This window comes from Blautia sp. HCP3S3_C4, from assembly GCF_052064095.1.
Classification (GTDB): domain Bacteria; phylum Bacillota; class Clostridia; order Lachnospirales; family Lachnospiraceae; genus Blautia_A.
Map to the genome: position 1 here is coordinate 1 of NZ_JBQHWF010000005.1, position 57,671 is coordinate 57,671.

General features: G+C 44.0%; 49 protein-coding genes, 3 pseudogenes and 1 riboswitch (1 of these 53 running past the window's edge). Of the genes and pseudogenes, 43 read left to right on the forward strand and 9 right to left on the reverse strand.

Features of this window, described 5'->3' with window-relative positions:
* The first annotated feature begins 222 nt into the window (after positions 1-222).
* The 15 genes and pseudogenes from ACTNC6_RS06145 (at position 223) to ACTNC6_RS06215 (ending at position 10,103) form a co-directional block, all read left to right on the forward strand.
* Positions 223-612 (forward strand): alpha/beta fold hydrolase, encoded by a 390-nt coding sequence (locus tag ACTNC6_RS06145; RefSeq protein WP_441043482.1) that lies wholly within the window; start codon positions 223-225, stop codon positions 610-612.
* 40 nt (positions 613-652) lie between these two features.
* Entirely contained in the window at positions 653-1,552 is a 900-nt protein-coding gene (locus ACTNC6_RS06150; RefSeq protein ID WP_441043483.1) for an alpha/beta fold hydrolase, read from the forward strand.
* 112 nt (positions 1,553-1,664) lie between these two features.
* The gene (locus ACTNC6_RS06155) at positions 1,665-2,417 is read left to right on the forward strand and encodes an MBL fold metallo-hydrolase (protein ID WP_441033192.1); all 753 of its coding nucleotides are present in this window, start codon (positions 1,665-1,667) and stop codon (positions 2,415-2,417) included.
* A 61-nt stretch (positions 2,418-2,478) separates the two neighbouring features.
* Entirely contained in the window at positions 2,479-3,228 is a 750-nt protein-coding gene (locus ACTNC6_RS06160; RefSeq protein ID WP_441043484.1) for a lysostaphin resistance A-like protein, read from the forward strand.
* Between the two features lie 6 nt (positions 3,229-3,234).
* Complete coding sequence (locus tag ACTNC6_RS06165) at positions 3,235-3,651, forward strand: hypothetical protein (RefSeq protein ID WP_441043485.1); 417 nt, start codon at positions 3,235-3,237, stop codon at positions 3,649-3,651.
* A gap of 34 nt (positions 3,652-3,685) precedes the next feature.
* A complete protein-coding gene (locus ACTNC6_RS06170) occupies positions 3,686-4,285 on the forward strand; it encodes a methyltransferase family protein (RefSeq protein WP_441043486.1) in 600 nt (199 codons plus the stop codon).
* Positions 4,286-4,351: 66 nt separating this feature from the next.
* Positions 4,352-4,717, forward strand: a pseudogene (locus ACTNC6_RS06175) (GNAT family N-acetyltransferase); the annotation flags it as partial.
* 58 nt (positions 4,718-4,775) lie between these two features.
* On the forward strand, positions 4,776-5,222 hold the full coding sequence (locus tag ACTNC6_RS06180; protein WP_441033202.1) for a GNAT family N-acetyltransferase: 447 nt from the start codon (positions 4,776-4,778) through the stop codon (positions 5,220-5,222).
* A 128-nt stretch (positions 5,223-5,350) separates the two neighbouring features.
* Positions 5,351-6,163, forward strand: coding sequence for an erythromycin esterase family protein (locus ACTNC6_RS06185; RefSeq protein ID WP_441043640.1), 813 nt, complete (start codon positions 5,351-5,353; stop codon positions 6,161-6,163).
* Positions 6,164-6,712 carry an erythromycin esterase family protein gene (locus ACTNC6_RS06190; RefSeq protein ID WP_441043487.1) on the forward strand — a complete coding sequence of 183 codons (549 nt, stop codon included), beginning with the start codon at positions 6,164-6,166 and terminating at the stop codon, positions 6,710-6,712. It begins immediately after the preceding gene.
* Positions 6,713-6,722: 10 nt separating this feature from the next.
* On the forward strand, positions 6,723-7,064 hold the full coding sequence (locus ACTNC6_RS06195) for a DUF3795 domain-containing protein (RefSeq protein ID WP_441043488.1): 342 nt from the start codon (positions 6,723-6,725) through the stop codon (positions 7,062-7,064).
* 649 nt (positions 7,065-7,713) lie between these two features.
* On the forward strand, positions 7,714-7,980 hold the full coding sequence (locus ACTNC6_RS06200; protein WP_441043489.1) for a type II toxin-antitoxin system RelB/DinJ family antitoxin: 267 nt from the start codon (positions 7,714-7,716) through the stop codon (positions 7,978-7,980).
* A 396-nt stretch (positions 7,981-8,376) separates the two neighbouring features.
* The gene (locus tag ACTNC6_RS06205) at positions 8,377-8,688 is read left to right on the forward strand and encodes a hypothetical protein (protein WP_441043490.1); all 312 of its coding nucleotides are present in this window, start codon (positions 8,377-8,379) and stop codon (positions 8,686-8,688) included.
* A gap of 210 nt (positions 8,689-8,898) precedes the next feature.
* On the forward strand, positions 8,899-9,711 hold the full coding sequence (locus ACTNC6_RS06210; RefSeq protein ID WP_441043491.1) for an alpha/beta fold hydrolase: 813 nt from the start codon (positions 8,899-8,901) through the stop codon (positions 9,709-9,711).
* A gap of 59 nt (positions 9,712-9,770) precedes the next feature.
* Positions 9,771-10,103, forward strand: coding sequence for a hypothetical protein (locus ACTNC6_RS06215; protein WP_441043492.1), 333 nt, complete (start codon positions 9,771-9,773; stop codon positions 10,101-10,103).
* Between the two features lie 30 nt (positions 10,104-10,133).
* Here ACTNC6_RS06215 and ACTNC6_RS06220 read toward each other — a convergent pair.
* Both ACTNC6_RS06220 and ACTNC6_RS06225 read right to left on the reverse strand, forming a co-directional pair.
* Positions 10,134-10,831 (reverse strand): annotated as a pseudogene (locus tag ACTNC6_RS06220) (PAS domain-containing protein).
* Between the two features lie 223 nt (positions 10,832-11,054).
* A riboswitch (cyclic di-GMP riboswitch) is annotated at positions 11,055-11,145 on the reverse strand.
* Between the two features lie 164 nt (positions 11,146-11,309).
* Positions 11,310-11,861 carry a prolyl-tRNA synthetase associated domain-containing protein gene (locus ACTNC6_RS06225; RefSeq protein WP_441043493.1) on the reverse strand — a complete coding sequence of 184 codons (552 nt, stop codon included), beginning with the start codon at positions 11,859-11,861 and terminating at the stop codon, positions 11,310-11,312.
* Positions 11,862-12,045: 184 nt separating this feature from the next.
* On the opposite strand from ACTNC6_RS06225, the gene ACTNC6_RS06230 reads away from it, so the two are divergent.
* The 3 genes from ACTNC6_RS06230 to ACTNC6_RS06240 all read left to right on the forward strand — a co-directional run bounded on the left by ACTNC6_RS06230 (position 12,046) and on the right by ACTNC6_RS06240 (position 18,932).
* On the forward strand, positions 12,046-13,431 hold the full coding sequence (locus ACTNC6_RS06230; RefSeq protein ID WP_441043494.1) for a sodium-dependent transporter: 1,386 nt from the start codon (positions 12,046-12,048) through the stop codon (positions 13,429-13,431).
* A gap of 114 nt (positions 13,432-13,545) precedes the next feature.
* Positions 13,546-15,027, forward strand: coding sequence for an extracellular solute-binding protein (locus ACTNC6_RS06235; protein WP_441043495.1), 1,482 nt, complete (start codon positions 13,546-13,548; stop codon positions 15,025-15,027).
* A 14-nt stretch (positions 15,028-15,041) separates the two neighbouring features.
* On the forward strand, positions 15,042-18,932 hold the full coding sequence (locus ACTNC6_RS06240) for an ATP-binding protein (protein ID WP_441043496.1): 3,891 nt from the start codon (positions 15,042-15,044) through the stop codon (positions 18,930-18,932).
* A gap of 114 nt (positions 18,933-19,046) precedes the next feature.
* Here the strand turns inward: ACTNC6_RS06240 and ACTNC6_RS06245 are convergent, their stop codons facing one another.
* Positions 19,047-20,630, reverse strand: coding sequence for a glucose-6-phosphate isomerase (locus tag ACTNC6_RS06245; RefSeq protein WP_441043497.1), 1,584 nt, complete (start codon positions 20,628-20,630; stop codon positions 19,047-19,049).
* A gap of 442 nt (positions 20,631-21,072) precedes the next feature.
* Here ACTNC6_RS06245 and ACTNC6_RS06250 point away from each other — a divergent pair, with 442 nt between their 5' ends.
* On the forward strand, positions 21,073-21,579 hold the full coding sequence (locus ACTNC6_RS06250) for an NUDIX hydrolase (protein ID WP_441033230.1): 507 nt from the start codon (positions 21,073-21,075) through the stop codon (positions 21,577-21,579).
* Between the two features lie 94 nt (positions 21,580-21,673).
* Here the strand turns inward: ACTNC6_RS06250 and thrH are convergent, their stop codons facing one another.
* Positions 21,674-22,276: a bifunctional phosphoserine phosphatase/homoserine phosphotransferase ThrH gene (thrH, locus tag ACTNC6_RS06255; protein ID WP_019163186.1), complete on the reverse strand. Its 603-nt coding sequence runs from the start codon at positions 22,274-22,276 to the stop codon at positions 21,674-21,676.
* Between the two features lie 314 nt (positions 22,277-22,590).
* Here thrH and ACTNC6_RS06260 point away from each other — a divergent pair, with 314 nt between their 5' ends.
* The 16 genes from ACTNC6_RS06260 (at position 22,591) to ACTNC6_RS06335 (ending at position 41,304) form a co-directional block, all read left to right on the forward strand.
* On the forward strand, positions 22,591-23,088 hold the full coding sequence (locus ACTNC6_RS06260; RefSeq protein WP_441043498.1) for a MarR family winged helix-turn-helix transcriptional regulator: 498 nt from the start codon (positions 22,591-22,593) through the stop codon (positions 23,086-23,088).
* 24 nt (positions 23,089-23,112) lie between these two features.
* The gene (locus ACTNC6_RS06265) at positions 23,113-24,846 is read left to right on the forward strand and encodes an ABC transporter ATP-binding protein (RefSeq protein ID WP_441043499.1); all 1,734 of its coding nucleotides are present in this window, start codon (positions 23,113-23,115) and stop codon (positions 24,844-24,846) included.
* On the forward strand, positions 24,839-26,722 hold the full coding sequence (locus ACTNC6_RS06270) for an ABC transporter ATP-binding protein (protein WP_441043500.1): 1,884 nt from the start codon (positions 24,839-24,841) through the stop codon (positions 26,720-26,722). The genes ACTNC6_RS06265 and ACTNC6_RS06270 overlap by 8 nt, the downstream gene beginning before the upstream one ends.
* 226 nt (positions 26,723-26,948) lie before the next feature.
* Positions 26,949-27,083, forward strand: coding sequence for a winged helix-turn-helix domain-containing protein (locus ACTNC6_RS06275; RefSeq protein ID WP_303242875.1), 135 nt, complete (start codon positions 26,949-26,951; stop codon positions 27,081-27,083).
* Positions 27,084-27,450: 367 nt separating this feature from the next.
* Positions 27,451-27,753 (forward strand): hypothetical protein, encoded by a 303-nt coding sequence (locus tag ACTNC6_RS06280; RefSeq protein WP_019163180.1) that lies wholly within the window; start codon positions 27,451-27,453, stop codon positions 27,751-27,753.
* A complete protein-coding gene (gene lepB, locus ACTNC6_RS06285; RefSeq protein ID WP_441043501.1) occupies positions 27,750-28,343 on the forward strand; it encodes a signal peptidase I in 594 nt (197 codons plus the stop codon). Before ACTNC6_RS06280 ends, lepB begins: the two co-directional genes overlap by 4 nt.
* A gap of 30 nt (positions 28,344-28,373) precedes the next feature.
* Entirely contained in the window at positions 28,374-32,609 is a 4,236-nt protein-coding gene (locus tag ACTNC6_RS06290) for a Spy0128 family protein (protein WP_441043502.1), read from the forward strand.
* Positions 32,610-32,786: 177 nt separating this feature from the next.
* Positions 32,787-34,370 carry an isopeptide-forming domain-containing fimbrial protein gene (locus ACTNC6_RS06295; protein WP_441043503.1) on the forward strand — a complete coding sequence of 528 codons (1,584 nt, stop codon included), beginning with the start codon at positions 32,787-32,789 and terminating at the stop codon, positions 34,368-34,370.
* Between the two features lie 125 nt (positions 34,371-34,495).
* Positions 34,496-35,320, forward strand: coding sequence for a class C sortase (locus ACTNC6_RS06300; RefSeq protein ID WP_441043504.1), 825 nt, complete (start codon positions 34,496-34,498; stop codon positions 35,318-35,320).
* A 5-nt stretch (positions 35,321-35,325) separates the two neighbouring features.
* Positions 35,326-36,171, forward strand: coding sequence for a class C sortase (locus ACTNC6_RS06305; RefSeq protein WP_441043505.1), 846 nt, complete (start codon positions 35,326-35,328; stop codon positions 36,169-36,171).
* Between the two features lie 16 nt (positions 36,172-36,187).
* A complete protein-coding gene (locus tag ACTNC6_RS06310) occupies positions 36,188-37,678 on the forward strand; it encodes an LPXTG cell wall anchor domain-containing protein (protein WP_441043506.1) in 1,491 nt (496 codons plus the stop codon).
* 122 nt (positions 37,679-37,800) lie between these two features.
* The gene (locus ACTNC6_RS06315; RefSeq protein ID WP_441043507.1) at positions 37,801-39,471 is read left to right on the forward strand and encodes an AAA family ATPase; all 1,671 of its coding nucleotides are present in this window, start codon (positions 37,801-37,803) and stop codon (positions 39,469-39,471) included.
* Between the two features lie 243 nt (positions 39,472-39,714).
* Positions 39,715-39,882 (forward strand): hypothetical protein, encoded by a 168-nt coding sequence (locus ACTNC6_RS06320; RefSeq protein ID WP_441043508.1) that lies wholly within the window; start codon positions 39,715-39,717, stop codon positions 39,880-39,882.
* Entirely contained in the window at positions 39,851-40,105 is a 255-nt protein-coding gene (locus ACTNC6_RS06325) for a hypothetical protein (protein WP_441043509.1), read from the forward strand. Before ACTNC6_RS06320 ends, ACTNC6_RS06325 begins: the two co-directional genes overlap by 32 nt.
* A gap of 23 nt (positions 40,106-40,128) precedes the next feature.
* Positions 40,129-40,257, forward strand: coding sequence for a hypothetical protein (locus ACTNC6_RS06330; protein ID WP_441043510.1), 129 nt, complete (start codon positions 40,129-40,131; stop codon positions 40,255-40,257).
* Between the two features lie 39 nt (positions 40,258-40,296).
* On the forward strand, positions 40,297-41,304 hold the full coding sequence (locus ACTNC6_RS06335; RefSeq protein WP_441043511.1) for a GTP-binding protein: 1,008 nt from the start codon (positions 40,297-40,299) through the stop codon (positions 41,302-41,304).
* A 367-nt stretch (positions 41,305-41,671) separates the two neighbouring features.
* On the opposite strand, the gene ACTNC6_RS06340 is transcribed toward ACTNC6_RS06335, so the two are convergent.
* On the reverse strand, positions 41,672-44,023 hold the full coding sequence (locus ACTNC6_RS06340; protein ID WP_441043512.1) for a TRAP transporter large permease subunit: 2,352 nt from the start codon (positions 44,021-44,023) through the stop codon (positions 41,672-41,674).
* Positions 44,024-44,578 (reverse strand): TRAP transporter small permease, encoded by a 555-nt coding sequence (locus ACTNC6_RS06345; RefSeq protein ID WP_441043513.1) that lies wholly within the window; start codon positions 44,576-44,578, stop codon positions 44,024-44,026.
* Positions 44,579-45,455: 877 nt separating this feature from the next.
* Between ACTNC6_RS06345 and ACTNC6_RS06350 the strand changes: the two are divergent.
* Positions 45,456-45,575: pseudogene (locus ACTNC6_RS06350) on the forward strand (DUF3990 domain-containing protein); the annotation flags it as partial.
* Between the two features lie 11 nt (positions 45,576-45,586).
* Positions 45,587-47,218, forward strand: a complete 1,632-nt coding sequence (locus ACTNC6_RS06355; RefSeq protein ID WP_441043515.1) for an AAA family ATPase — start codon at positions 45,587-45,589, stop codon at positions 47,216-47,218.
* Between the two features lie 94 nt (positions 47,219-47,312).
* Here the strand turns inward: ACTNC6_RS06355 and ACTNC6_RS06360 are convergent, their stop codons facing one another.
* Positions 47,313-48,536 (reverse strand): dicarboxylate/amino acid:cation symporter, encoded by a 1,224-nt coding sequence (locus tag ACTNC6_RS06360; RefSeq protein ID WP_055200930.1) that lies wholly within the window; start codon positions 48,534-48,536, stop codon positions 47,313-47,315.
* A gap of 426 nt (positions 48,537-48,962) precedes the next feature.
* Between ACTNC6_RS06360 and ACTNC6_RS06365 the strand changes: the two genes are divergently transcribed.
* From ACTNC6_RS06365 to ACTNC6_RS06375, 3 genes are all read left to right on the forward strand, one after another.
* Complete coding sequence (locus ACTNC6_RS06365; protein ID WP_441043516.1) at positions 48,963-49,346, forward strand: DUF3783 domain-containing protein; 384 nt, start codon at positions 48,963-48,965, stop codon at positions 49,344-49,346.
* Between the two features lie 238 nt (positions 49,347-49,584).
* Complete coding sequence (locus ACTNC6_RS06370) at positions 49,585-50,730, forward strand: glycerate kinase family protein (RefSeq protein WP_441043517.1); 1,146 nt, start codon at positions 49,585-49,587, stop codon at positions 50,728-50,730.
* A gap of 3 nt (positions 50,731-50,733) precedes the next feature.
* Positions 50,734-51,993, forward strand: a complete 1,260-nt coding sequence (locus tag ACTNC6_RS06375) for a GntP family permease (RefSeq protein WP_118568923.1) — start codon at positions 50,734-50,736, stop codon at positions 51,991-51,993.
* Between the two features lie 18 nt (positions 51,994-52,011).
* On the opposite strand, the gene ACTNC6_RS06380 is transcribed toward ACTNC6_RS06375, so the two are convergent.
* Complete coding sequence (locus ACTNC6_RS06380) at positions 52,012-53,091, reverse strand: CdaR family transcriptional regulator (RefSeq protein ID WP_441043518.1); 1,080 nt, start codon at positions 53,089-53,091, stop codon at positions 52,012-52,014.
* Positions 53,092-53,458: 367 nt separating this feature from the next.
* Here ACTNC6_RS06380 and ACTNC6_RS06385 point away from each other — a divergent pair, with 367 nt between their 5' ends.
* A complete protein-coding gene (locus ACTNC6_RS06385; protein WP_441043519.1) occupies positions 53,459-54,394 on the forward strand; it encodes a LysR family transcriptional regulator in 936 nt (311 codons plus the stop codon).
* Between the two features lie 18 nt (positions 54,395-54,412).
* Here the strand turns inward: ACTNC6_RS06385 and ACTNC6_RS06390 are convergent, their stop codons facing one another.
* A complete protein-coding gene (locus ACTNC6_RS06390) occupies positions 54,413-55,312 on the reverse strand; it encodes an AraC family transcriptional regulator (protein WP_441033294.1) in 900 nt (299 codons plus the stop codon).
* A gap of 403 nt (positions 55,313-55,715) precedes the next feature.
* Here ACTNC6_RS06390 and ACTNC6_RS06395 point away from each other — a divergent pair, with 403 nt between their 5' ends.
* Positions 55,716-56,954 (forward strand): galactokinase, encoded by a 1,239-nt coding sequence (locus ACTNC6_RS06395; RefSeq protein WP_441043520.1) that lies wholly within the window; start codon positions 55,716-55,718, stop codon positions 56,952-56,954.
* Between the two features lie 175 nt (positions 56,955-57,129).
* Positions 57,130-57,671, forward strand: the 5' portion of a protein-coding gene (gene pduB / locus ACTNC6_RS06400; RefSeq protein ID WP_019163140.1) for a microcompartment protein PduB. The gene runs 175 nt beyond the window's last position; only the first 542 of its 717 coding nucleotides appear in the window; it begins with the start codon at positions 57,130-57,132; its stop codon lies beyond the right edge, outside the window.

The window sequence follows — 57,671 nt, forward strand, 5'->3', positions numbered from 1 at the left end:
AAAATCGAAATTGATGTAAACGAAAGGGCAGTTTTATAAAACCGCAAGACTGCTTTTTCGTTTACACCAACTCCGATTGTTTCCTTAACAATTTACACGACAATGACTTACGATATAAGCAGATACTAAAATGATAAACGCGCCCCGATGGGCAAGGAAGGAGTATATGAAAATGATCGTTTGGGAGAAAAGGATTGGTGCAAAAAGGGAGAGTGAGGAAGTATGAACGAGAGAACATATACGACACCATTGGGCAAAATCCATTATTGGGTGCATCTGATTTCACCGGACGTAATAACGTTGGTGTTCCTGCCCGGTCTGACAGCGGATCACCGGTTGTTTGACAAACAAATCGTGTATTTTGAGGGGAAATACAACGTCATTGTGTGGGACGCCCCCGGCCACGCCGCCTCCTGGCCCTTTGCCTTTGCCTTCGATTTGATGGACAAAGCGGGGTCTTGCGTTAGATACAACAAGGCGTGGCATGAGGACACCGGAATTCCCCTGGAATGGCTCAAAGATGCTGGGCACAACTCCAACACCGACCAGCCGGAGATTGTAAACCGGCTGATCGAACAGCTGGCTCAGCGGGCGAAGTGTCTGGAGGCTTGATTTTACGAAATCAGTGACTGAAAAGAGAAGGTGTAAGCGAATGTGGAGTTACATAGTGGGGGGAGTATTCCTTGCTCTGGCAATGTATTTCATTGTCCAGGGGATACGATGCGGCGCGGCGGTGAGGGAAAGCAAAAACCGTCTTGCCGCTTACAATGCTCAGACGGCGGCATTAAGCTACGGCGATATAACTTATGTCGATTCGGGTGAGGGCGAGGTGATTTTATCCGTCCACGGCATTTTCGGCGGCTATGACCAGGCTTATGACACCTGTAAGGACTTTTGCTCCGACTATCGGATCATCGCTCCCTCACGGTTCGGATACCTGGGAAGCGACGTTTTCGGCGACGGAACGCCCGCCAGGCAGGCGGTGGCCTATGTGGAGCTGTTGGACAAGCTGGGCATTGACAAGGTGCACCTGCTGGCCACATCGGCAGGCGGCAGCGTTGCGATCCGATTTGCCCTTGATTATCCCCAACGCACGAAAGGCCTGATTTTATACTGCTCCGCCATGCCGCCTGTGGAGAAGCCGAAAGAATATGCCGAATATGCCGGGCCGCCTCCGTTCCTGTGCAATGATTACGCCATGTTCCTGTTAAGCCCTATGTTTGAGCCAATCATGGGGATGGAGCCGTCTACCATTTACAGTATGCTGCCCGTAAACGACAGAAAGGACGGCGTGATACTGGATGCTTCCGTTACCAACCCCGATATGGCAAGGAACTTTGGGGATTATCCGATTGAGGATTTTCAGGTTCCCACGCTGATTTTCCACGCAAAGGACGATAAGCTGGCAAGCTACGCCGATACGGAGAGAGCGGTATCAAGATTCCCGAACTGCACGTTCATTTCCTTTGAAAGCGGCGGGCATTTGCTGACAGGGCACGGAGAAGAAATCAAAAAGGCAGTTTCCGATTTTGTGGAAAACAGATCACATTGACAGAAACTTCTTTTGGCACATGGCCGGGACTTGGACAGGAGAATTTTTCAAAGCCCCTTTTGAAAGAAGCGAAACGAAAGTAACAAACCGGAATTGAAAAAGGGAGAGCAGTATGATGAAAAGAATTAAAGTAAAACAGATCAACAATCATATCTGGCTGTTAAATGACAATGATGAGTCCACAGGATATCTGGTGACGGGAAGTGAGAGAGGACTGATTATCGACACTATGACAGGATATGGGAATGTGCGGAAGGTGGCCGAAGAGATCACGGATTTTCCTCTTACAGTTGTCAATACCCACGGTCATCCTGATCATATCTATGGAAATGTATACTTTGAGAAGGTATATATACATCCTGCTGATATTCCGGTGGCCGAAAGGTTTTATCAAGATCCTGCTTTTGTGGCAGCAATCAGGCAAATGAACCGGCAGCCGGCTGAGTTTCTGACGGTAACGGAAGGCGATGTATTTGATCTGGGAGGTCTTTTTCTGGAAGTGTATGAACTGCCGGGACACACACCGGGCGGGATTGTGCTTTTGGACAGGAAAGACAGAATTTTATTTTCGGGGGACAGCATTCTGGAACAGACATGGATGCAGCTGCCGGAGTGTCTTCCCATGGAACAGTTTCTGGCATCTCTGGACAAAATACAGAAAATGCGGGGAGAATTTGACTATCTTCTGACAGGACATAACCTGGAGCTTGTGAATGCTTCTTTTTGCGAAGTACATAGAAAGGCAGTCTGGGAAGTCTGCGTGGGAATCAAGGATAAGGATGAGCCCTACAGCTATTTTGGCGGAACCTGCATGGCTCATCCTTATGGAAAAGAACCAAGAAGAATTGTATATCAGGAAAGATAGGACGAAAGAGATCCGATCGCTTGGTAAGACATATGTCTGTGACCGGGACAGGAGGCTCGAAATGAAACGGAAAGACAGAATCATACTGAAAACCGCTATGGCAACGCTTTTGCTGTTGCTGTTCTTTTTCGCGCAGGGAGCAATCGTGGTGATCACGGGAATAGAGGGCATTCCCTCCGCGCTGATCAGGGGTGCTGTGATCTGGGGGCTTGTAATTATCACATTGGCGAATTCCATCATCCGATACAAAGGAATCTCAAAGCTGGGATTTCGCAGTGCGGAAAAAGGGGCGGCAAAGAGAATGCTCTATTTTTCGCCGCTTTTGCTCATTGCCCTTTCCCCTTTTACGGCGGGAATAAACTTTAACGGTGGTGCGGCATTGATTTTAGCAAACTTGTTTTTGACGCTTGGAATCGGGATGGCGGAGGAAATCTTTTTCCGAGGCATTATCTGCGGCCTGTGGTTGGAGCGCGGCGTGGGAAAGGCAATGATAATCTCATCCGTTCTATTCGGATTCAGCCATCTCCTGAACATAGCTGGAGGCGCGGAATTGGGGGAAACAGTTGTCCAAATCTGCTTCGCCCTGGTCTACGGGATGGTATTTGCCCTGATTTTCGCTGAAAGCGGCAGTCTTCTCCCCTGCGTACTGCCCCACGCTTTGCATGACTTCTGTTCCTTCATCAGCGGGGAGGCTTCCGCGCAGTTTGAGATATTTCTGGGCGCAGTACAGTTTATCGTCTTGCTGGTCTATTTCCTCTATCTGTTCCGAATAACTGCTCGCAAAAGGGAACCGGCTTTGAAAGGCAGGTGAAATCCGATGAAAAAATATCAAATCATGTACTATGTGGGCGCAGCGATCAGCCTGCTTGTGGGACTGTGGCATTTTACCGTACCATGGATGTTTGGCTGGGCTTCGTATATACCGTATGAAACGCTGGTGGTTCCCATCAATTATGTCAACCTATGCTTTTCATTTTTACTGTCGGGGCTGAGCCTTACCGTCATTCTGTGGGGCAAAAAGGTGTTCGCGGGGAACTCGGAGGCGTTCTGTCTTTACGGCTTCTTGCTGGCGCTTTGGCTTTTCCGGGTGGCTGTGGCGGTGATCTATCCCTGTCCGCCGGAATCAAATGTGTGGATGTCGTATGGGCAGTTCGGCGGTTCTGTTCTCGTATGTGTTCTGCTGCTTGTGCCGTTTATACGGGTGGCCTCCACAAGGAAGAATAGAAAAAAGTAATGGCTAAAACAAAATTCATTAGAGGAGTTGCATTATGGAATATCCGATGGAAGAAATTCTCTCTTATGCCCTGCCTGCCCTTTTTGTGCTGGCAGTGTTTTACGGCATATATTTTGCCAAGATGCTGGCGCAGAAGCGCCGCGGCATCCGGACGCGGCAAATTGGAAAGCGAAAAGAAACGTCCATTCACACGGTGGAGATGCTGATGAGCATTGCTACGCTGGCCGTTGTGATCGCGCAGCTTGTGTCCATAGCGTTCGGCTGGAGCTGCCTTGCGGCAAAGGCGCGCTTTACCGGCTTTGTTACCGGGATGCTCGGTGATTTGATTTTTCTCCTTTCCGTTCTCAGTATGAAGGATAGCTGGAGGGCGGGCATCCCGGATCGAGATCGCACAGAGCTGGTCACATCCGGCATCTATCGGTTCAGCCGCAATCCGGCCTTTCTCGGCTTTGACCTCATGTATATCGGTGTGATGCTGATGTACTGTAACTTGCTGACCGTGCCGCTTACGGTGTTTGCCATTGTGATGCTGCATTTACAGATTTTGCAGGAGGAACGGTATCTGGAGGAAACATTCGGCGCGGCGTACCGGGAATACAAGCGGCATACACTGCGCTATCTTGGGCGGCGATAAAGGAGAAAGACAGGAGTTACAAGATGGAGTTTAGAGAAAGTAGGTGTTGATCGATGCGGTTTTGCGTATTTCGCTGTCAACCGCAAACTTTTGTTTCTCATGTTTCTGGCGGTGGACGAGAGCCTTCGTAGGGAGGGGTACGGCAGCGCAATCTTGAAGGAAATCAGGAACAGATACCCGGAGAAAAAGCTCATCGTTTCCATTGAACCGTGTGAGGATACCTCCCCGGACACTGAAATAAGGAAAAGACGCAAAGCGTTTTACGGGCGGAACGGATATAGCGAAACAGACTTTCAGATCAAACTGAGCGGCGTTGTGCAGGATGTTCTGATCGCAAACGGCGAATTCAGAAAAAACGAGTTTCTATTGTTTTTTATCCTTTACAGTAACGGCACGGTTTGGCCAAGAATATGGAGGAAAGATACTTCTTAACTCGAAATGCCTTGATAATGAGCTTATAGAAGGCAATGAAATCTGACGGAGGGGAAATATGAGGCAGCGTAATGAATATGTAATTAGAGAAGAAAGGCTGGCAGCCGATGAATATATTGATTTCTTGAAACATACGGACTTAGGTTCCCAATATCCAGAAGAAAGATTTGAAGAACGTATAGGTACATTAGTGAATAAGGCTTCTATTAGCCTTGTTGCAAGAAATGAGACTCATGAGATAATCGGGGTATGCTTTGGAATAACAGATTTTGCGTATTGGCTTTTTATAACAGATTTGGGAGTGGCTCGCGAATACACGGGAAAAGGAATTGGAAAAGCATTGGTCGGCAGATTACTCGAATTAGCAGGTGGGAAAGAGAACATCATCATGTACACCTGTGTAAACGAGAATGCAATTCCGTTTTATGAAAAAATCGGAATGAAAAAGTCAAATGATGTGATGGTGTATAACCATATTGATTGGACAGATTTTGTTGTAGAGTAAAGGCAACACCTCACAAAGCCGTCAGGCGGTCTTTGCGCAGTGGTGTCTTAAAAGAAAAAGGAGTGAAAATTTATGCGTGACTTTATGATGGCGGCGGTGCCGCTGGTGGTGCCGGGATCGCTTTGGCGGTGTTCTTCGCCGGACGGGCAGAAAAGAAAAAGAAGCAGGAAAAGGAAAACGGCTATGAGGCCATGGGGATGAGCCTGGTGACCGCTGCTGTCGTAGTCAAAAATAGAAAGAAAAAGAAGGGCCGGGTGTTCCGTACCGTTTTCCTGTGCATTTTTATCACGGTGCTTCTTTTGGCTGAGGTATTTACATATTTCGGCGGATTTGGAACCGGTGAAAGTGTGGACCCGGAAGAATTTGCAAAATACGCAGAACCTGTCCAAAGCCTGACAATTCCGGAAGGGGTAAGGGTAGTCGCACTGGGAGAGGCATCTCATGGCAACAGCGAATTCCAGCAGTTAAAGCTGGATGTGTTTCAACTGCTGGTAGAAAACGAAGGCGTAAAAGCATTCGCACTGGAAGGCGATTTCGGCGGATGTGAGATGGTAAACCGATATATTCACGGCGGCACCGGCACTGCCGAGGAAGCGGCGGCAAACATCGGATTTGCGATTTACCGTACAGATGAAATGGCTGCGCTCATTTCCTATATGCGGGAATACAATGAGAAAGCTCCGAAAGGGGAGGATCTTCGCTTCTACGGGTTTGATATGCAAAGAGGCCTGTACACCTATCAGCTTCTTCTGGAAGAATGCGAAAAACTGGGGGTATCCGCTGCCAAGATCGAACCTCTGGTGACCGGTGAAGACTGGAATCCGGAGTACGATTACCCACAGAGACAAGCGCATTTCGAGCAGATCAAAGCGCTTTTAGCGGCAAAAGAGGAAAGCGACCTTGGCGTACATCTGGCTGAAATACTGATTCAAAATTGTTAGTTGAATTCCGGCGAAGGCGCCAGCGCGGAGTATATCTCGCTGAGGGATTCATTTATGAAAGAGAATACGCTGTGTATCCTGGAGCAGGAGGAAAAGCTCGGGAGAGAATGTATTTTTGTTTCCGGTCATAATGGGCATATTGAAAAGGTTGCAGGCTACGGGAACATGGGCGGCCTTTTGTATGAGGAACTGGAGGACGATTACTATGTGATCGGGACGGATTTCTACAAGACGACCTGTAATTTGCCCCGCGGCAGAAACGGAATCCGAACCAATCAGACCTTCTATTCCTATGACCCTCTTGCAAAAGCGGCTAAGAGAGCAGGGTTTAATATCTGCTGGTTGGATTTCTCGAAAATACCGGAGGATTCTTCCCTGAAGCAATATACCGCGGATTATATTTATAATGGATCCCTTGGAGAGGGGTACAACCTCATCATAAGGACGATCCCAATGTCATACAGGGTATTTGAAAATCCGGAAATGGCTTATGACAGTATGCTTTATGTTTCAGAAGGAACACCGACAAGAATTAAGCAAGCAAAGTGAGAAAAATACCATGAAAAATTTGATTGCCTGCTGCGGACTGGACTGCGAAACCTGCGATGCCCGCGTCGCTACGCTGAACAATGACAACGAACTCCGGGAAAAGACCGCAAAGCTCTGGAGCGGGCTGAACGGGGTTCCCATCACCCCTGATATGATCAACTGCCTGGGCTGCCGCACGGAGGGAGTCAAGACACCGTTTTGCGACAAACTGTGCCCCATCCGGCAGTGCGTTTTGAAAAAGGGCCTTGCCACCTGCGGAGACTGCCCGGACAGGGGCGGCTACCCCACGGTGGGTGCGGTCTGGAACAGCAATTCGGAGGCAAAGTCACGGCTGCTTGAGCGTGACCGGTGATGATAGACAAGCGAAAGCGAGATAACCTTGAATATTTTGACCGTCTGCGATAGAACGCTTTATGATAAGGGTAAATGTCCAAATATAGATTGTTGTGAAAAGAAGGGCTTGATGGTTGCTATGAGTGTGAGGATTTAAAAGAGTGTACGAAGGGATTCTATCAACCAGACAATGACGGGGCAAGTGCCTGCAAGGCTCAGGCAATGTTTATTCACAAATATGGAAAAGAAAAATTCTTCTATGTTCATGATAAGCTGCATGAAGTTCATGATTTCAAAAAAATGCAGGAAATACTAGGAACAGATGCAGGGGAAGGATTAAAGATATTGGAAAGATATCTGTAAATTCTGCAATTTCCCATCAATTTCATATCAGAAATAGCTGACATGGGAATTATCTTGGATGATGTCTAAAGTAAAGCTCAGATAGAGGAGGGGATTTATTCGTATTTAAGGGTGCAAAAGGGGGGCAAGCGTTGGAGTGTAGGTGGAGCGCACGTGAATGGTATCAAATTGGTGGTTACGATAAAGTGATACATTTAAAACACAATGTAAACCTAAACGTTGACAAGAAATGTTTTTCTTCATATAATATGAATTAAGAAATGAGTATATACTATAGGCAAATATGTTATATGGGAGGTGTTCATATGGCTACAATACCTACACAGGTAAGAATTGATGAAAATTTAAAAAAGCAGGCTACAGAGCTTTTTTCACAGTTAGGAATGGATATGTCCAGCGCAATGAATATATTCCTTAGACAGTGTGTTATGAGAGGTGGTCTTCCATTTGATGTAGTGGTTCCACAATATAAGCCAGAGGTTATTGAGGCTATGGAAGAAGCGAAAAGAATCAGCAAGGATCCTAATACTAAGAGATACAGCAGCTTTTCTGATGCCATGGAGTTTGAATAACGGATTTATTTTTTGGCACTCCTCTTTGGCACTTTTTTGATAATCTCCTTTGTAAGAATCAGAAAATCCGAGCCATACGGAGCACCCGAGAAAACATCAAAAAAAGACATAAAAACATAGAGAAAAAAGAAACCTTAAAGAAATCCACACCCGGAGAAAATGCAGTAAATAAGCTGTTTCCAGCCGCTCTGAGAGAAAAGTTACAAAAGAATCTTATCAAAAGTATGCCTGAAAAGAACCTGGTGTTGTATGCATCGCCGGGAGAAAAAGGCAGAAAGAAAAAAGTAAAAATAGTGCAGTATCCCGGAAGGGCCGGAAAGGGAAGTTTTTACAAGTGAGTTTGCTAAAAAAATGCAAAGTGGGTGTGCGGAGTAATGTATAATCATTGCAGAGCAGATGCAGACAGCCATAGCAGAGAACAGCCGGATGGCACTTGACCAGAATGAATATGAGAGAAGATATGCTGATATTACCGAAAGGTACAATACTATCAAATCAGAATATGACAAGATTTCAGAACAGATTGAAGGTAAAAATGCTCAGAGGGAATTGTTCAAGGGATTCATCGGGGCATTGGAAAAGCAGGGCACTTTGGTAGAAGAATTCGATGAGGGACTTTGGAGCAGCCTTGTTCAGGAAGTGGTGGTAAAGTCAAAGGATGATATACTATTCATCTTTAAGAACGGATTTAAGATAAAGACGAGATAAATTAAATCCTGATTTGACACATATTATAATAGAAGAAAAAATTCAGAAATTTGATTATAAAAGGTCAGATTCGTCAGTAACCATCGGGCTTGACGGGTTTGACCTTTTATATTGCAGAAATATGACATAAAATGGATATGCGAATCTGCCGATATAAGGTATAATAGGTGTGTTGAGTTTAACAAATCGTAAGTTTTGGAGAGAAAATTAATGGAAGAAAAAACATATCAGACTCCTTGCGGAACAATCCACTATTGGACAAACGTTTCACACCCGGATGAAATTACCCTTGTTTTTCTGCCCGGATTGACTGCCGATCATAGATTGTTTGATAAGCAGATTCAACATTTCAAGGAGAAGTATAATGTTGTGGTATGGGATGCACCGGCACACGCCGCTTCATGGCCGTTTCGGTTTGATTTCGATTTGTTCGATAAGGCAAAATGGATGAACGATATTTTAAATCAAGATAAAATTGCCAAACCGGTCATTGTTGGGCAGTCTATGGGCGGATATGTTGGGCAGGCTTATGCACAGCTCTATCCAAACCGATTAACAGGTTTTGTCTCCATTGACTCTGCACCGTTGCAACGAAACTATGTGACTGCGGTTGAACTCTGGCTTCTGAAGCGAATGGAACCAGTATATGCTCATTATCCGTGGAAATTGCTTTTGAAATTGGGGACGGAAGGAGTTGCCACGTCTGATTATGGCAGAAATCTAATGCGTGAAATGATGCTGGTCTATGATGGTGACCAAAAGCGTTATGCGCAAATTGCTGGGCATGGTTTTCGTATTTTGGCAGAGGCAATGGAAAAGAATCTGCCATATGAACTGAAGTGCCCATCTCTGTTAATATGTGGAACTCAAGACCATGCCGGTTCATGTATAAGGTATAACAAAGCATGGCACCAAAAGAGCAAAATTCCTTTGGAGTGGATTGAAGGAGCTGGACATAATTCTAATACAGATAAACCGGAATTGATAAACAGTTTAATAGAAGAATTTGCCGCAGGTATTTAATAACAGACAACTCCCAGATTATGTAATCGCAAAATCGGGAGTTGCGGAGGTGATGGTATATGGCAAAACATGAGTTTGGAATTATGATGAATACTCCTCGGCAGAGCGAGCGATATGACGAATATGAACCGTGGAAATACGAATGCATTTCTGTTGATGATAAAGATTTAGAAGGTGTTGTTGAAAGACTTTCATCCATTGACTTTTATTGGCATACACTTTCTGTTAAAGGCAAAGGGCTTGCATATTGTGGTGTTACACTTGTTCCGCCCTGTTCATTAAAGGCGTTTATTGATAGCATTGCTGATATTCCTGAATTGTGCGAATTAAAGAAACTGTTTAAAAAGGCATTGGACAAAAATAAACAGGATATCTGTTCACTCTGTTCCTAGTAATATACTTTGTGATCACATGAAAATCAGTTACAGCCAGCTTTCCAGAACATCATTCAGCTTATTCATATCCAGCGGTTTTGCGATATGTCCATTCATGCCTGTATTTTTGGCCAGTTGTACATCTTCTGCAAAAGCATTGGCAGTCATGGCAACAATCGGCAGTTTTCCCTGTTCACCCGGAAGGCTCCTGATTGCTGCGGTTGCCTCATAACCATTCATGACAGGCATTTGGATATCCATAAAAACAAGATCATACAAGTCTTTCGGAGAAGCTTCTACTTTTTCAACTGCAATTTTTCTATTTTCTGCCGTTTCCACTTCTGCCGATGCCCGAAACCACTGGTATTGATTATCCTTCATTCTCATACGATACTCTACTTGGTATTTTATCTGGTTCGTCTTATCCTTAATTGCCGCCTGAAGCTGCACCATTACTCTTTCTTTATCCTGTGGATGCAGAAGATCTGACCAGGATTCCAGTTTATTCGGAAAGTCCAGAGTGTCATGATAGCCAAGCATTTTTCGGAATTCATGACTCCAGTTTGCATTCACAATCTCACTGTTTTCGTCACAGACAAAATAGACAGGTTTTGGTCATAAGATCCTGTCATTATACCTACCCCGCCATTATTTTCCAGTGTTTTCTGTACGGCCTGTGACATGGCCTGTGTCTGCCCCGTTACAGTCTCACCTAAAGAATATATTTTGTCTTCATAATTTTTCATTTTATAAAAATCCTCTCTCCGTCTTATGCCTTCTTTTATCTGTATACAGAAAACTTGTCCCTGATAGTTTTGCTACCCATTTTTGCATACAAAAAGGACACCTGCCAAAATCTGCCAGTGTCCCTACTATATTTCTTTAAAATCACACATCTATATAGTATAAAAGGTATCGGAATCTCTTCTGTTCAAACATCTTTTCCATATATTATGATGATATGGAAACAGTGGCAACCGGCTGACATGGTCAAACTTTCTGACTTTAGTCCCTTCTGGCTTTGCGTCCCTGCCTTTCAACAGATTTGCCTTTAAAATAATTTTCATTTTTTCCAAAAATAAAATACCATGTGGTTGTTCTTACGTCAATAACATTTTGATGGAAAAAATATATATATTTTAACCGAATCAAGTCATCTTTCATACCGCCTATGATAAAATCCATGGCTGAGGGCTTTCTTGTGTCTTTGGTTATCTGCTTCCCTTATTCCGGAACCGGCAGAGTTACTGTGACAGGTTCATGTTCCAGTGCAGGGATGATTTTCTGCATCAGATCTTCGGTTGTAAATTTGAGACTTGAAGTGTTAATGCAGGGGTGACAGCCGAAGTAAGGTTCCTTCATGACATCTTCATCAATAAGAAGCTGCACCTTTTTCTCGGAATCATTCATCAGTCCCAGGACACTGACGGATCCGGGGGTGATATCAAGATATTTCTCCATATATTCCGGTTTGGCAAAAGATAATCTGGCAGAGTGGATCTGTGCAGAGAGATCCTTGGTCTTAAATGGTTTATCACCGGGCATCAGAAGAAGATAGAAATCCGTCTCCTGGCGATTGCACAGAAACAGATTTTTGCAGATCGTGGTGTTGTCACCAAGGGCACGATCAATCTCTTCACAGGCTTCCATAGTCATAGCAGCTTCATGGTCAATACGCTGATATTGAATGCCAAGCTTATCTAAAAAATCATAGACGCGGATTTCTTTGTCCAGACGGCCATCTGTATTTTCAGGTCTTCCCTTTTGTAATTCCATTTCGTGATACTCCTTTACGTTTTCATTGATGAAAGTGTAATCCTTTTGTATGGGTATTGTCAACAGAGGGATATATAGGTAATAGTCTTTGACATTCCTGCTCCCTTTTGATACTATATGAGTAGAAAAAATTCAGACCTCCCCGGGAGAAATCCGGAGGGAGGCCTTTCTAACGAGGTGTAAGATGAAAAACGAAAAAAATTCTACGCATAGCCATCAAAGGGGGAGCTTTTCCGGCAGGATCGGTTATGTACTGGCAGTTGCCGGTTCAGCAGTAGGACTGGGGAATATCTGGAGATTTCCCTACCTTGCAGCGAAATATGGCGGTGGGATCTTCCTGCTGATCTATATTCTTCTGACAGCATCCTTTGGTTATGTGCTGATCATGTCAGAGACAGCTCTGGGACGAATGACCAGAAAGAGTCCGGTAGGTGCTTTTGCACATTTTGGGAAAAAGAAAGTCTTTAAGGTGAGCGGATGGCTGAATGCAGTGATCCCCATGCTGATCGTTCCCTATTACAGTACCATCGGAGGCTGGGTAGTTAAATATCTGGTGGAATATTTCAAAGGAAATGTACAGAAAGTATCTGAGGACGGATACTTTGGAAGCTTTATTGCAGATTCCTGGCAGGCAGAGCTGTGGTTTATTGTTTTTGCTGTGTTTGTCTTTGCCATTATTCTGGGCGGTGTACAAAATGGAATAGAGAGAATGTCAAGGATCATGATGCCGGTTCTGGTAATCCTGGCAGTTGTAGTTACCATTTATTCTGTCACACGTCCGGGTGCACTGGAGGGTGTGAAATATTTCCTTATCCCCAATGTGAAAAACTTCTCCTGGATGACGGTAGTGGCAGCTATGGGACAGATGTTCTATTCCCTGTCCATTGCAATGGGAATCTTATATACCTATGGTTCCTATGTTCCAAAGGATATGGATATTGAGAGATCTACTACACAGGTTGAGATTTTTGATACAGGTATTGCCATGCTTGCCGGCCTGATGATTATTCCGGCAGTGTTCGCTTTTTCAGGCGGGAACCCTGAGACTCTTCAGGCAGGACCGTCCCTGATGTTTATTACCCTGCCCAAGGTATTTGCAAGTATGGGTCTGGGTACTGTGACAGGAATTGTATTCTTTGTACTGGTACTGCTTGCGGCACTGACCAGTGCAGTTTCTCTGATGGAGACCAGTGTTTCCACAATCATGGATGAGCTTCACTGGGGACGTAAAGGAAGCTGCGCATTGATGGCAGTGGTTATGATCGTTCTTGGAACTGCTTCTTCTATGGGATATGGACTTCTGGATTTCATCCGTATCTTTGGAATGAATTTCCTGGACTTCTTTGATTTTACCACAAACTCTGTTATGATGCCTCTGGCAGCACTTGCAACCTGTATTCTGGTATTGAAGGTAGTTGGAATTGACAGAATCACAAAGGAGATTGAGCAGTCCTCTCCCTTCCGCAGAAAGAAGCTGTACAAAGTATTCCTGAAATACTTTGCTCCTGCCTGTCTGATCATTATCCTGCTTAGCTCTATTGCCAATGTACTGGGAATTATAAGCATGTAAAATGAGAAATGCTCCGTTGCTTCGGCCACGGGGCATTTTTATGTCTTGGTATTTACACCAATGACAGAAAAGGATAAAATAACAACAGGAAAATATAATAGGAGAACATACAAGATGAAAAAGAAACTTCTGGTCAGTATGCTGGTCGCAGCCATAGCAGCTTCTGCGCTGACGGGCTGTGGAATTACTGACAGCAATCATACAGAAAAGAATTCTGCAAAAACAGTAAAGCTGGATCCTGAGAATCCTGTTTCCCTGACTGTATGGCATTATTACAATGGCCTGCAGCAGACAGCCTTTGATAACCTGGTAGATGAGTTTAATAATACGATAGGCAAGGATGAAGGAATTTCTGTAAAAAGCTACAGCCAGGGATCTGTGGCTGATCTGGAGAAAGCCATCACAGATGCAGCAGATGGACTGGTAGGTGCGGATGAGATGCCCGACATCTTTTCCTCCTATGCAGATGTGGCTTATACCATTGAGAAAAAAATCGGTCTGGCAGATCTGTCTCAGTATTTTACGGAGGAGGAGCTGTCAGAATATGTGGATTCCTATATCCAGGAGGGATATTTTGAGGGGAACAAAGCCCTGTATCTCTTTCCTGTAGCAAAATCAACAGAGATCATGATGATCAACAAGACAGACTGGGAACCCTTTGCCAGTGCTACAGGGGTTACTCTGGATCAGCTTTCTACCCTGGAGGGAGTAAGAGAGGTAGCTGAGAAATATTATGACTGGACAGATGCTATGACGCCGGATGTGGCTGATGACGGCAAGGCTTTCTATGGCAGAGATGCCATGGCAAATTATTTTATCATTGGGATGAAGCAGTTGGGAAAAGATTTGTTCCAGGTGAAGGACGGCAAGGTTACTGTGGATACAGACAAGGAGAGCATCCGCCGGCTGTGGGACGATTATTATGTACCCTATGTTATGGGATATTTCGCAGCCTTTGGTAAATTCCGCTCCGATGATGTGAAGACAGGAGATATCCTGGCTTACACAGGTTCTACGGCATCTGCCATGTACTTCCCGGATAAGGTAGAGGATGATGAGGAAAGCTATACGATTGATTATATTGTCCGGAATGCACCGCTCCTTAAGGGTGGCAAAGACTACAAGGTACAGCAGGGCGCAGGTATGGCTATGTCCAAATCTGACGAGAAACATGAATATGCATCCAGTGTATTCCTGAAATGGTTTACTCAGAAGGAGCAGAATCTGAGATTTGTGTGTGAATCGGCTTATCTGCCTGTGCGGAAGGATGCAAATACCATCAAGGCCCTGGATCGGGTGGTCAAAGAGAATTCCATTGACATCAGCCAGAAGGCTTATGATTGTCTGAAGGATACGATGGACACCTTTGACAAGACACAATTTTATACTTCGGCATGTTTTGAAAAAAGCTATGATGCCCGTCAGATCCTGGAGTATAATCTGTCTGATAAAGCCACAGCAGATAAAACAGCCATCGATGAAAAAGTGGCTTCCGGTATTTCCAGGAAGGAGGCAGCTGCTGAGTATCTCACAGATCAGGCCTTTGACCAGTGGTATGAGGAATTTTGCAAAGCATTAAGTGCAAGTGTTGAATAAAAAAGGAGATTAAGATGAAAAAGATCCAAAAGCAGAAAAAGCCTTTGCTGAGAATCTTTTTGATTCCTCTTTGTGGAATTGTATTGCTTCAGGGAAGCTTATTGTTCACCATGCTTGTGTGCAGCGGGGCAAAATCAAAGATGGAGAAAAATATACTGGAGGCAGATTCCAATATTCTCCGGAACAGACAGCTGATGCTTCAGACTGCAATGGCAGACCAGTGGTCCTCTGTGCGGGAGGAACGCCAGGATCTGACAAACAGCCTGGGTAATTTCCTGGAAGAGCAGGAGCTGGATATTGCAGAATTCAGGGAGAGTAAAAGTCTTCAGGAGGCCTATCTGCAGCGAATTTTTCCCAATATGATCAGAGCGGTGCAGAGAAATACAGCCTCCGGATTATTTCTGGTTCTGACCAATGGGGATCCGGTGGAAGAAGCCTCAGATTATAACGGATTCTTTATAAGGGATTCTGATCCTCAGAGAAAAACTGCTACCAATACAGACTTGCTGTTGGAGAGAGGAAACAAGAATCTGGCCCGCAAGGCATCCATTTCCCTGGATTATGCCTGGTCTACTCGATTTAGCCTGGCAGGAGAGGGAAAGCGGGCAGCAGATGAGTTCTTTTACCAGCCCTATAAAGGGGCTCTCGCCCATCCTTATACAGATATGGTGAATCTGGGATACTGGTCAGAGCCTTTTATCCTGGAAGAGAATCCCATGGACAACCATGAGATGATAACCTATTCTCTGCCCCTGGTTTATGGAAATGAGGTATATGGAATCCTGGGAGTTGAGGTATCTCTCAATTTGCTGGAAGAATATATGGATGTGAGGGAGCTGGATGAGAATCTGAATGCAGGATATATACTGTCCTATAAACAAGGAGAGAAAGAGTATATCTGCGTGACCGGACAGGGAAGCCTGCATGAAGCAGTGCACAGACAGGGAGGAACCTTTACACTTTTACCGCAAAAGGAAACAGATCTGTATGTGGTAAAGGATGTGCTCAGAGGAAAGCAGAAAATCTATGCACTGATCAGTCCCATGAGTCTGTACAGCAATAATGTCCCCTATGACAATACAGAATGGGAGCTGTGTGCTCTGGTAACAGAGAAGTCAATATTCGGAATGGGAGAAGGGCTGTACAGAGGTATTTTAAATGTTCTGCTTGTCTGTGCTGTCATTGGGATTTGTGTGGTTATCTTTGTGGTAGGGCGTGTAATGAAACCGGTTCATTCCCTTATGAACAGTGTGAGAAAGGGACCAGAGGGAATCCGGAGCTTTCCACCCTCTAAGATTCTGGAGATAGATGAACTTCATGATGTTTTGGAGAGTGCCACAGAGGCTCAGAAAAAGACAGAGGATCAGCTGAGAGAGGAAAAGGAACGTTACCGGATTGCTGTGGAGAGCTCTGAGGATATCTTTTTTACCTACCGGATCCGGGAGGGTAAGATTGAAATTATGAACAGCGAAAGAAGGGATGGCATCTGGAGCCGCAGCCAGCAGCTGGAAATCCTTACAGGCATTTATGTTCATCCTCTGGACCTGAGAAGGATCACAGACTGCTTTGCGTATGCTGTGGATACCATAGATGAAGATTTCAGACTGAAACAGAATGAAGAAGGAGATTATCAGTGGTTTAACCTGTCGGCAAAGGTGGTTTCTGATGAAACAGATGCCAGAGCCATGATCACAGGATATCTGCACAATATCAATCAGCAGAAGGAACAGGAGCTGGAGGAGATCCGCAGGAAAAAAATGGATCCGGTCACTTCCTTTTATAATATGAAAGAAGGGCTGCAGGTGATCCAGGATATGCGCAGCACCCAGCAGGAGGGAACCCTTTTTGCTCTTCATATATATCCTTTCCGACAGATCAATAAGCAGTATGGACTGATTGTTGGAGATCTGCTTCTGAAACAGCTGGCAAAGATTCTGAGAAAAACCTGTGAAGCCATGAAAGACCAGCCGGTTCTGGTGCGTGTAAGCGCAGGGACAGTAGGGGGCTGGCTGTCACAGCTGGATGAGAAAACTGTTCAGATTATGATCCGTCAGGTGGAGCAGGAATTCAGTCAGCTGATCCATAGGGATGTTTTGAAACCTGCGTTAATCAGTGAAATGGTACAGGCCGACAGGGTGACTGAGACTGAAAAACTGGCAGAGCAGCTGGAAAACAGGCTGAAGCAGAACAAAGTCCTCTCAGATGACTGGGACTTTGGTAAAATTATTTCTGTAGCTTACACGGAGCAGATGAGTCTGATGTCCATTACCCTGAACCTTTTTGACAGAGGAGCAGATTATAGTGTTCCACTGGATCTGTTTGCAGAAGAGTTGAACTCCAGATATTCGCTGGATAATCTGGTGATCACTGCTTATGACAGGGAAAATATGGTAAATACACTGGAGTATCAATGGCGGAAGAAACCGGAGGTCGACCACATTGAGTCCGGTGAGTATTCAGAGGGAAATCGGAAATCTGAAAAAATGGCTCAGTGTACAGAGGCAGATTTCAGAAGATTTACAAAGGCCCATGCAGGCAGGGATATCTGGCCTGTAAGCAGTGAGATCACAGAGAATCCAATGTTTGCTTCCTTCCTTGACCCGGGTAAGGGAATAGGGGCAGATATGACGGACAACGGACAGTATTCCGGAACCATATTTTTCATGGGAGAAAATGAGGAAGTCCTGAAATCGGATAATGATTATAAGGAAATCCGTGAGATCGTGACGATTATCCAGAACAGAATCAATCAGGAGAAGCACGACCTGTCTGCACAGGCAAAATCGGATTTCCTGGCCCGGATGTCTCATGAGATTCGTACACCGATGAATGGGATTATGGGTATGACAGCCATTGCCCTGAAGGAGGATCAGACAGAGGAGCGAAGAGTGGAATGTCTGGAAAAGATCAGAAACTCTTCCCAGTATCTGCTGTCTCTGGTAAATGATATTCTGGATATGTCCAAGATTGAAAGCGGTAAAATGCAGCTTCAGCCGTCCAAAGTGAATATGAAAAAGAAGCTTATGGGTATTCATGATCTGGTTGAATCCAGGTTCAGGGAAAAACAGCAGGAATATACAGAGTACATTGCCCTGAAGAATTCCTGGTTCCTGGCAGATGAGCTTCGTCTTTGTCAGGTGCTGGTCAATCTGCTGGGAAATGCTTCCAAGTATACGCCTGAGGGCGGAAATATCCGCTTTGAGGCAGTGGAGACTTGCATAGACGGCAATGCTTCAGAGATTTATTTTGCAGTGAAGGATGACGGAATCGGTGTAAGGAAAGAGGATCAGCAGAGGATTTTCCAGAACTTCGAGCAGGTAAGACAAAAGGACAGTGCTTACCGTCAGGGAACCGGGCTGGGACTGGCGATCAGCAACCGTCTTATTCATATGATGGGCAGCAATATCATGCTGGAGAGTGAACCGGGACGGGGAAGTATCTTCAGCTTCACACTAAGGCTACCCCTGACAGAGTCGCCGAAAGAGCAGAAGCAGGAGGAATCAGAAAATACTGCTGTAGAGCTGAAGGGCAGGCGGATCCTGACTGTGGAGGACAATGAGCTGAATATGGAGATTATTTCTGCAGTATTGGAGGATTATGGAATTGTTGTAGATCCTGCAGAAAACGGAAAGATCGCGCTGGATAAGATGGCAACTTCGCCGGTGGATTATTATGACATGATCCTGATGGATATTATGATGCCTGTGATGGACGGACTGGAGGCCACCAGGGAAATCCGTAAGCTGAACAGACCGGATGCACGGACCATACCTATCGTAGCCATGACAGCCAATGCTTTTGAGGAGGAACAGAAGAAATCCATAGCCAGTGGAATGAATGAACATCTGACCAAGCCCCTGAGTATGGAGAAGCTTGAAGAGACCCTTAGGAAATATTTAAGCTAAAGGTTACTAAGAGGAGTCAGAAATAAAAATCTGACTGAGAAAATAAATAAGCCACATTCAACAGAAAAAGAAGTTGAATGTGGCTTGTTTTGGTTATGGTCTGATCAGGATTTCTCAGATATCAAGCAGATCACTGTAAACTTTCAGTGCTCCGTCAGTGTCGTGTGCAAGTACACGTTTTGCAAGGACTTTACCAAGCTGTACACCCTCCTGGTCGAAGCTATTCAGATTCCAGAGGAAGCCCTGGAACATGATCTTGTTCTCAAAGTGTGCCAGAAGTGCACCAAGGGCTGCAGGTGTAAGCTCCTCACCGATGATAATACTGGAAGGACGTCCGCCCTTAAAGTCTTTATTCAGGTTCTCATCTTTTTTGCCGCAGGCGAAAGCTACGATCTGAGCTGCAACGTTTGCGCAGAGCTTCTGCTGGCTTGTGCTGTTCTCAATATCAACATCAACGCCTAACTGGCTCTTCTTAAATCCGATGAACTGCAGAGGAACGATGTCAGTTCCCTGATGTAATAACTGATAGAAGGAATGCTGTCCGTTGGTACCTGGTTCACCGAAGATCACAGGTCCTGTTACATAGTCTACAGGCTCACCGAAACGGTTAACGGATTTACCGTTGGATTCCATGTCACACTGCTGTAAGTGTGCAGGGAAACGGCTCAGTGCCTGAGAATATGGGAGAACTGCTGTAGCAGGATAGCCCTGTACATTTCTCTCATAAACACCGATCAGTGCATCCAGCATATCCGGGTTCTCAAGAATGTTCTTATTTGTAGCAAGAGTGTCCTCAGCAGCAGCTCCCTCAAGGATCTGTGCAAATACTTCAGGACCAAATGCCAGGGAAAGGATTGCTCCGCCTACACCGGAAACAGAAGAGTAACGTCCGCCGATATAGTCATCCATAAAGATGGCTGTCAGGTAATCTTCGCTCTTTGCCAGAGGAGAAGTCTCACTTGTTACAGCAAGCATATGCTTGGATGGGTTTAATCCTGCTTTCACCAGAGCGTTCTTTACGAAAGCTTCGTTTGTCAGTGTTTCCAGGGTTGTACCGGATTTGGATACAACGATGAAGAGAGAATGAGCAAGATCTACAGAAGCAAGAACTGCAGCTGCGTCATCAGGATCTACGTTGCTGATGAATTTCGCTTCCATTTTAAATGTGTTGTTTGCTTTTGCCCAGTTCTCAAGAGCAATATATAATGCGCGTGGACCTAAGTCACTTCCGCCGATACCAATCTGAACTACAGATGTGAATTTCTCGCCATTCTCATTGGTGATTTCACCTGTATGAACCTTGTTTGCGAAGTCTGCAGCTTTTTTCTGCTGTGCAACGTAGAATTCACGTTTGTCAACGCCGTCCACCACTACAGCATCGCCCTGCTGTTTACGTGCAAGGTGATGAAGAACCATACGTTTCTCACCGGTGTTGATCACTGCACCGTTGTATAACTCCTGGAATTTCTCAATAAGTTCAGCTTCGTCTGCCAGCTTTGCAAGTGCATCAAGAACAGTCTCATCAATCTGCTTTGCAGCATAGTTGTAAGCTAAACCGGCTGCCATTGGTGTGCTGTATTTCTTTACACGTTCAGCACCTTTCTCGCCTGCCATGGCATTTGCGATATCTACATGACCTTTCAGTTCGACAAGTTTGCTGTAAGAAGCAAGAGTGTCGAGATTTTTCCATGTTGCCATAATAATATTCCTCCTTTAGAATAGATGCGATTTCAGGTACATTTATCCGGAAGCGGACTTAATGCTGTTGAAGTCTGGATCAGAAAGATGTAACAGAATAACCGCTTTAGTGCAATTATACTTAAAAATGGGGAAGATTTCAACGTATAGAGACTTATTTTGTGGAGAAAAACCTGTTTTTCTGATAAGAATACCATAAACAGGACAGTAACTATTTGCAATAAGAACGGCAAGATGATATTATGTATAAAGCTAGTTACTGTTCACTCCGTTCACAGTAACACAGCCAAAATTCATTCCAGATTGCCTGCGGCAATGGAATTTTGGCTTGTATGTCTCGGGATTTTGGCATATTCATGCCAAAACACCTCGCGGAATAGTGGTGTGTGAACAGTAACTAAAGCTACAGTTAGACAGCAATTTTACAGGGAGATAATCAAAAATGGAATTCTGGGATATTTATGATGAAAATAAGAAACCAACAGGACGCACAATGAAAAGAAATGACTGGTGCCTGAAGGATGGAGAGTATCATTTAACTGTACTTGGCGTTATCGGCAGACCGGATGGCACATTTCTGATCACCAAGCGTGTGATGACCAAGGCATGGGCACCTGGCTGGTGGGAAGTATCCGGAGGTGCAGCCCAGGCTGGTGAAGAATCTTATGAAGCAGTTCTTCGTGAAGTAAAAGAGGAAACAGGACTGGATGCCCGGAATGCAGAAGGCGGATATCTGTTTACCTATAAGCGAGAGAATCCGGGTGAAGGAGATAACTACTTTGTGGATGTGTATCGTTTCATTATGGACATTGACGAGAATGACCTGCATCTGCAGACAGAAGAGACGGATGGATATATGTTTGCCACTGTTGATGAGATCAAAGCCTTTGCAGCAGAGGGAAAATTCCTTCATTATGATAGTATAAAGAAGGCTTTTTACCTGTCATAATATGGCATAACAGAATAATAACAGTAATGGAATCGCAAAATAAAAAACCATCATACAGGAACAGTTTGACCTGTATGGTGGTTTTTTTATAAGACTATTTCATAGCATTTCTGATTGCTGCCAGCAGCTCATCATATTCCTCGTATGCCGGAATCTCCGGATAATCTGCTTTGATCTTGTCTGTGCTGCGGAACAGGAAGCCGGCCTTGCTTGCCTGGATCATACCCAGGTCATTGTAGGAATCGCCGCTTGCAATGGTATCGAATCCAATAGACTGCAGAGCCTTTACAGTAGTTAACTTGGACTGTTCCACTCTCATCTTAAAGCCTGTGATCTCACCGTTGTCTGCAACTTCAAGTGTATTGCAGAACAGAGTGGGTCTTCCAAGCTTCTCCATGAGGGGCGCTGCGAACTGTGTGAAAGTATCGCTGATCAGGATTACCTGAGAGAAAGAACGAAGCTCATCCAGAAATTTCTTTGCACCCGGAAGGGGATCGATCTTTGCGATAACCTCCTGAATTTCTTTCAGTCCAAGACCATGCTCCTTCAGAATCCCAAGTCTCCAGTTCATCAGCTTATCATAATCCGGCTCATCACGGGTAGTTTTCTTCAGCTCCGGGATGCCGCTGGCCTCTGCAAATGCGATCCAGATCTCAGGCACCAGAACGCCCTCTACATCAAGACAAGTGATATACATGATAGAATCCTCCTTTGTGAAAACATCTTTATTTGTAAATATTCTTTACCGCTTTATTTGACGAAAATATCTTAACATATTCTGAAGAGCCTTGCAAGTTACTGTTATTTATGTACAGATATATCCGGCGTAAGCCGAAGGTTCTGTATATCAGGCGAATATTACTGAGAATGGAGTCAGGCGGATATTCGCAACCTCCGCAGGGGACTTACCTGATTCGGTTAAAAAATATGTATTGACAATAAAAAAACAACTCCCTATAATAGTTAGGAAACTAACAGATAGCATCCTAACCATGTGGCAAAATCCGGGAGGTGAACATCATAGACCAGGAAACCAGGCAGAAACTGAACAATATGCACGTAGGCCGTCTGATCCGTATTTTATCCCATTCCATGAGACGTCACAATCCGGCGGAAATGATAGAGAATAAAGATCTGACATCCATGCAGAAGCATGTGCTGAAATTTATCCTTCTGGAAAGCATACACAGAGATCTTTACCAGAAAGATATTGAAGAGGAATTTCAGATCAGGAAACCTACAGTAACAGGAATCCTGCAGCTAATGGAGAAAAACGGATACATTTACAGAGAATGTGCGAAGCAGGATGCCCGCCTGAAACGGATCCTTCCCACAGAAAAGGCAGAATCCCTGCGCCAGCCTATCCTTCACAGCATTGAAGAGGACGAAGCAGCAATGATTCGGGGCATCCCGAAAGAGGATGTGGAGCTGTGCAAACAGGTTCTGTGGCAGATGTGTGCAAACAGAAAGAAAATGTGCAATAAAAAAGACAGCAATTACAAAAAATAAAATACAAGGAGGACATCAACAAAGATGAACAAAAAACTTTTACGTTCCGTCCGGGAGTACAAAAAGCAGTCCATTCTGGCACCGCTTCTGGTAATCCTGGAGGTTCTGATGGAAGTTCTGATCCCCCTGGAGATGGCCAAGATCATTGACATCGGTATCGCCCAGGGCAATCTGAGCTACATCATACAGAGAGGAATCATTCTGGTTGTGATGGCAATGCTTGCACTGTTTTTCGGCGTACAGGCCGGAAATATGGCAGCTTACGCAGCAGCAGGCTATGCCAAAAACCTGAGACATGATATTTTCTACAAGGTACAGGATTTTTCCTTCAAAAATATCGACCATTTTTCCACCTCAGGACTGGTTACACGAATGACCACTGACATTACCAATGTGCAGCAGGCATATATGATGAGTATCCGTCTGCTGGCCAGGGCACCGTTTATGATCATTCTGTCCTGGATCATGACACTGACCATCAGCAAACCGGCATCAATCCTGTTCCTCATTGCCATACCATTCCTGGGAGGCACCCTGCTTTTTATTGCAAAAGCAGCCCACCCTCATTTCATTAAGGTATTTGATGAGTATGATGTGCTGAACAATTCCGTACAGGAGAATGTAAACGCCTCTCGCGTGGTAAAGGCTTTCGTCCGTGAGGACTATGAGATCGAGAAATTCCATGGGATTTCCAGATATGTCTATGATCTTTTCACCAAAGCAGAGAAGATCGTGGCATGGAATGCCCCGGTTATGCAGTTTACCATGTATACAGTCGTGCTGATTCTGGTAGCTATCGGCGGCAGATCTATCGTAGGCGGAACTATGGAAGTAGGAGAGCTTACCAGTGTGATTGTCTATGCCCTGCAGATCATCGGCTCCCTGATGATGGTAACTTTCGTATTTGTTATGATTATGATCGCTGAGGCATCCACAGACCGAATCGTAGGAGTTCTGGATGAGGTTCCGGAAATGCAGGATCAGGCTGATGCAGTGAAAAATGTGGCAGACGGCTCCATAGACTTCGACCATGTGGACTTCAGCTACGGAGGAGAAGGTGGCAATCTTTCCCTAAAGGATATTAATCTTCATATTAAATCCGGCCAGACCGTAGGAATCATCGGCGGCACCGGAAGTGCCAAGTCTACACTGGTACAGATGATCCCCAGACTTTACGATGTTACAGGAGGAAGTGTAAAGGTAGGAGGCGTTGATGTGCGCGAGTATAATCTGGAAGCGCTTCGTGACCAGGTATCCATGGTTCTCCAGAAGAACGTGCTTTTCTCAGGCAGCATTTATGAAAACATCCGCTGGGGTGATGAGCATGCCAGTGACGAGGAGGTTCAGAGAGTCTGCCGCCTGGCACAGGCAGACGGATTCATCAATGAATTTCCGGATGGCTACAACACTATGATCGTCCAGGGCGGAAACAACGTATCCGGTGGACAGAAGCAGCGTCTGTGTATTGCCAGAGCCCTGCTGAAGAAGCCAAAGATTCTGATTCTGGATGATTCCACCAGTGCGGTAGACACCAGAACAGATGCCCTGATCCGTAAGGCTTTCCGCGAGGAAATCCCGGATACCACCAAGCTGATCATTGCGCAGAGAGTTTCTTCTATTGAAGACGCAGATCAGATCATTGTACTGGATGACGGTAAGATCGCAGGAGTAGGAACCTCCGAAGAATTACTGAAAACCAATGAAATTTACAGAGAAGTATATGAATCACAGGTCAAAGGAGGCGGAGAAGATGAATAAGAAGAAAAAAGTAGACCAGAACACCATCAAAACTGCCAAAAGACTTCTGAAATATATAACCGAAACCTATAAGCTGCGGCTGATACTGGTATTTATCTGTATCTTTCTCAGCGCAGTAGCCAGCATTTCCGTATCCCTGTCCCTGAAATATCTGCTGGATGATTATATTATCCCGCTGATCGGACAGACAGCCCCCAATTATGCAGAGCTGTACAAGGCAATGGCAGTTCTGGGCTGCATTTTCGCAGTAGGGGTGATCGCAACCTTTATTTACAGCAGAATGATGGTATTTATCGGACAGGGCGTGCTGAAGCGCATCCGTGACGATATGTTTGAGCATATGCAGACTCTGCCTATCCGTTACTTCGACCAGAATACCAACGGCTCCATCATGAGTCTCTACACCAATGATACAGACACACTGAGACAGATGATCAGCCAGGCAATCCCTCAGGGACTGATGGCACTGTTCACCATTATCGTAACCTTTATCTCCATGCTGGTGCTTAGTCCACTGCTGACCATCCTGGCTGTGGCTGTTATCTTCATTATGATGGCAGTGACCGGTAAGATCGGGGCAAACAGTGGTAAATATTTCATCCGTCAGCAGGTATCTCTGGCAGATGTGACCGGATTTGTGGAAGAGCGCATGAACGGTCAGAGGGTTGTTAAGGTTTTCAACCATGAAGCAAAATCCGAACAGGAATTTGACCGTCTGAACGAAGCTCTCTTTGAAAGCTCCGCCAACGCCAACAAATACGCCAACATGATGGGTCCTGTGATTGGAAACATCGGTAACTTACAGTTCGTGCTCACAGCAGTTCTGGGAGGATTTCTCTCTGTAGCAGGAGTAGGCGGCATCACTCTGGGTGTCATGGCTTCCTATCTGCAGTTCACAAAGAGCTTTACCCAGCCCTTCATGCAGGTGGCACAGCAGTTCAATGCCATTGTTATGGCCCTTGCAGGTGCTGAACGAATCTTCAACCTGATCGATGAGAAGCCGGAAGAAGATGAAGGTTATGTAGAGCTTGTTAATGCGAAAAAAGATGCCCAGGGAAATATCACAGAATGCAAGGAAAGAACCGGCATGTGGGCATGGAAGCATCCTCATTCTGCAGACGGCTCTGTAACCTATACAGAACTTACAGGAGATGTCCGCTTCGAGGATGTAACCTTCGGCTATAACCCGGATAAAGTAATCCTTCAGGATATCAGTCTCTTTGCAAAGCCCGGCCAGAAGCTTGCCTTCGTAGGCTCCACAGGTGCAGGAAAAACTACCATCACCAACCTGATCAACCGTTTCTACGATATTCAGGAAGGTAAGATCCGCTATGACGGAATCAATATCACCAAGATCAAAAAGGATGACCTGAGACATTCACTGGGAATCGTACTTCAGGATACCCACCTGTTCACAGGAACCATCCGGGAAAATATCCGCTACGGAAAACTGGATGCCACAGATGAGGAAGTATATGAGGCAGCAAGACTGGCTCACGCAGACCAGTTCATCAAAATGCTTCCCAAGGGCTATGATACCATGTTAAGCGGAGACGGAGAGGAACTGTCCCAGGGACAGAGACAGCTTCTGTCTATTGCAAGAGCAGCAGTAGCCAATCCGCCGGTACTGATCCTGGATGAAGCAACTTCAAGTATCGATACCCGTACAGAAAGCATTGTACAGAAAGGAATGGACAATCTGATGAAGGGCAGAACCGTATTCGTTATTGCCCACAGACTTTCCACCATCCGCAACAGCAATGCCATCATTGTACTGGATCACGGCAAGATCATCGAGCGCGGTGACCACGAAGACCTGATCCGTCAGCACGGCACCTACTATCAATTATATACAGGTAAACTGGAGCTGTCATAAAGCCCCGGCAAAACTACAAAACCCCCAGACCATGAAGGCAATGCCTGTATGGCCTGGGGGTTTTTGAGGTTGGAGGACAACACTATCCAATTTCGGATTCAAGATTATTTGTTCACGAAGCATTTTTAAAAGAGGAAGAATCAGAGCGTAATCAGAAGGGAGCCGAAAAGGAGTCAAAAAAGGAGCCAAAAAAGGAGCCGAAAGAAAGCTGGATATATTGCAGAAATTGGAAGAAAATCCAGAGATAACTCAGATTAAACTTATGGAGGAGTTTGATTTATCGAGAAAGCAGATTCAGAAGATTATAAAGGAGTTACGTAGGAAGGGTGTCATAATCTACAACCACCAGCATAAAATATAGCATGGCCTTCTTTGTGAAATATCACAAAAAAATCAAGGCTTTTAAACGAAACAATTTCGACTTTACATGAACAAGAACCAAAATGCTCTGATAATATTGACAAATTGTTTCTCACGTATTATCATACTAAATACAAATACAGAAAAAAAGCAAACCTGGTGCGAACTAGGGACGCAAAGCTAGGAGTCTCTTGAAGGGCAGGCAGGGAGGAGCGATACCAACAGGATTCATCCCCCGGCATTGACCATATAAGAGTTACAGAGAGACAGTTCGGCTGCAATTATTCACTAACGATAGAGAATGATTGCAGCCTTTTTATTTGCCAAAAATACAGCAGACCGCTGTATCAGAAATAAGGAGCATAAGTATGACTGACAAAGAATTAAGGCGTCTGAGCCGTACCGATTTACTGGAAATGCTTCTGGAACAGAGCAAAGAAGTAGAGCGCCTGCAGCAGGAGCTGGCAGAAGCCAGACAGCAGCTGGAGGAACGGAGGATCATGACAGAAGAAGCCGGATCCATCGCAGAAGCCGCACTTCGAATCAACCGGGTATTTGAGGCAGCACAGGCAGCCGCAGACCAGTACCTGGAGAATATCCGGCAGCAGGCCCCGGGCCATACAGATACAAAACCCACAGACAGTCAGGAAAATGAAGGCATTCAGGAATGAGGAAAAAGACCAGCAAAGAAATCACATCCATGCCTACAGTAACCCAGCTGGAGGCGGAATTAAACAGAACAAAATACAGACACAGATACCACCGGGGACTGAGAAACACCCTTGGAACCCTGATCACCGTGGCAGCAACGGCAGTTCTGATCGCCGTACTCCTGCTCCCGGTACTTCAGATCTACGGCAGTTCCATGTACCCCACTATCCAGGAGGGACAGATCGTAGTTTCCGTAAAAGGAGCCGATTTCACCCAGGGAGATGTGATCGCCTTTTACTACAATAACAAGATATTGGTAAAGCGAATGATCGCAGGTCCCGGAAGCTGGGTAGATATAGATAAGAAAGGAAATGTCACCGTAGACGGCCAACCTCTGGATGAGCCCTATCTGACAGAGAAAGCCCTGGGTGACTGCAACATCAAGCTTCCATATCAGGTGCCGGACGGCAGATACTTCGTTATGGGAGACCACAGATCCACTTCCATAGACAGCCGTAACACTTCCGTAGGCTGCGTGGCAGAGGAGCAGATCGTAGGGAAAATCGTATTCAGGCTTTGGCCTTTGAAATCATTTGGCACTGTGAAATAACCAGCGCCGGGGATAAGGAGAGATGTCAATATGAAAAAATTATTGTTGCGGGAAGCGGCAAAGCATAAATTACAGAATCGCAGGCGGAAGCGCTGGCAGAAGACAGTAAGCATCCTTGCCTGTCTGGTGGTTTTTTGTACTGTCTATGCATTGATCCTCCCGGCACTGACCGCAGAGGCGGATACCTACTGTGGCAAAGAGGAGCATACCCATACAGAGGACTGTTATGAGGACAAATTGATCTGTGGCAAAGAGGAAGGCCAGGGAGCCCACCAGCATACGGATGACTGTTATAAGGAAGTGGATGCTCTGGTCTGTCAGACCCCGGAATCCGAGGGACACCAGCACACAGAAGCTTGCTATACAGAAGAACAGGTTCTGACTTGCACAAATAAAGAAGAGGGCCATGTACATAGTGAGTTTGACGGCTGCTATACCACAGAGAAAAGGCTTACCTGCGGTATGGAGGAGGGCGAAGGTGCTCACCACCACACAGCAGAATGTTATGAGAAAAAGAAAGAGCTGATCTGTGGACAGCAGGAAAACGATGGTCACCGCCACACAGCAGAATGCTATAAAAAAGAGCTGATCTGTGGCAAAGAGGAGCACACCCATACCCTTGCCTGCTATTCCAATCCTGATGCAGATGTAGAGAATGGAGATGTATGGCAGAACACAGTAAGCAGTGTCACACTTACAGGTAACTGGGGTGCAGATCTGGCAGCCATTGCCCAGACCCAGACCGGATACACAGAGAGCACAGCCAACTACGCAGTAGCAGAGGACGGACAGACCATCCACGGCTATACCCGCTACGGCGCATGGGCAAATGACCCATACCGGGATAACTGGTCCGCCCAGTTCGCAGACTTCTGTCTGAGCTACGCAGGAGTACCTACAAGCGCAGTACCTCAGAACAGTGACTGCAGCGCATGGAATTACACAAATCCGGATGGCTACACACCAAAGACCGGTGACCTGCTTCTGCTGGATACAGACAACAACGGCAGCGCCGACCACGCCGGAATCGTAACCACCGCTGACGACAGCACCTTGACCGCCATCGTAGGCGATGCCGACAAAGCAGTCAGAAACAACACCTATAATATAGGAAGCGAAAATATCAAAGGCTACGTCTCCATCCCGGAAAACCCGGCACTGGCAGATGACAACAATGAGGAAGAAACAACAGAAACAACTCCAGCTCCGGAAGTAACCGAAGAACCACAGGAAACTCCGGCACCGGAGATTACCCCGGAAGCAGAGCCGACACAGGAGCCGGAGACAACGCCAGAAGCGGAACCGACCCAGGTACCGGAAGCAACTCCGAAAACAGAACCGACCCAGGCACTGGAAACAACTCCGGAAGCGGAGCTGACTCCGACACCAGAGTTAAGTGTCACCCCGACACCTATAGTAGATCCGGAACTTTCAGTTACCCCGACACCGGAACTTTCGGTAACTCCGACACCAGAGCTTTCAGTAACTCCAACTGTAGCTCCAGAGCCGGATTATCAATATGAGGATGACAAGGTTATAGTTGTTGCTTATGCAGATGAAGATGCTAACCTGCCGGAGGATGCAGTGCTGAATGCACGTTACATTGAACCTGGAAGCGAAGAGTATCAGAATGCAGTTGCTGCCTTTGATGAACAGCTTGGGAATGATGAAGATGCGGTAACTGATTATGTTCTTTATGATGTCTACTTTACTTCTGAATCAGCTGAATCAGAAAACAAAGAGATTGAGCCAGAGGGAAATGTCAATATATTTATGACATTTAAAGATAACGAACATACAAAGGTTCAGGGAGATATCGTAGATACACAGGTAGTACATCTGAAAGACAGTGGTGAAGCAGAAGTAATTGAAAATGGAACTGTTGATGTGGCAGATGACAGTACAATCCAGGCAATTACATTTACAAATAGTAATTTCTCAATTACAGGAGCGCGGTTATTACTTGCAAAAGCCGTTGGACCAACTCTTGAGAAAAATGAATGGTTTGGTACATTGGATGATGCTAGGAGTAAGAGGCTGGTTTTACAATATGATAATCAGTCTTTAGGAGATCTTCAAAATGCTCAGTCTGATATATGGGTTACTTGTTATAACAATCAACAGCAGGAGATAGGAGAGATTCGGTCATTTAATATAAGAAGTAATGTTAGTCAATTTAATGGACAGACATTACAGAACCAACTTAACAATGCACTTAATAATATATCATTCAAAGATCAGGTTACATTTGTAAAGCTTAGATGGGAAATTCCATCTTTGAGTAATACCTTTTTTGATTTTAGTGATGAAGGTTCTGTAACATTAGAAAATGGGATTAAATTTAATGTTGTGGAACGTACATTTCAGCCCGATGATGTATGGACAAATGGTACATTAACTTATGTGGCAATTGGACCTCAACATCAATATAATACTTCAGGTCCGTTAGGACTAGCAAGCAACTTTCATATCGTTGGATTTAGTAGTGTTAATAACACGGCACATACGAATGGTAATATAGTAACAAATTCTTTGTCTTATGGAAGCAATTTTGGAACAAGCAAGATATCAGGAGAAATTAGTTATATAAAATCGTTTGCATCAGGTAATAACCTTCAGTGTGGTGATGGAGAAGATGATATTTTGGTTATTGGCAAAGATATGAAGGTTACAGTGAGAAGTGACAGATTTGTATTGATTGGGAGTCAGGGGGAACAACGTGAAGTAATTAAACCTCGAATCATATATCAGGATACAGCAGCATATAGCTTTTTGTCTTTGGATACAATGAAAACTCAACTAGAGTCCTATAATGAAGATTTTGCTGAAAAGACTGATTCAGGTGTAGAGGGTCTTGGTGGTGTAGAGCATAATGAACTTACAGTTGGTGGAACTACAGGAGAAGCTGTTTGGAATGTGAACGCATCAACATTGAAAAATTTAAAAGATAATAAACTGATCATTAAGGGCTTATCCAATAACACAGGTACATCATTGATAATTAATGTTACGCCTGATACAGAGGTTGCAATACCTGAAATTGACTATAGTAATAATATGAGTGCTTCTGGGGGAGAAGTAACTACATTTTCAGCTGGTAAGGTGATATGGAATATTAAACCTGGATATAGTGGGAATGTAACTATATGTGGTTCCAAATCATCAGGAACTTTGATTGCACCCTGTGCTACAGTGACTTTAAATAAAAACTGGAATGGATCTGCGTTCGCAGATGTAGTTAATGTAACAGCTGAAAGCCACAGAACAGATTTTACAGGTTCACTGGGATTTGGTGTAACTAAGACTATAGATGGCATAGATAACGTAGCTGGAAAGAGCTGGCAAAGTGGATATGAATTTCAGTTTGTACTTACCGGAAAAACCGAAAATGGAAAAAAAGCGCCGATGCCTGTAGGAAGCGATATAGCAACCAATTCTAAGACTATTGCAGTTACCTATGCTAATCGAACACCGAGTTTTGGTAAAATTGATTATCGTAATAATGATATAGGACAGACATATACGTATACATTGGTTGAGAAACCAGGGACGATCGCCGGAATTACATATTCTCAGGAAGAATATGAAATACAGGTAAAAGTTTCTGAATCGGGTAATGGACTTAGTATTGAAAATTCATATAGAAAGAAAACGGCAACTGGATACACTGGATGGGAGTCGGGATTGCCAGCAGACGGCAAATTTGCTTTTATAAACAAGTATGAAGAGAATAAAGCCCATGCAGTTGTAAAAGCTCAGAAAATGGTAAATGAACAGGCTCCTGCAAATAATGAATGTTTTGATTTTACACTTGCAAAGTATGACAGCGACAGTAGTCAGTGGCAGACAGTAGAAACAGTTCAAAACAGTGGACGTAATGTTACATTTAGTCAGCTGAACTATGATACTGCAGGAATTTATTATTATAAAATTACTGAGACAGGTCAAAAGTCGGGATATATATATGATACCGCTGTTTATGTTGTTAAAGTTGAAGTTGAGCAAACAAATAATAAGATGAATACGAAATCTATAAGTTATTATAAATATGAGGCCAATGATACGATTGACTTGGGTTCGTTGGGAAGTAGTATCTTAGAGAACAGAGTGATATTTAACAATCACAAGGAAGATAATTATGTTCTTCCCGAAACCGGAGGAACCGGAACCAACAGGTTTACAGCAGTGGGTCTGGCCTTAATGGCAGGATCACTGATGTGTGGATACGTTATGAGGCGGAAACGCAGAGAAGGGAGGAGAAATTAAGCCTCTCCAATCCGGCGAAAAAGATGCGCCGAGACGTATTCAGAAAATAAATTTAAAATTTAATCGAACAGGAGACAAAGCAGCAGTTCGATTAAAATAAACGGCGAAGCAGATACAAACATCTGCGTCAACGGGAACAAGAAAAATATTTAATAAGAAGAAAAGAGAGGGAAAGTTATGAAACATTTAAGGAAAATTGTCAGCATATTGTTGACAGCAATCATGGTATTAGCTATGTGCATACCGGTAATGGCAGATGGCGTTACGGGTGGAAACGGGTATACTATTACAGCACCTGATAATGGTCACACATATGATATATATCAAATTTTTACAGGTGAAGTATCAGGCGGCAATTTGATAAAAGAAAAATGGGGCGAGAATGCGAAAAATGTAAATTCAACAGTAAAAAAAGGCGATACAGTACCAAGTGGTGTTTTGCAGGCACTGGAAGCTGTATCACAAGAAATTACACATACAGATAGTGAACAATTAAATGTTATCACGAAGTATGTTGATTTTAATAGTAGTGCAATTGCTACAATAACAGGAGGACAAAGTACGGGGGCGCTTCCGGTAGGATATTATCTAATTAAAGACGTTGCAAGTACGAATACAAATAATAATGATGCGTTTTCTATTTATATGGTAAAGCTATTAAATAGCAACATTACAATTCAGCCTAAAGTAAGTGTTCCTACTGCTGAAAAGAAAGTAAAAGATGTTAATGATTCAACAGGCATAACTACTGTAGATAACCAGAACAGTAATACAGAATGGATAGACTCAGCTGATTATGATATTGGTGATGATGTACCATTCCAATTAAAAGGTACGGTTGCTGCTGATTATGATCGATATACAAAATATAAATTTGTTTTTCATGATAAGCAACAGAAAGATCAAAATGGAGCTTCTGTGTTTAATTTTAAACCAGACACAGTAAAGGTTACAGTAGATGGACAGGAAGTAAAAAACACAGAAACGAATAAATATTATAATGTTAAAACAACAGGACTTTCAGATGGAGATGACTTTGAAATAGAGTTTTCTAATTTAAAACAAATCAGTTCTGTTCATGCTGGTAGTGTAATTATTGTAGAATATAATGCAACTTTAAATAGTAATGCGGTAATAGGTAAAGGTGGAAATAAGAATACAATGCATTTAGAGTATTCTAATAATCCAGAACAAGAAGGTTCAACAGGACATACACCAGACGATACAGTTATCGTATTTACTTACCAAACAACTATAAATAAAGTGGATAAAGATAAAAACCCATTGGAAGGTGCAGAATTTACACTTGAGAAATTTTATAAAAACGAAAGTAATGGCGAATGGAGATCAATTACTAAAGTGAATAATGGTTCTTCAACAGTCTTTGAATTTGCGGGATTAGATGATGGATATTATAGATTAACTGAAACTACTCATCCGGAAGGATATAATCCGATAGATCCTATTTATTTTACAATAACTGCTGAACATGAACTCTTATCTGACAATCCAGGATTAATAAGTTTAAGAGCAACGGAAACAACTGAACAGCATACAAATAAGGAAGCAGGAAGTATTACATTTACCTCAACTAATGAGGATGATGGAATATTAACAACAAATGTTGTTAATAAAAAGGGTTCCCTCCTTCCAGAAACCGGTGGTATCGGTACAACAATCTTCTACATCGTTGGTGTAGTTCTTGTTCTTGGTGCTGGCGTTCTGCTTGTTACTAAGAAACGTATGAATGCAGATAAATAAGTAACAGATTTGTTTTCATCCTACATAAGAGAATGGAAGCATTAAATAGTAGTAACACCCTCCGGGGGAGCAGGAAGTGTTTCCTGTTCCTTCGGAGATAATATTATGACAACAGGGAGATACACATGAAGAAAAAAGATTTTTCCACAATTGCATTAATCATTGTTTTTTTCGTGGGTGTCTCCGTGCTGTTATATCCGACAGTCAGTGATTACTGGAATTCCCTGCACCAGTCCCAGGCCATTGCCACTTATGCGGACTCGGTGGAGAACATGGATGAACAGGATTACGAGAAGCTGTGGGATGCGGCGGTCAGTTATAACCAGAAGCTGTTTCAGTCCGGACATGGTCTGGGGTTGAAGGATGAGGAGAAAGAGGAGTACAATAAACTGTTGGATGTGTCTGGCACTGGGATTATGAGTTATATTGAAATTCCCAAGATCAAATGCTCCCTTCCTGTTTATCATGGCACAGACGAAGGTGTACTGCAGATCGCTGTGGGTCATATTGAGGGAAGCTCCCTGCCTGTAGGCGGGCTGAATACCCACTGTGTTCTCTCCGGACACAGAGGACTGCCCAGTGCCAAGCTTTTTTCCAACCTGGATAAGCTGGAGGAGGGGGATATCTTTATGATCCGTACTCTGGATCAGACCCTTACCTATGAGGTTGACCAGATTCGTATTGTCCTGCCTGATGAGGTGGAGAATCTGAAGATTGAAGAGGGTAAGGATCTGTGTACTCTGGTGACCTGCACTCCTTATGGAATTAATACCCACCGTCTGCTGGTGAGGGGCCACAGAGTTGCCAACCAGGAGGAGGCAGAGGTTGTCCGTGTCACAGCGGATGCCATGTTGGTGGACAATAGAATTGTAGCTATGTGTATTGCAGTTCCTGTGCTGGTGCTTTTGCTGATCTATGTGGCATTTGGCGGCAGACGCAGGAAGAGATAGAGGAAATGAAGAAAAAGTGGATGTCGCGTCTGATGACGCTTTTGATTGTGGTTGTGTTTGTGGCTGGGCTTTCCTTCCTGCTGTATCCTACAGCAAGTAACCTGTGGAACCGGGCCCATCAGTCCCGGGCCATTGCTACCTATACGGAGCAGGTGGAGAAGCTGGATGATTCCAGCAATAAGGAAATGCTGAAGGCTGCCAGGAAATACAACAAAGAGCTTTTGAAGAAAGCCGATCACTGGAAACTGTCCAAAAAGGATAAGAAAAAGTATGAAGGTCTTCTGGATGTGTCTGGTACCGGTATTATGGGTTATATAGAGATTCCAAAGATTGACTGTTCCCTGCCTGTTTATCACGGGACAAACGAGGGAGCCCTGCAGATTGCCATCGGTCATCTGGAGGGAAGCTCTCTTCCTGTAGGGGGCAAGAGCTCTCACTGTGTGCTTTCCGGGCACAGGGGGCTGCCTAGCGCCAGGCTTTTTACAGATCTGGACCAGATGGAGGAGGGAGATACCTTTATCCTGAATATCTTGGGTCATAAGCTGGCCTATGAGGTGGATCAGATCAAGGTGGTCCTGCCTGAGGAAATGTCCGACCTGGAGATCCAGGAGGGCAAGGATCTGTGTACCCTGGTAACCTGTACTCCCTATGGGATCAATACCCACCGTCTGCTGGTAAGGGGATACCGGGTAAAATATGTGGAGACCAAGGTGCAGGAGCAGAAGGAAGTGTCGAAACCGAAAACAGATACCAGGCTGGTGATTGCTGGGGCAGCGGTCGGTGCAGTGGTACTGTTTATTATAATTTTCGCGGTGAGACGCCGCAGAAAGCATAGAAATCAACAGAGATAACGGAGGCTGATGGTATATGGAGAAAAAGGTGAAAAAGGGAAGAGGGCTGAGAGTTTTCATTGCTCTTGGGGTAATGTGTATGCTCCTTATGGGGCTGGCTGTCCAGGCTGGGGCAGCAGATTCTGAGCCTGCAAGCGGAAATCTGACAATGACTCTCACTGTGACAGAGAATGGCAAACAGGTTCCTATGGCACAGGTGCCGCTGGCTTTGTACCAGGTAGGAACTATGGATACTCAGCCGGTTGTGCAGTTCCATCTGGATCCCAGTCTGTCAGCCACAGGTGTAGATCTGAATAATCTAAGGACAGCAGCAGATTCCCAGAAGGCAGCAGCAGCTTTATCCCAGGCTGTGGCTTCGGCGGGGGTGGTTTCCTATACGGCATCCACAGACGTCAATGGCCAGGTGAGCTTCCAGGCTCTGCCAAAGGGAGTATACCTTCTGGTGCAGACCGGCGGGACAGAGATCTGTACAGTTTCCGCCATGCTTCTCTCTGTGCCTTATAGCGCAGACGGCAAGACTCTGGAATATGATGTGAAGGCTTTTCCAAAGGCAGACCGCAAGCTGGAAAAAAGCAGGCTGACAGTGACTAAGAAGCTGTGTATCCTGGATAAGGATCTGAACGAAAAGCCGATCAGTGCACCGGATGCTACTTACTATGTAAGACTTTTCCGGGATGAGGCGGCTACAGTTCCCTATGGTGAGGTAAAGGCAATCCGCATCCAGGGACAGAGCAGTGGTACCGTGGATTTTACAGATCTGCCTGAGGGCACCTATTATATCCGCGAGACGGATGCAGAGGGAAATCCCAGACCGGTGGGTGATGCTTTTCAGGATGAGAATGGCAAGGAGGTAAGCTGCTTTATTGCTGTCAATGGTACAGATGGCACAGCTCTGAATTTTACCAATGCCTACAAGGATCAGGCAGTGGTGGTAGATAATGTATATACGGATCTGCCGGATGGCTTCTATCTGGAGCGGAATCTGTGGATCCAGAAGAATGTAATAAAGGATGGTCAGCAGATCACCACAGATGATACCTTCTATGCTACAGTGAAGGAGGTGGATCCGGATACCGGTGAGGAGACAACGGTTATCACTACTGAGTTGACACAGAATGACCGTGTGGCAGTGAATTTCCAGATCCTGGATAAGGAGGAGCTGGAGAAGGTTCATACCTACCGTGTTTATGAGTCAGATGAGGAGGGTAATCCTGTAGATAAGAGTACCTTTGGATTTGAGGTAGGCGGCGAAGGCAATGTTGTGTTCCAGCCGGCAGATGATGAGAAGACCATCACTATCACCAATACGGTGGTTTCCACAACTCCTACACCGGCCCCAAGTATTACGCCTGGCAGTGATACACCGGGTTCAAGTTCCGGCGGCATATCCGGAAGTTCACCGGTAAAAACCGGAGACAGTACACCGGTTGGCTTGTTCATCGGCCTGTTCGCAGCAGCGGCTGTGATCGCCGGAGTTGTAGTATATCTGAAGAGACGCAAGAAATAATAGACGCCCGGGGGATTTCCCCCGGGCTTTTTGTGAACCTTTTTACAAAAAACGACTGCTTGTAAAGTTGGTATCACCGTGCTATCATAAAATTACATAATATAAGCGAAGGGAGATAACAAGTGGAGAGCCTGAATATTCCTGTTGGCGTTTCTGATTTTTCGGAAATACGCGAAAATAATTATTACTATATTGATAAAACCGGTCTGATCATTAGGCTGTTAAATACTTCCGCTACAAAGGTCACCCTGATCACCCGTCCCCGCAGATTTGGGAAAACCCTTGGTATGAGTATGCTGGCGGCTTTTTTTGATATCAGGAAAAACAATGTGGCTCTTTTTGACGGACTGGAAATTTCGCGGCACACGTCCCTCTGTGATCAGTGGATGAACCGGTATCCTACACTTTTTATTTCCTTCAAACGTGTGGATGGTCTTGATTTCCCTACTGCCTATGGGATGCTTTGTGCAACGATTGCAGATGTCTGTGCGGAACACAGGTATCTCCTGGACAGTCCTGCACCTACAGATTATGATAAAGAGCTGATTCGCCATATCCTGCATAATCAGGCTACTCCTGTAGAGATCAGGAACAGCCTTCTGGTATTGACACGTGCCATGAGTGCTCATTATGATAAGCCGGTTATCCTGTTGATCGATGAATATGATGTTCCGGTGGCAAAGTCTACAAATCATGGATATTATCAGGAAATGATGGATGTTATGAAGGGGTTGATGCAGGCCTTAAAGGATAATTCGTCCCTTCGTTTTTCTGTGATCACCGGATGTTTGAAGATCGCAAAGGAGAGTATTTTCACAGGTACAAATAATTTTGTTTCGGATACCATTACAGATTCTGGATTAAATGAATATTTCGGATTTACACAGGAGGATGTGGACAGATTGCTGGAGGATGCCGGCGCAGTGGAGTATGCTGAAGAGATCCGTACCTGGTATGATGGTTACCATTTTGGGGATTTTGACATTTACTGTCCTTGGGATGTGTTAAATTATCTGAGGGATCTTCAGGGAAATCCGGATGCCCGTCCTGCCAGCTACTGGAGAAATACCAGCGATAATTCCATTATCCGTTCTTTCATCGATTATGCAGGAAGTACGATTACCAGGAAGCTGGAGCATCTTCTTTCCGGCGGTTATATTATACAGCATATAGATGAGAATCTGACCTATGATTATCTGCATTCATCGGAAGATAATCTGTGGAGCCTTTTATATCTGACGGGATATCTGACCAGAGTACGCAGAGAGGATCTGACGGAATCCCTGCCTGACGGGATGTTTGCTCTGGCAATTCCTAATGCTGAGATCAGAGAAATTTTTGAAACAACGGTGATCAGGTGGTTTCGTGACAGTGCCCTGACATGGAATCGTATGGATCTGTTTCAGGCAGTCTGGAATGCAGACAGTGAAACCATTACCCGTGAGATGAGCAAGCTGCTCCGCAAAACAATCAGCTATCATGATTATAAAGAAGATTTTTATCATGCTTTTCTTGCAGGAATTTTTGCAGGGGCAGGATATATGACGGAATCCAACAGGGAACATGGCGAGGGGCGCAGTGATGTCATTGTATATGATTCTGATAACAGCAGAGTCGCTGTTTTTGAGGCAAAATATTCCACAGCCCTGGAAAATATGGCAGGGGATTGTGACAAAGCTCTGCAGCAGATCAATGACCGGATGTATGCCAGGGAATTTGAAGAGGATTACGACGAGGTTCTGTGCTATGGGATCGCATTCTTTAAGAAGCGGTGTCTGGTGAGAAAAAAATAGAGAGGACGGAAAAGATAAGCGAAGGATATAAAAAATAAGTGAAATAGGGAGCACCCCGGAAACTTCAGATTTGCAAATTTCCGGGGTGCTTTTTTCTGTCTCCCAAATGTATTCCCTGGGCAGTCTGGCTCTTGTATTTCCTGTTTTATAATGCTATGATTTGATAACAAAGATGTCAGGTAGATTTTGGCTCCTGATATTGCGAGATCAGAGATAAAGGCAAGCGACTGAAAGGAGATTTGAATGGATATCAGAAATTTCGAATCAATACTTACTGTCGGAGAAAACGTGGCGGTGGAGTTTAAACGCTGCGGAAGTGGAATTGGAAATGATGTATATGAGAGTATCTGCTCTTTTCTGAACCGGTTTGGCGGCGATCATGCTGTTGGGAAAGGATCGCGTTATTTCTGATATCGTGCCTGCTTATATGACGGATGCGTTATTGCGAAGAGTGAATGTTGACAGATATGATGACCGTGAGGTGATTCAGACCAATCTGATCGAAAGTTATGAACAGTTGATGGAGTTTGGGCGCAAGCATTTGCAGGACAAGTTTTTTCTGGAGGGGGATCAGAGAAAAAGTCTCAGGAAGAAGCGGGAATTCTTGACAGGGTTAAGAAGAATCCATATCTGACGCAAAGCCAGATTCAAAAAGAAATGGGGATATCGTTGCGGAGCGTAAAACGTATCATGAGCAGATTACAACAGGAAGGTATCCTTATAAGAAAAGGGAATAACCGCAGTGGTTTATGGATGATAGATGATGAAGTTTCATTTGACAGATAAAAACAGGAAAATAATACAACAGCAAAGGAGAGACATCAAATGGTAAAGGTAGATTTGATCATTGGTTTCCTTGGTTCAGGGAAGACCACGTTTATCAGGAAGTATGCGCAGTATCTGATGGATGCCGGTAATAATATTGGAATTCTGGAGAATGATTATGGGGCTGTGAATGTGGATATGATGCTGCTTCAGGATCTGATGGGAGACAACTGTGAGCTGGAGATGATTTCAGGCGGGTGTGATAAGGACTGCCACAGGAGGAGATTTAAGACCAAGCTGATTGCCATGGGAATGTGCGGATATGACCGGGTGATCGTGGAGCCATCGGGGATTTTTGATGTGGATGAGTTTTTTGATATTCTTCATGAGGAGCCCTTAAACCGCTGGTATCAGATTGGGAATGTGATTGCAATTGTGGATTCTAAGCTGGAGCGTGATCTGTCAGAGGAGGCGGATTTTATTCTGGCTTCGGAGGTGGCAGATGCGGGATGCATTGTGATGAGCAAGAGTCAGGATGCATCACAGGAGGAAATCAGGGGGACGGTTGAGCATGTGAATAAGGCACTTGAGAAGGTGCATTGCAGCAGGAGATTTCATTGTGAAATGAATGGTGTGGATACTGCTAATGTTATCCACAAGAATTGGGAGGAAATGTCGAAAGAGGACTTTGATCGGATCGCATCCTGTGGATATGTGATGGAAAGCTACAGAAAACCGGAGTTTGAGGCAGAGGATGCCTTTACTTCTCTGTACTTTATGAATGTGAAGATGACTGAGAGGGAGCTGCGGGAAACGGCAGAGTATATTTTGTCTGATCCTGAATGCGGGCGAGTGTTCCGGATGAAGGGATTTATGAGAGTAGGCGGTGATATCGAAGACAGCTCTGGACAGTCTGCCCGGACAGAGAGCGATGGACAGCAGTGGATTGAATTAAATGCTACCAAGAATGAAATCACAATTCGTCCGCTTCATGTGGGGCAGGAGGTTCTGATCGTGATCGGGGAAGAACTGCAGGAGGAGAAAATCAAGTCTTACCTGAAGATCTGAGATTTGAACGCAGGTCGCGAAGTGACTGCGCTCATGAGCAAGTAGCGAAGCGGATTGCGAATGTTCGCTTTACTTTACAAAAAGGGCACTTGAAAATTCAGGTGCCCCATTGTATAATCTACTTAGAAGATGACCGGAAGCGTGTTCCGGTTGCCCTCTGTGATTAATTATAATGTTAAAAAGAAAGTAAGCATCTCACTTTGAGCGGGGGGATGCTTATTTCTTTTTATGTTGATCTATGTAAGTCAATGCCGTAAAAATTACCAATAGTACTATTAAAAACAAAACAGGGTATGAAGCTCATCGTAATCTGATGAAACTTCATACCCTGTTCGTTTATTTTTATGGAGTTTTGTAACCGTAAGGATTATTTGGTAAACAGATCAACCAGATCCTGGCCGCCTTCGTAGCCCTGGCTCTTCAGCTCATTTACGAACCATTCGTCTACGCCGTCTACAGCTTCTTTAAAGGAATCGATATCCATATCTGCTTTCTCTGTGAAGGTTACGCCGTTTTTGGATTCCCAGCGTTCTTTGATCTCATTGTCGCTGGAACGGTTGATGTAACGTTCATACTCAACTGCCTTCTGGCCACATTCGTCAACAACTGCCTGCTGTTCTGGTGTGAGGCCGTCATAGATATCCTGGTTGATACAGAAGAACAGACAGTCATAAATTGCATCCCACATGGAGCAGTAAGGCTGAACCTCCTGAACGCTTGCAGCGTCAATAGCAGGAAGCGGATTTTCCTCACCTTCAACCGTGTTCTGCTGAAGTGCTGTGTAAGTTTCAGACCAGTTCATGTTTGTGGCATCAGCGCCCCATCTCTTGTAGCATTCCATCAGAAGATTGGAACCTGCTACACGAACCTTCAGGTTCTTCATATCATCTACAGATTTGATCTCGCGCTTGCTGTTGGTCAGTTCACGGAAACCATTCTCCGCAATACCCATGCAGTGGAGTCCGTATTCGCCAAGGATTTCTTTCAGTTTTTCACCAGCTTCGCCATCGAATTTCGCATCTGCATCGTCGTAAGAATCATAGACGAATGGAAGAGAAACAACGTTGAAACGTGGGTCAAATGCAGAGTAGATCAGGTTGGAGTGCATGGAGATCTGAACCGGGTCCCCATTCATCAGAGCCTGAATACCTTCGGACTGGTTGCCGTTGGTAAGCTGGTCAGCTGCATAAATATTGACTTTAACCTTTCCGCCTGTAGCTTTTTCCATCAGTTCACCGAACTTACGTCCGCCGTCAGCCCAGGTACTTGTCTCAGTAGTGGAGCAAGCGAAGTTCCAGGTCATTTCCGGCCAGTCAAGGTCGCTGTAATCTGCGATTGTGTCAAAGGAGTTATTGCCGTCTCCTGCGTCCTTGGAAGCTGTGTCAGAGGAAGCGGAGGACTGATCACCTGTGTAGGAGCCTTCTTTTGCAAGAGCTTTCGGAAGGAAAGTGGAGGTGATCGGGATGTAGGTAACGATCAGAAGAACTGCAACGCAGGCTGCGATCATTGGCACAACTGCCCTTGAGATCTCCTGCAGAGTAACTTCCAGACCTTTTTTGATCTTGATGCTGATTGCTACGAAAAGGTTTACACCTACAGGAGGAGTTACCTGTCCGATTGCAAGGTTTACAGTTGCCATAACACCGAATGCTACTATATCGTATCCAAGAGCCTTACATACAGGAAGCATGATCGGGATGAAGATGTACATAGCGGAGTTTGCATCGATGAAGCATCCTGCGATCAGGAAGATGATATTTACGATCAGCAGGAAGGTAAACTGATTGTGTGCGATGCTTCCAAGTAAATTGGAGGCTGCATCTGCAATACCGAATTTGGTACATACAAAGGAGAACAGAGAGGCACTTGCTACGATGAGCATGATACCGCCGGTTGTCTTGGATGAGTCTACCAGGATGTCAAACATATCGCGGATGGAAACCTCCCGGTAGATGACCATACCTACGAAGAGTCCGTATACAACAGATACGGCTGCTGCTTCTGTTGGTGTGAAGATACCGCCATAGATACCGCCCAGAATGATGATCGGCATCAGGAATCCCCAGAAAGCATCTTTGAAAGCGTCCCAGCGTTCTTTGCCTGAGGCTTTTTCTCTGGATGGTTTGATGTTGTGTTTCTTTGCTTCCAGCATTACTACGATTACCAGTGCCACGCCCATAAGAAGACCTGGTACGATACCTGCCATGAACATATCTGCGATGGATGTGCCTGTGATGGAGGCATATACAACGAAGGCGATACTTGGCGGGATGACAATGGCGATGGAGCTTGAGGTTGCCATCAGTGCTGTGGAGAATGGTGCGGAGAAACCGCCCTGTTCTACCATTGCAGGAATCAGTACGGCACCAAGGGCTGCAACAGTTGCAGGGCCGGAACCGGAGATGGCGCCGAAGAAGCAGGCTACGATAACACATACGATGGCGATACCGCCTTTTTTGTGGCCTACGCAGGTATCAACGAATTTGATCAGTCGTTTGGAGATACCGGATTTTGCCATGATGTTTCCTGACAGTACAAAGAATGGGATTGCCAGGAGCAGGAATTTGCTGATTCCTGAGTACATGTTGGTTGCTACGATCGTCAGGGATGTACCGGAGTAGAGGATTGCGCATACGGAGGAAAGCCCGAGGCAGATTCCGATGGGTACACCCAGGATCAGGAATATGAAGAAGGAGATAAATAAGATTGCACTGATCATTTATTTGCCCTCCTTTTTGTCTGTTGTGATTGTGTTCATGTTACCTTTTGTGTTGTTGTCGGCATTTTTGGCGCTGTCGGTTTTGCAGCAGAAGTCCAGACAGAATTCAATGAAGTGAAGGATCATGCATCCTGCACCGATGGGTACGAAGGACCAGAAGATCCATTCAGGCCAGTTTAATACGAAGGTTCTTTTTCCGTTCTGAAGCTGGGTGATAACCTTGTCCATGCCGTATTTGAAAAGGATGACGCTGAAGATGATGCTCAGGACTGTGATCAAGATCACGGACGGTTTCTTCAGCTTCTTTGGAAGGCGGTCTGTAACCAGTGTCAGGCTGACCAGTTCTCCTTCGCGGCAGGCAAGTGCGGCTGCCAGCAGGGTGATGAGTACGAATACCGCTACTACAAGTTCTTCTGTGAAGGACCAGGAACGGTGGATGACTTTACGGGAAAATACGTTTCCCACAGTCAGCACCAGGATCAGCAGTGTGGAGATCACAAGGACGATCTTTTCTACTGCAGCCAGTGCGTTCATGATTTTTTTGTAGATTTTCATGCTCTCTACTCCTCTCAAAAGTTTTTTGTACTGTTCGATGTCTGTGCGTTCTTGATGTCGGGGGAACAGTGACGTTTTCGGTTTCAGATAGGCAGTCTGGAAGGAAAGGTATGTCTCGTATGTCAGGGCATAAAAAAAGTCCGCCCCACGCAGGGACGGACATATAATATTCCGTAACCACCCTGTTTCATCTTTGAAACAAGTACGATTCTGCAACGTACCGATATACGCGGCTCCTGTAACGGGGGGCGGCCGGGGAAGCTTACTGTGAATACGGCAATATCTGTGATGGCTGTATTCAAGGGTTCGGCTTTCCTTCTCGGGGATGATATTCGAAACAGGTCTGTCGCTGCATTTCACCGGACTGCAGCTCTCTGGGGACAGGGGGACTGTTTTTACTGGTTCCCTTCGTTGAATTTATGCGTTATAGGTTTAGCTGTTTAAAAAGCTAAAGCAATTTTAACGCTGTTTGTTTTGAAAGTCAAGAGGTTTTTGTAAGTATTTGGGGGAAGTTTGTTGGTGTGGGGCGTACACTTGCAATAGGGGGACGCGCGAAGCAACATCTCTCTGCAGATTCAGTTCCGGGGGCTAAGTAACTCTAAGGTGGGGGAAAATCCGCTAAAAGCATGAAGAAAAATGCAAAACTCGCTCCGTTGCAGACTCCGCTCAGACAGGTTGCTATTTTTCTTCATAACGCGGATTTCCCCCACCTAAGAGTTACTAAGCCCCCTCCAAATTCACCTGCAGAGAGATGCTGCTTCGCGCTGGGGATTGGAAGTGTAAGAGGGAACAGTAATGACTGTAATGCTGGATGTAAAGATGTTGATTCTGTTAGAGAAAAGACTTACAATTATAAGTAACAGGGAAAGGAGAAGGAATGATTTTATTTTATGGAAGTAAAGAAATTGTTGTGTATCCGAGTATAAGAAAGTCTATTTATAATAGAGATTTTTATTTTGGATTTTATTGTACTGCGAATAAAGAGCAGGCAGAAAGGAGACTGTCCACATGGGAATTTATTTAAACAGTGTATCTCCGTATACGTTATATAAAAGCGAAGTATGTAGTCCGTATTTTGTGGATAAATCGCAGATGCTAAGAGAACTGATTCCATTGGCTGAGGTTGGAAACCGTCATGTGTGTGTGACACGTCCCCGCAGATTTGGAAAAACAGTGATGGCAAATATGATTGGCGCTTTTTTTGGAAAAGATGTTGCGTCGAAGGATGTATTTGAGACATTGAAAATCTCAGAATTTGCTGATTACAGAAGGCATTTGAACCAGTATAATACAATTTATATTGATTTTAGCGTGGTTGATGATGAATGTATAAGTTATAAGGAATATATAGATGAGATAAAGGGGAATTTAAAAGAGGATTTAAAGAGGGGATATCCGGATATTGATTTTCGTGAGAATGGTTCTGTAAGAGAAGACCTACAGAGGATTTTTGCGGAAAAAAAAGAACGTTTTGTTTTTGTCTTTGATGAATGGGATTCGGTATTTCATATGCCGTTTGTGACAGAGGATGATAAAAAGTCTTATTTGCTATTTTTGAAGGGATTGTTAAAGGATAAGCCGTATGTTGCATTGGCATATATGACGGGAATATTGCCAATCGCCAAGTATTCCAGTGGATCTGAATTAAACATGTTTATGGAGTATACGATGGCTTCGGAGTCTAAGTTTGGTAATGTATTTGGATTTTCAGATAAAGAAGTTGATATGCTTTATGAAAGATATTGCGAGAACAATGCCGGAAAAGAAGAAATGCTGAATGTGACCAGGGAAGGATTACGTGAATGGTATGATGGATATTTTACTAAAAATGGGGAGAGAATGTATAATCCAAGATCGGTTGTGGCAGCCTTAGAGAATAATAATCTGGGCAGTTACTGGACAAGTTCAGGACCATATGATGAAATATTCTATTACGTTGAGAATAATATTGCAGATGTGCGTAAAGATATTGCGCTTATGATTTCTGGTGAGGGTGTCAAGGCGAAGATTCAGGAGTATGCGGCCACTTCTATGAATTTGTTGACCAGAGAAGAAATTTTATCTGCCATGGTAGTATATGGTTTTTTAAGCTACTATAATGGAAAGGTGTATATTCCTAATAAAGAATTGATGGACAAATTTGATGAGATGGTTCAGAAAGAAGCTTCATTGGGATATGTATACAGATTGGCGAAAGAATCTGAGCGTATGCTGGAGGCCACACTTCATGGGGATACAGAAACTATGGAGAATATATTGGCTTATGTTCACAATACAGAGACTCCAATCCTTTCTTACAATAATGAAACAGAATTATCAGCGGTTGTGAATCTTGTTTATTTGGCAGCGAGAGATAGATATCGTGTGGAGAGAGAGGATAAGTCAGGGAAGGGGTTTGTTGATTTTATTTTTTATCCAGAAGACAGATCGGATACATGTATTATTTTAGAATTAAAAGTGGACCATACACCGGAAGAAGCCATTGAACAGATTAGAGATAAGGATTATATGCTACGGTTTATGGGAAAATTAGGTGAATTACCGAAATATACTGGTGAGATTTTAGGTGTTGGAATTAGTTATAGTAAAACCGATAAAATACACAGATGTAAAACGGAGATTCTCAGAAACAGAATTTAACCGAATTAAGTAAGTCCCCTGCTTATTGCTTTTCGCAACCTCCGCAGGGGACTTACTTGATTCGGTTAAATATTGAACTGTGAAATCGTTAAAATTAGTCTTCCAATTTAATCTTTTCTTTCAGAACTACACATCCTGCCATATCTCCGATAACATTGACGCAGGTTGCGCCCATATCGCAGAGTGTGTTGATGCTGATATAAACTCCCATGACACCGGCCGGCAGACCTGCCATGGTTGCCAGTGCTGCGAAGGATGCGATGGCACCGCCCGGGATTCCCGGGGTTCCTACTGACAGGAGTACGTTTGCCAGAAGGATTATGATCATCATGGAAATGCTTACGTTAATTCCGCATGCATTGGCGAAGAACATGATCATGAATGACATCAGGATGGATACGGCATCCATGTTTACAGTAGCGCCAAGAGGAATGGCAATACTTGTGATCTTGTTGGATACGCCCATTTCGTCTTCCATACGCTGTTTACTGATTGGAATGGTCGCTGAACTGGAACAGGTTCCGAATGCGTTCAGAGCTGCAGGAAGCATTGCTTTGAAGAATTTCACAGGGCTTTCTTTGCCGATGAATTTCACGGAGCCGCCGTAAATGACCAGGGCAAATCCGAAGAATGCCACATACAGGATGATCAGCTGAGTTGCCAGTGAAATGATGGTTTCTGTACCGTTGGCTTCTACAACAGGAACGATAGTACAGAATACACCGATAGGTGTGAAGTACATAACTGTGCTGATGACTTTCAGACAGACTTCGTTACAGGAATCGATGACTTTCAGAAGTGCAGTACCCTTTTCGCCGATGGCGATAAGTGTGAAGCCTACGATGACTGCGAATACAAGTACCTGAAGCATATTTCCGTTTGCGAAAGCTGCAACCGGATTGGATGGGATTAAGTTTTTGATGGTGTCCAGAATGCTGGTCATCTCAGTTGCCTGAATGTCGGAAGTTGCCATCTCGAATTTAACACCCTCACCGAGATGGATCAGTCGCGGGATGATCAGTCCTGCCAGGCTGGCAAGTGCTGTGGTGCACAGGAAAAAGATCATGGCACCGGCTGTGATCTTGCCGGTTGTGCGGGCATTACCGATGCTAGAGATACCCATGATAATGGAACAGAAGACCAGTGGAAAGATCATCATGTTCAGGGCATTCATGTAAATGCTTCCGATAAGGCTTGTGATGGCAAGTACCGGTTCGAAACGGTTTGCCAGAAACAGTCCGGTAATGATACCAAGGATCAGACCGGTAAAGATTGCTGCGGTAATATGTTTTTTATACCACGAATAGAATTTTTTCATTTGTTCCCTCCTCTTTATTTTCGCTTCCTGATATGGAAAAATAACACCACAATACTTTACCACAATAATGTGTGAATTACAATATTTCCCGTTGTTTTCTTATTTGAGTGGGAGTGTTTCCGAAGTGCTCAAGGAATATCCTGCGAAATAGTTTGTAATTGATAAAGCCATGCCGCTCCAAATTGTAACACAGAAAAACAGGCATCGATGATACAGATATCGAAGCCTGTTTTTCTGCGTTGCCGGAAATTATTTTGTAATATTCCTATGACATAAAAAGTCCTATGCAGGCTATTATGATTGTCAGGTGCAGGTGAAGAGGGTATAATAGTTGTAATTATTTAACCAAATCAAGGAAGTCCCTGCTTCAATTGTAAAGAGCAATAAGCAGTGGGGGGATTTACTTGTATCAGAAGGAGTGTTTATATGAAACCAACTATTTTATTAATAAATTTTCAGGATCAGCAGAAGCTTCGCAAGTTAAAGATGGCATTACTGCCTTTTAAGATACGTTTAAAAAATGTAGAAACTCAGGACTATAGTCAGCCAATCGGATATCTGGCAGGAGTGAAAGAGGTTTCTCAGGTGCAGATTCCGTCAGCGCTGATTCCTCAGGAGCAGATGGAGAAGGAAATGCTGATCCTTGCAGGAATCACGGGGAATCTGTTTGACCAGGTGCTTTATACTTTGCGGAAAGCAGGTACACCTGTGGATTACAAGGCGGTTCTGACGGAGCATAATCAGAATTGGAACTGTATGCAGCTTTATAAAGAACTGGAGAAAGAGCATAATATGTATCATCCGTCTTAAATGAATGAAACAGAAAGCCCAACGGCTGTATATCATTCATAAAAATTACTCCATAATGTTCCTGTAATACGTCAGATTACCACATAATTGTAAATGGTATGTATAACAATAAAACACATAGAATATATATAAATATGTTACATGTAATATATCAATCTAATCACTAAACCGCTATACTAAATGTATGCTGAAATTGTATAAAAATGAATACAAAGAGAAAAAATCAAAGGAGAAAAAAATGAAAGCAGTAATCGCAATTGATTCTCTAAAAGGAAGTCTGAGTTCCATGGAAGCAGGATATGCTGCTGCTGACGGAATCCGCAGAGTTCATGGTCAGGATGCAGAAATTATAGTAAGACCACTGGCTGATGGCGGGGAAGGCACAGTGGAAGCACTGGTGAGTGGTATGAATGGTATCATACAGAACGTGATGGTTACAGGTCCGCTTGGAACGCCGGTGAATTGTGAATATGGAATCATTGAAAGCAGTCATACCGCTGTGATTGAAATGTCAGGTGCGGCAGGTATCACACTTGTTCCTGATGAAAAACGAAATCCACTTTATACTACAACTTATGGTGTGGGAGAAGTGATTAAAGATGCTATTTCCAAAGGCTGCCGCCGGTTTATTGTAGGAATTGGAGGAAGTGCTACCAATGATGGTGGAATTGGAATGCTTCAGGCATTGGGATATGGTTTTCTTGATAAAAAAGGAAAACAGGTTCCTTTTGGTGCCAGAGGACTGGAGGTACTGGAGGAGATTACCGATACATATGTACTGCCTGAACTGGCAGAATGTGAATTTCGTGTTGCCTGTGATGTAACAAATATTCTCTGTGGAGAGGAAGGATGCAGTGCAGTATTCGGACCACAGAAAGGGGCAACTCCCTCTATGATTATGCAGATGGATAAATGGCTGGAAAAATATGCCGCACTTGCAGAGAAAAAATGCACAAAGATCAATGCCAACCAGGCAGGTACGGGTGCAGCAGGAGGCCTGGGATTTGCATTTTTGAGTTTTACCAATGCAGTTCTGGAGTCTGGGATTAAGATTGTGCTGGAAGAAACTTCTCTGGAAAAATATATGGAAAATGCTGACATTGTGATTACAGGAGAAGGCAGACTGGATGGTCAGACTGCCATGGGAAAAGCACCTGTAGGTGTGGCACGTCTGGCAAAGAAGCATAACATTCCTGTGACTGCTTTTGCAGGAAGTGTTACAAAAGAGGCCATTGCCTGCAATCAGAACGGAATTGATGCATTTTTCCCGATTTTAAGAGGAGTAACTACTCTGGAAGATGCTATGAAACCGGAAAATGCAAAGGCTAACATGGCGGATACGGTAGAACAGGTATTTCGTCTGCTGAACATAAGGAGGAAATAAAGAATGGATTATAGTTTTACAACCATAGGTGCTCTGATTGGAATGGCAGTTGCGATTATTCTGATTATAAAAAAAGTTCAGCCCGCTTATAGCCTGATTTTTGGTGCTCTTATTGGCGGAGTAATCGGAAGTGGAAATCTGATATTGACTGTCGATACTATGGTAAGTGGAGCGCAGAGTATGATTTCTTCTGTACTGAGAATTATGACTTCCGGTATTCTGGCGGGAACTCTTATTAAAACCGGAGCTGCGGAAAAAATTGCAGAAGTAATTGTACAGAAATTGGGAGAGAAACGAGCCCTTATTGCTGTTGCGGCTGCAACAATGGTAATATGTGCAGTAGGTGTTTTTGTGGATATTTCAGTTATTACAGTAGCACCTATTGCACTGGCGATTGGAAAAAAAGCAGGATATAATAAAGCTTCTCTTCTTTTGGCAATGATTGGTGGAGGAAAAGCAGGAAATATTATTTCTCCAAACCCAAATACAATTGCTGTTTCTGAAGCGTTCCAGGTTGATCTTACATCTCTGATGATAAAAAATATTATTCCGGCAGTTTGTGCATTAATTGTAACTGTAATTATTGCAACAATACTGTCAAAAAAAGCAGGAACGATGGTTAGTGATCAGGATTTGGAAAAACATGCAGACAATAAAAAACTTCCAACTTTTATTCAGGCATTTGCAGGTCCGCTGACAGTTATTATACTTTTGGCACTGCGTCCGATATTTTCTATTGTAATTGATCCATTGATTGCCCTTCCACTTGGTGGTCTGGTATGTGCAATTGCATGTGGAAGCCTGGTACAATTCCGTGAGTTTGCAGAATTTGGTCTTAGTAAGGTGGCAGGAGTATCTATTCTTCTTATTGGAACAGGAACTATTGCAGGAATCATTAAAGCATCTGCTTTACAGTATGATGTGATTTCTCTATTGGAAATGATGAAGATGCCGGCATTTATTCTTGCGCCGATTGCAGGTATTCTGATGGCAGGAGCTACTGCATCTACTACAGCCGGTGCGACCATTGCGTCTCAGACTTTTGCACAAACACTGTTAAATGCAGGAATTCCGGCTATTTCCGCAGGAGCTATGATTCATGCCGGTGCAACAGTAATCGATTCTCTGCCGCATGGTTCTTTTTTCCACGCGACAGGTGGTTCTGTAGGAATGAATATTAAGGAAAGAATGAAATTGATTCCGTTTGAGGCATGTATTGGTCTTACGAGTACAATTGTGGCGGTAATTGTGTACCTGATATAAAGATATCAAATCCTGATACTACAGTTTCCCAGCCAGGTACAGAAGAACGGCATCTTTAAATCTACGTGGATTCAGCCCGGTTTTTCTGTAGATATGATTGAGTTTGTATTGAAGTGTGTTTTTGTGTAAAAAAAGCTTTTCACAGGTATTATGCAGAGACATATCCTGATCAAAATAGGTGGTTATAATTTTGAGTTCTTCTCCGGTAAGATTTGTAATAGTCCGGGAGAGGAACTCTTCTTTTTCTTGTTTCCCTGATCCGGAGAGAAGGAGTTCCAGCGTGAGATTATCATACATTACAAAATTTTTGTCAGGATTAGTTATGCTTTTCAAAGCCGTCACAGCGGAAGAATAAGATTCTGCCAGCTGATAGATGGAAGTGCTCTTTCCAACTGCGATTTTCAGAAGCTTCTGCTGTTCTGCGGCAAACTGCTTTAGGATAAAGGATTTTCTGTCAAAAAGTTCAGAATCTGCAACTGCCAGATACTCATCTGGATAATGAAAGGCATATAAATTCAGAGGAAAAATGGAAAACATCTGAGTTACTTTCTGTTCCAGAAGTGAAAAATTAGCCATATTATATCTTGCATTTATCTGTAGCAATATGAGTCGTTTGGAAGTTTGAACATCTACAGAAAACTCTGCCAGGAGACTCTGGATATATTCCATATTGAGATTCTGATTACGAAGCAGAGAATCGATGATATACTGACGTTTATCATTTTGATTACGGCTGATCATATTCAGCTCCTGTTCGCGGATTAGAAGATTGGTGATGCGTTCTGCCAGATGGGCATACTTTCTCACGGTATCTGGTTCACCGGTAATACCGATCACAGCCAGTAAAGACTGGTTATGGTAAACCGGCATATTAATCCCTTTCTGACTGCCGTAGAAGCTATTGTCAGAAGATACTTCGATAGTATTTCCTGTGGCTGCAGCTTTCTGCCCGATTTCGTGGAAAGTTCCAACTCTTTCCGGATTAGTGCTGGCAAAAATAATCCCGGACTGATCAATAAAATTAACATCCTGGCCGCATACGTCTTTTACAGTATTGACAATCTGTGTAGCAAGGGAGTGATCTATTTTTATCTGCATGATAATTTCTCCATTATATGAATTCTTCAGGGAATTGTGCTATCTATTGATATTGTATCCTATATGTGTTTAGGATACAATTGTTAGTTTTTATCATTGCCGGTTTCTTACAGACTGATAAAAACAAAAAACTTGAGGCACATAGTAAATTGTAATTTTATGTTTCCCTTTTGTAGAAATTGCAATGTTGAGAAACCTGGGAAGATATAGTAAAATTATTGCAGTAACTATTTATGCCACTGGTAGTGTCACAAATAGGAAAATAATTATATGGGTAAAATGAAATCAATTTACCAGAATTGTCTCAGATGAATTATTTATGAGGATTGCTATAGAAAAAATTAATGGTATATAAGGGAGAAACCATATGACATTAACACAGATGAATTATATCATCACAATTTCCGAAACCGGTTCACTGAATAAAGCTGCGGAGGCGTTGTATATTTCCCAGCCTTCTCTGACCAATGCAGTGAAGGAACTGGAGAAGGAGCTTGGAATCACTATATTCAACCGCAGCGGCCGCGGTGTGACACTGACCAATGACGGGACAGAATTTCTGATGTATGCCCGTCAGATATATGGACAGTATGAAAGTGTGGTTGAGAAATACAGTGAGGGTGGTTCCTATAAGAAGAAATTCGGCGTTTCCACCCAGCATTATTCTTTTGCAGTGAAAGCATTCGTGGATATGGTGCAGAAGTTTGATGTGTCGGAATATGAATTTGCCATCAGGGAGACAAAGACTGCAGATGTGATCAGTGACGTCAGCACCATGAAAAGCGAGGTGGGAGTACTTTATCTCAGTGATTTCAACAGAAAGGCACTGTTAAAGCTTCTCCACTCTGCGAATCTGGAGTTTCATCATTTGATTGACTGTCAGGCATATGTATATTTGTGGAAAAATCATCCACTGGCAAATGAGAAATCTATCAGCTACAGCCAGCTGGCTAAATACCCCTGCTTGTCCTTCGAACAGGGAGATAAGAGCAGTTTTTATCTGTCAGAGGAGATTCTGTCTACCAATGAATATTCCAGAACAGTTAAGGCTTCAGACCGTGCAACTATGCTGAATCTGATGGTAGGACTTAATGGCTATACCCTGTGTTCAGGGATTATCTGTGAGGAGCTGAATGGCAGTGACTATCTGGCAATTCCTTTCGAAGGGGATGAGCAGAATCAGAACAGTGATATGGAAATCGGTTATATTACCAGAAAGAATTCCATCCTCAGCAAGGTGGGGAATCTGTATGTCTCTTCACTGAAGAAATATCTGGAGCAGAATACTGTTTCTGCGGAGTAATATAACCTGTATATAATCTCACATATCTTTCCGTATATTCTGTTTTCTATATTTCTGCGGGCTGCAGCCTTTTACTCTGGAGAATACCTTGGCATAGTAGTTGGAGTCTGTGAAGCCGGATTTCTGGGCGACTTCCATGATGCTGTCATCGGAGCTGAGGAGAAATTCAAGGCTCCGTTCCACCCGGTATTCCTGCAGAAATGTAAACAGGGATACGTTCATGTATCTCTTGAATAACCGGCTGCATTCGCTCTCGCAGAGGTGGATTTCCTCTGCGATATCTTTCATCTGGATTTTATTCATGTAATTGTGTTCCAGATAATCCATGATCTCACGCATACGGTTGCGTTCCAGTTTGCTGTGTTCCGTATAGGGGAGGTTCTCCGGAAGATTCTGCAGCATACAGCGCCACAGCTTTTGCAGAGTTCCGGTGATATCCAGTTCGTAAAATTCCTTTTTCTCTTCATACAGAGTTATGATTTCTCTCACATATTCGGAAAAAATTTCATGCCAGGGCTGCGAATAGTCAATGTAGACTGCAGGAAGGGCGAAATTGTGTAAAAATGGCTCCACATATTTCCTGCGCAGGATACTTCCGTAGGAACCATAGATAATCTTTGGCAGAAAAGTGATGGAGACATATTTGCCGTCTTTCATATCTTCCATGAAGCCTGCGTGGAGTACATTGGCATTTCCCAGAAGGATATCTCCTGCTTTCATGTGGTAGGTACACTGGTTTACTTTATAGAGAATCTGTCCATCCAGGACAAGGGTAATTTCTATCTCAGGATGCCAGTGCCAGAGAAAGGAGCCGGATTTGTAGCCGGAAAGTTTCTCATAGCTTACCAGCAAAGGAAATTCATCACTGCCATGTTTCTTCAGTTCTTTCTGTGAGCCGTCGGTTATGATCTCTGCCATTATATATGCGTCCTCCCTTGAGAATATATGATGATTTTTAATTATCCTATCTTATAGCAATTCCGAAAAATATTGCAGACAACCCGCTGCATCAGAGAAAGACCGTTATGCGAAATTGCTGTTGATGACTTATATAACATATTGTACACTTATATAGATATAAACGCAAGATTTTACTATTTTCCCCTTAGATTATCAAGGAATTTTATGACACAGCAGGGTATACTTTAATCCAAGAGTGTAGCTGATAAGGCTGCTCCCAAACTTTCATACACATATTCCCGTCTGCCGCTGGTTTTCACACCTGCACTGCCACTGTAAATCGTGAAAATTGTCAGTACATAGTACTCATAAAACTATGTATCAGCGGTCAGACCGGAAAAATGAACGGAGGATTTTTACAATGAATATTCCAAATAAAAATGAATTGACACGTATTTACGGCGAAGCAGAGAAATCAGCAGCACGTTTTCAGACTGTAGCTGATCACTTCGCAGAAATTTACCATCATGATACAGCAGAATTTTTTACAGCACCGGGAAGAACAGAGATCATCGGAAACCATACAGATCATAATGGTGGCCGTGTGATCGCAGGCAGCATTGACATGGATACCATCGGTGCAGCTTACCCGAATAACAGCAGTGTTATCCGTATCACAAGTGAAGGATATGACAAGGAAGTTGTCGTAGACATCAATGATCTTGCCAGCGTACCGAAGGCTCAGGGAACCCTATCTCTGGTAGCAGGTATGGTGGAAGCTATTCAGAAATTTGGATTTAAAGTAGCAGGATTTGATGCTTATGTAACAACAAACGTAATCCGTGCAGCCGGTGTAAGCTCTTCTGCATCTTTCGAAATGCTTGTATGTTCTATTATTAATTATTTCTTTAATGATGGAGCAATGACATATATCAACTATGCAAAAGCAGGACAGTACGCTGAGAACGTATATTGGCTGAAAGCTTCCGGACTGATGGATCAGCTTGCATGTGCAGTTGGAGGCCCGATTCTTCTTGATTTCTCTGACAGAGAAAACCCGAAATATGAGAAAGTAAACTTCTCTTTCCATGACTATAACCATCACCTTGTGATCGTAAATACAGGAAAAGGACATGCTGATCTGAGTGCAGAGTACTCTGAGATCCCTATGGAGATGAAAGAAGCAGCAAAGGCAGCAGGAGCAGAGCTTCTCTGTGAGACAACTCTTGATAAAGTGCTTGCAAATATGGATAAGATTGAAAATGACAGAGCAATATTAAGAGCAATCCATTTCTTCAAAGAGAATGAAAGAGTAGAAAAGGCTGCAAAAGCAGTGGAAGAGAAAGACGGGGAGACAGTATTAAAGCTTCTCAGCGAATCCGGAAAATCTTCTTGGGAACTGCTTCAGAACTGCTATCCGATCAAGGCATATACAGAGCAGAAGATTTCTGTTGCACTTGCACTGACAGATCTTTTCCTTGAGAAGCTGGGCAAAGGTATCTGCCGTATCCATGGCGGTGGATTTGCCGGTGTTATTATGTGCGTAGTGCCAGAAGATGAGACAGAGAATTATGTTTCCTATATTTCTGAATTTGCAGGAAAAGAAAATGTATATCCGATGAATATCCGCGCAGTTGGTGCAGTGCATATTGAAAAATAATTACTGTTCACTTCGCTCACAAAAAATACCTTGCGGGATATTACCAATAACATAGTAATAAAAATAATCTGCTAAGAAAATTCATTGCACATCAGATATGAACATGGTAAGCTAAATATAAATGAAAAAGGCTTTTATTATCTGGAAAATATGATAGTCAGAGAGGTAATTTTATATGATAGATGTACATGAGATCAGTACACATTGTACGCGCAGTGAATTTGTAGGCACAGCAGTTCTGGATACCATCGGACTGGTGATCTCCGGAATTGATGATACTTTGCTTAAAGAGATGAATGTAGGAACGAAGTATCATTGCCTGGGATTGTTCAGTTCCCGTACAGGAGCAGCAGGGCAGCTGACTGCTATAGATGATGCGGTAAAAGCAACCAACACGGAGGTTCTTTCCATAGAATTACCAAGGGATACAAAGGGCTGGGGCGGCCATGGTAACTACATTGTTCTTGGAGGCTCTGATGTTTCCGATGTGCGTCATGCTATATCTATGGCGCTGGAGCTTACCAATAAATATGCAGGAGAGGTCTATATCAGTGAGAGCGGTCATCTGGAGTTTGCCTATTCAGCCAGTGCAGGACAGGCTCTGAATAAGGCTTTCGGAGTACCTATGGGAGAAGCCTTTGGTTTTATGGCTGGTTCTCCGGCTGCAATCGGGCTGGTAATGGCAGATACTGCAATGAAGTCGGCGTCCCTTTCTAT

Coding starts and splice junctions, on each gene's coding strand:
- ACTNC6_RS06145 (WP_441043482.1), top strand. CDS start 223: ATGAACGAGAGAACATATACGACACCATTGGGCAAAATCCATTATTGG.
- ACTNC6_RS06150 (WP_441043483.1), top strand. CDS start 653: ATGTGGAGTTACATAGTGGGGGGAGTATTCCTTGCTCTGGCAATGTAT.
- ACTNC6_RS06155 (WP_441033192.1), top strand. CDS start 1,665: ATGATGAAAAGAATTAAAGTAAAACAGATCAACAATCATATCTGGCTG.
- ACTNC6_RS06160 (WP_441043484.1), top strand. CDS start 2,479: ATGAAACGGAAAGACAGAATCATACTGAAAACCGCTATGGCAACGCTT.
- ACTNC6_RS06165 (WP_441043485.1), top strand. CDS start 3,235: ATGAAAAAATATCAAATCATGTACTATGTGGGCGCAGCGATCAGCCTG.
- ACTNC6_RS06170 (WP_441043486.1), top strand. CDS start 3,686: ATGGAATATCCGATGGAAGAAATTCTCTCTTATGCCCTGCCTGCCCTT.
- ACTNC6_RS06180 (WP_441033202.1), top strand. CDS start 4,776: ATGAGGCAGCGTAATGAATATGTAATTAGAGAAGAAAGGCTGGCAGCC.
- ACTNC6_RS06195 (WP_441043488.1), top strand. CDS start 6,723: ATGAAAAATTTGATTGCCTGCTGCGGACTGGACTGCGAAACCTGCGAT.
- ACTNC6_RS06200 (WP_441043489.1), top strand. CDS start 7,714: ATGGCTACAATACCTACACAGGTAAGAATTGATGAAAATTTAAAAAAG.
- ACTNC6_RS06205 (WP_441043490.1), top strand. CDS start 8,377: ATGCAGACAGCCATAGCAGAGAACAGCCGGATGGCACTTGACCAGAAT.
- ACTNC6_RS06210 (WP_441043491.1), top strand. CDS start 8,899: ATGGAAGAAAAAACATATCAGACTCCTTGCGGAACAATCCACTATTGG.
- ACTNC6_RS06215 (WP_441043492.1), top strand. CDS start 9,771: ATGGCAAAACATGAGTTTGGAATTATGATGAATACTCCTCGGCAGAGC.
- ACTNC6_RS06225 (WP_441043493.1), bottom strand. CDS start 11,861: ATGGAATTACAAAAGGGAAGACCTGAAAATACAGATGGCCGTCTGGAC.
- ACTNC6_RS06230 (WP_441043494.1), top strand. CDS start 12,046: ATGAAAAACGAAAAAAATTCTACGCATAGCCATCAAAGGGGGAGCTTT.
- ACTNC6_RS06235 (WP_441043495.1), top strand. CDS start 13,546: ATGAAAAAGAAACTTCTGGTCAGTATGCTGGTCGCAGCCATAGCAGCT.
- ACTNC6_RS06240 (WP_441043496.1), top strand. CDS start 15,042: ATGAAAAAGATCCAAAAGCAGAAAAAGCCTTTGCTGAGAATCTTTTTG.
- ACTNC6_RS06245 (WP_441043497.1), bottom strand. CDS start 20,630: ATGGCAACATGGAAAAATCTCGACACTCTTGCTTCTTACAGCAAACTT.
- ACTNC6_RS06250 (WP_441033230.1), top strand. CDS start 21,073: ATGGAATTCTGGGATATTTATGATGAAAATAAGAAACCAACAGGACGC.
- thrH (WP_019163186.1), bottom strand. CDS start 22,276: ATGTATATCACTTGTCTTGATGTAGAGGGCGTTCTGGTGCCTGAGATC.
- ACTNC6_RS06265 (WP_441043499.1), top strand. CDS start 23,113: ATGAACAAAAAACTTTTACGTTCCGTCCGGGAGTACAAAAAGCAGTCC.
- ACTNC6_RS06270 (WP_441043500.1), top strand. CDS start 24,839: ATGAATAAGAAGAAAAAAGTAGACCAGAACACCATCAAAACTGCCAAA.
- ACTNC6_RS06280 (WP_019163180.1), top strand. CDS start 27,451: ATGACTGACAAAGAATTAAGGCGTCTGAGCCGTACCGATTTACTGGAA.
- lepB (WP_441043501.1), top strand. CDS start 27,750: ATGAGGAAAAAGACCAGCAAAGAAATCACATCCATGCCTACAGTAACC.
- ACTNC6_RS06290 (WP_441043502.1), top strand. CDS start 28,374: ATGAAAAAATTATTGTTGCGGGAAGCGGCAAAGCATAAATTACAGAAT.
- ACTNC6_RS06295 (WP_441043503.1), top strand. CDS start 32,787: ATGAAACATTTAAGGAAAATTGTCAGCATATTGTTGACAGCAATCATG.
- ACTNC6_RS06300 (WP_441043504.1), top strand. CDS start 34,496: ATGAAGAAAAAAGATTTTTCCACAATTGCATTAATCATTGTTTTTTTC.
- ACTNC6_RS06305 (WP_441043505.1), top strand. CDS start 35,326: ATGAAGAAAAAGTGGATGTCGCGTCTGATGACGCTTTTGATTGTGGTT.
- ACTNC6_RS06310 (WP_441043506.1), top strand. CDS start 36,188: ATGGAGAAAAAGGTGAAAAAGGGAAGAGGGCTGAGAGTTTTCATTGCT.
- ACTNC6_RS06320 (WP_441043508.1), top strand. CDS start 39,715: ATGGATATCAGAAATTTCGAATCAATACTTACTGTCGGAGAAAACGTG.
- ACTNC6_RS06325 (WP_441043509.1), top strand. CDS start 39,851: ATGCTGTTGGGAAAGGATCGCGTTATTTCTGATATCGTGCCTGCTTAT.
- ACTNC6_RS06330 (WP_441043510.1), top strand. CDS start 40,129: ATGGGGATATCGTTGCGGAGCGTAAAACGTATCATGAGCAGATTACAA.
- ACTNC6_RS06335 (WP_441043511.1), top strand. CDS start 40,297: ATGGTAAAGGTAGATTTGATCATTGGTTTCCTTGGTTCAGGGAAGACC.
- ACTNC6_RS06340 (WP_441043512.1), bottom strand. CDS start 44,023: ATGATCAGTGCAATCTTATTTATCTCCTTCTTCATATTCCTGATCCTG.
- ACTNC6_RS06345 (WP_441043513.1), bottom strand. CDS start 44,578: ATGAAAATCTACAAAAAAATCATGAACGCACTGGCTGCAGTAGAAAAG.
- ACTNC6_RS06355 (WP_441043515.1), top strand. CDS start 45,587: ATGGGAATTTATTTAAACAGTGTATCTCCGTATACGTTATATAAAAGC.
- ACTNC6_RS06360 (WP_055200930.1), bottom strand. CDS start 48,536: ATGAAAAAATTCTATTCGTGGTATAAAAAACATATTACCGCAGCAATC.
- ACTNC6_RS06365 (WP_441043516.1), top strand. CDS start 48,963: ATGAAACCAACTATTTTATTAATAAATTTTCAGGATCAGCAGAAGCTT.
- ACTNC6_RS06370 (WP_441043517.1), top strand. CDS start 49,585: ATGAAAGCAGTAATCGCAATTGATTCTCTAAAAGGAAGTCTGAGTTCC.
- ACTNC6_RS06375 (WP_118568923.1), top strand. CDS start 50,734: ATGGATTATAGTTTTACAACCATAGGTGCTCTGATTGGAATGGCAGTT.
- ACTNC6_RS06380 (WP_441043518.1), bottom strand. CDS start 53,091: ATGCAGATAAAAATAGATCACTCCCTTGCTACACAGATTGTCAATACT.
- ACTNC6_RS06385 (WP_441043519.1), top strand. CDS start 53,459: ATGACATTAACACAGATGAATTATATCATCACAATTTCCGAAACCGGT.
- ACTNC6_RS06390 (WP_441033294.1), bottom strand. CDS start 55,312: ATGGCAGAGATCATAACCGACGGCTCACAGAAAGAACTGAAGAAACAT.
- ACTNC6_RS06395 (WP_441043520.1), top strand. CDS start 55,716: ATGAATATTCCAAATAAAAATGAATTGACACGTATTTACGGCGAAGCA.